Origin of the sequence: Bacillus sp. P14.5, from assembly GCF_003316765.1 — a bacterium.
Classification (GTDB): Bacteria; Bacillota; Bacilli; order Bacillales; family Bacillaceae_B; genus Rossellomorea.
In genome coordinates this window covers 57,672-102,392 of the sequence record NZ_NIJF01000104.1, presented here as the reverse complement: position 1 = coordinate 102,392, position 44,721 = coordinate 57,672, and the positions used below count along the sequence as shown (strand labels likewise).

The 44,721-nt window shown below is 44.1% G+C and carries 45 protein-coding genes and 2 pseudogenes (1 of these 47 cut by a window edge); 12 read left to right on the top strand and 35 right to left on the bottom strand.

The genetic code is table 11. The features are described 5' to 3' along the window. Positions 1-456 precede the first annotated feature (456 nt). The 14 genes from B9Z54_RS21100 to B9Z54_RS21030 form a co-directional block, all read right to left on the bottom strand. Positions 457-1,407 (bottom strand): NAD(P)H-dependent flavin oxidoreductase, encoded by a 951-nt coding sequence (locus B9Z54_RS21100; protein WP_113930340.1) that lies wholly within the window; start codon positions 1,405-1,407, stop codon positions 457-459. 16 nt (positions 1,408-1,423) lie between these two features. Further along, positions 1,424-2,299, bottom strand: coding sequence for a phenylacetic acid degradation operon negative regulatory protein PaaX (gene paaX / locus B9Z54_RS21095; protein WP_113930339.1), 876 nt, complete (start codon positions 2,297-2,299; stop codon positions 1,424-1,426). A gap of 259 nt (positions 2,300-2,558) precedes the next feature. Further along, positions 2,559-3,761, bottom strand: coding sequence for an acetyl-CoA C-acyltransferase (locus tag B9Z54_RS21085; RefSeq protein WP_113930337.1), 1,203 nt, complete (start codon positions 3,759-3,761; stop codon positions 2,559-2,561). A 13-nt stretch (positions 3,762-3,774) separates the two neighbouring features. Beyond that, positions 3,775-4,626 (bottom strand): 3-hydroxyacyl-CoA dehydrogenase, encoded by an 852-nt coding sequence (locus B9Z54_RS21080; RefSeq protein ID WP_113930336.1) that lies wholly within the window; start codon positions 4,624-4,626, stop codon positions 3,775-3,777. 108 nt (positions 4,627-4,734) lie between these two features. After that, a complete protein-coding gene (locus tag B9Z54_RS21075) occupies positions 4,735-6,249 on the bottom strand; it encodes an aldehyde dehydrogenase family protein (protein WP_113930335.1) in 1,515 nt (504 codons plus the stop codon). Positions 6,250-6,267: 18 nt separating this feature from the next. Further along, entirely contained in the window at positions 6,268-7,041 is a 774-nt protein-coding gene (locus B9Z54_RS21070) for an enoyl-CoA hydratase-related protein (protein WP_113930334.1), read from the bottom strand. 13 nt (positions 7,042-7,054) lie between these two features. Next, a complete protein-coding gene (locus B9Z54_RS21065; RefSeq protein ID WP_113930333.1) occupies positions 7,055-7,834 on the bottom strand; it encodes an enoyl-CoA hydratase/isomerase family protein in 780 nt (259 codons plus the stop codon). Next, positions 7,827-8,135 (bottom strand): EthD family reductase, encoded by a 309-nt coding sequence (locus B9Z54_RS21060; protein WP_113930332.1) that lies wholly within the window; start codon positions 8,133-8,135, stop codon positions 7,827-7,829. Before B9Z54_RS21060 ends, B9Z54_RS21065 begins: the two co-directional genes overlap by 8 nt. A gap of 18 nt (positions 8,136-8,153) precedes the next feature. Continuing rightward, entirely contained in the window at positions 8,154-8,651 is a 498-nt protein-coding gene (gene paaD / locus B9Z54_RS21055; RefSeq protein ID WP_113930331.1) for a 1,2-phenylacetyl-CoA epoxidase subunit PaaD, read from the bottom strand. Positions 8,652-8,657: 6 nt separating this feature from the next. Continuing rightward, the gene (paaC, locus tag B9Z54_RS21050) at positions 8,658-9,473 is read right to left on the bottom strand and encodes a 1,2-phenylacetyl-CoA epoxidase subunit PaaC (RefSeq protein ID WP_113930350.1); all 816 of its coding nucleotides are present in this window, start codon (positions 9,471-9,473) and stop codon (positions 8,658-8,660) included. Then, positions 9,470-9,826: a 1,2-phenylacetyl-CoA epoxidase subunit PaaB gene (gene paaB, locus B9Z54_RS21045; RefSeq protein ID WP_113930330.1), complete on the bottom strand. Its 357-nt coding sequence runs from the start codon at positions 9,824-9,826 to the stop codon at positions 9,470-9,472. The genes paaC and paaB overlap by 4 nt, the downstream gene beginning before the upstream one ends. Positions 9,827-9,839: 13 nt before the next feature. Continuing rightward, positions 9,840-10,808, bottom strand: a complete 969-nt coding sequence (paaA, locus tag B9Z54_RS21040; RefSeq protein WP_113930329.1) for a 1,2-phenylacetyl-CoA epoxidase subunit PaaA — start codon at positions 10,806-10,808, stop codon at positions 9,840-9,842. Between the two features lie 75 nt (positions 10,809-10,883). Then, a complete protein-coding gene (paaK, locus tag B9Z54_RS21035) occupies positions 10,884-12,209 on the bottom strand; it encodes a phenylacetate--CoA ligase PaaK (RefSeq protein ID WP_113930328.1) in 1,326 nt (441 codons plus the stop codon). 757 nt (positions 12,210-12,966) lie between these two features. Beyond that, on the bottom strand, positions 12,967-14,733 hold the full coding sequence (locus B9Z54_RS21030) for an SgrR family transcriptional regulator (protein WP_113930327.1): 1,767 nt from the start codon (positions 14,731-14,733) through the stop codon (positions 12,967-12,969). A 108-nt stretch (positions 14,734-14,841) separates the two neighbouring features. Here B9Z54_RS21030 and B9Z54_RS21025 point away from each other — a divergent pair, with 108 nt between their 5' ends. After that, positions 14,842-16,062: an MDR family MFS transporter gene (locus B9Z54_RS21025; RefSeq protein ID WP_113930349.1), complete on the top strand. Its 1,221-nt coding sequence runs from the start codon at positions 14,842-14,844 to the stop codon at positions 16,060-16,062. 58 nt (positions 16,063-16,120) lie between these two features. On the opposite strand, the gene B9Z54_RS21020 is transcribed toward B9Z54_RS21025, so the two are convergent. After that, positions 16,121-16,363: a hypothetical protein gene (locus tag B9Z54_RS21020; protein ID WP_113930326.1), complete on the bottom strand. Its 243-nt coding sequence runs from the start codon at positions 16,361-16,363 to the stop codon at positions 16,121-16,123. A 159-nt stretch (positions 16,364-16,522) separates the two neighbouring features. On the opposite strand from B9Z54_RS21020, the gene B9Z54_RS21015 reads away from it, so the two are divergent. After that, on the top strand, positions 16,523-17,566 hold the full coding sequence (locus tag B9Z54_RS21015; protein WP_113930325.1) for a hypothetical protein: 1,044 nt from the start codon (positions 16,523-16,525) through the stop codon (positions 17,564-17,566). A gap of 155 nt (positions 17,567-17,721) precedes the next feature. Here the strand turns inward: B9Z54_RS21015 and B9Z54_RS21010 are convergent, their stop codons facing one another. Next, positions 17,722-19,929 carry a DNA topoisomerase III gene (locus B9Z54_RS21010; protein WP_275887837.1) on the bottom strand — a complete coding sequence of 736 codons (2,208 nt, stop codon included), beginning with the start codon at positions 19,927-19,929 and terminating at the stop codon, positions 17,722-17,724. A gap of 354 nt (positions 19,930-20,283) precedes the next feature. Between B9Z54_RS21010 and B9Z54_RS21005 the strand changes: the two genes are divergently transcribed. Beyond that, the gene (locus B9Z54_RS21005) at positions 20,284-21,279 is read left to right on the top strand and encodes a YeiH family protein (RefSeq protein WP_113930348.1); all 996 of its coding nucleotides are present in this window, start codon (positions 20,284-20,286) and stop codon (positions 21,277-21,279) included. Between the two features lie 726 nt (positions 21,280-22,005). Here B9Z54_RS21005 and B9Z54_RS21000 read toward each other — a convergent pair. The 3 genes from B9Z54_RS21000 to B9Z54_RS20990 all read right to left on the bottom strand — a co-directional run bounded on the left by B9Z54_RS21000 (position 22,006) and on the right by B9Z54_RS20990 (position 23,198). Further along, positions 22,006-22,248, bottom strand: coding sequence for a hypothetical protein (locus tag B9Z54_RS21000; RefSeq protein ID WP_113930323.1), 243 nt, complete (start codon positions 22,246-22,248; stop codon positions 22,006-22,008). A 99-nt stretch (positions 22,249-22,347) separates the two neighbouring features. After that, complete coding sequence (locus B9Z54_RS20995) at positions 22,348-22,539, bottom strand: hypothetical protein (protein ID WP_113930322.1); 192 nt, start codon at positions 22,537-22,539, stop codon at positions 22,348-22,350. Between the two features lie 113 nt (positions 22,540-22,652). Then, a complete protein-coding gene (locus tag B9Z54_RS20990; protein WP_113930321.1) occupies positions 22,653-23,198 on the bottom strand; it encodes a superoxide dismutase family protein in 546 nt (181 codons plus the stop codon). Positions 23,199-23,310: 112 nt separating this feature from the next. Here B9Z54_RS20990 and B9Z54_RS25350 point away from each other — a divergent pair, with 112 nt between their 5' ends. The 3 genes from B9Z54_RS25350 (at position 23,311) to B9Z54_RS20980 (ending at position 24,231) form a co-directional block, all read left to right on the top strand. After that, on the top strand, positions 23,311-23,484 hold the full coding sequence (locus tag B9Z54_RS25350) for a hypothetical protein (RefSeq protein ID WP_205207746.1): 174 nt from the start codon (positions 23,311-23,313) through the stop codon (positions 23,482-23,484). 1 nt (position 23,485) lies between these two features. Further along, positions 23,486-23,680: a YwbE family protein gene (locus B9Z54_RS20985; protein WP_113930320.1), complete on the top strand. Its 195-nt coding sequence runs from the start codon at positions 23,486-23,488 to the stop codon at positions 23,678-23,680. Between the two features lie 128 nt (positions 23,681-23,808). After that, on the top strand, positions 23,809-24,231 hold the full coding sequence (locus B9Z54_RS20980; RefSeq protein ID WP_113930319.1) for a pyridoxamine 5'-phosphate oxidase family protein: 423 nt from the start codon (positions 23,809-23,811) through the stop codon (positions 24,229-24,231). A gap of 123 nt (positions 24,232-24,354) precedes the next feature. Here B9Z54_RS20980 and B9Z54_RS20975 read toward each other — a convergent pair whose 3' ends face one another. Then, the gene (locus tag B9Z54_RS20975; RefSeq protein WP_113930318.1) at positions 24,355-25,074 is read right to left on the bottom strand and encodes a YebC/PmpR family DNA-binding transcriptional regulator; all 720 of its coding nucleotides are present in this window, start codon (positions 25,072-25,074) and stop codon (positions 24,355-24,357) included. A 538-nt stretch (positions 25,075-25,612) separates the two neighbouring features. Here B9Z54_RS20975 and B9Z54_RS20970 point away from each other — a divergent pair. Next, complete coding sequence (locus tag B9Z54_RS20970) at positions 25,613-26,572, top strand: S8 family peptidase (protein WP_113930317.1); 960 nt, start codon at positions 25,613-25,615, stop codon at positions 26,570-26,572. Positions 26,573-26,671: 99 nt separating this feature from the next. Here the strand turns inward: B9Z54_RS20970 and B9Z54_RS20965 are convergent, their stop codons facing one another. Next, positions 26,672-26,917, bottom strand: coding sequence for a YkuS family protein (locus tag B9Z54_RS20965; RefSeq protein ID WP_113930316.1), 246 nt, complete (start codon positions 26,915-26,917; stop codon positions 26,672-26,674). Positions 26,918-26,971: 54 nt separating this feature from the next. Next, positions 26,972-27,133 (bottom strand): hypothetical protein, encoded by a 162-nt coding sequence (locus B9Z54_RS25345; RefSeq protein WP_205207745.1) that lies wholly within the window; start codon positions 27,131-27,133, stop codon positions 26,972-26,974. Positions 27,134-27,292: 159 nt separating this feature from the next. Here B9Z54_RS25345 and B9Z54_RS20960 point away from each other — a divergent pair, with 159 nt between their 5' ends. Continuing rightward, on the top strand, positions 27,293-27,727 hold the full coding sequence (locus tag B9Z54_RS20960) for a ferritin-like domain-containing protein (RefSeq protein ID WP_113930315.1): 435 nt from the start codon (positions 27,293-27,295) through the stop codon (positions 27,725-27,727). Between the two features lie 101 nt (positions 27,728-27,828). Here the strand turns inward: B9Z54_RS20960 and B9Z54_RS20955 are convergent, their stop codons facing one another. Further along, on the bottom strand, positions 27,829-30,105 hold the full coding sequence (locus B9Z54_RS20955) for an ATP-dependent DNA helicase (RefSeq protein ID WP_240190041.1): 2,277 nt from the start codon (positions 30,103-30,105) through the stop codon (positions 27,829-27,831). Positions 30,106-30,212: 107 nt separating this feature from the next. Then, the gene (locus B9Z54_RS20950; RefSeq protein WP_113930314.1) at positions 30,213-31,409 is read right to left on the bottom strand and encodes a class I SAM-dependent rRNA methyltransferase; all 1,197 of its coding nucleotides are present in this window, start codon (positions 31,407-31,409) and stop codon (positions 30,213-30,215) included. An 815-nt stretch (positions 31,410-32,224) separates the two neighbouring features. Here B9Z54_RS20950 and B9Z54_RS20945 point away from each other — a divergent pair. Beyond that, positions 32,225-32,878, top strand: coding sequence for a YczE/YyaS/YitT family protein (locus tag B9Z54_RS20945; protein WP_275887836.1), 654 nt, complete (start codon positions 32,225-32,227; stop codon positions 32,876-32,878). Positions 32,879-33,003: 125 nt separating this feature from the next. Then, positions 33,004-33,867: a DMT family transporter gene (locus B9Z54_RS20940; protein ID WP_187444342.1), complete on the top strand. Its 864-nt coding sequence runs from the start codon at positions 33,004-33,006 to the stop codon at positions 33,865-33,867. A gap of 99 nt (positions 33,868-33,966) precedes the next feature. On the opposite strand, the gene B9Z54_RS20935 is transcribed toward B9Z54_RS20940, so the two are convergent. The 8 genes and pseudogenes from B9Z54_RS20935 to B9Z54_RS20910 all read right to left on the bottom strand — a co-directional run bounded on the left by B9Z54_RS20935 (position 33,967) and on the right by B9Z54_RS20910 (position 41,418). Then, positions 33,967-34,902: a phosphotransferase enzyme family protein gene (locus tag B9Z54_RS20935; protein WP_205207744.1), complete on the bottom strand. Its 936-nt coding sequence runs from the start codon at positions 34,900-34,902 to the stop codon at positions 33,967-33,969. Between the two features lie 26 nt (positions 34,903-34,928). Then, complete coding sequence (locus B9Z54_RS25925; protein WP_240190040.1) at positions 34,929-35,498, bottom strand: sensor histidine kinase; 570 nt, start codon at positions 35,496-35,498, stop codon at positions 34,929-34,931. Positions 35,499-35,503: 5 nt separating this feature from the next. Continuing rightward, complete coding sequence (locus tag B9Z54_RS25920) at positions 35,504-36,247, bottom strand: histidine kinase dimerization/phospho-acceptor domain-containing protein (RefSeq protein WP_240190039.1); 744 nt, start codon at positions 36,245-36,247, stop codon at positions 35,504-35,506. Between the two features lie 462 nt (positions 36,248-36,709). Then, a pseudogene (locus B9Z54_RS20925) lies at positions 36,710-38,163 on the bottom strand (alanine/glycine:cation symporter family protein). Positions 38,164-38,388: 225 nt separating this feature from the next. Beyond that, positions 38,389-38,931: a methyl-accepting chemotaxis protein gene (locus B9Z54_RS26760; RefSeq protein WP_481747813.1), complete on the bottom strand. Its 543-nt coding sequence runs from the start codon at positions 38,929-38,931 to the stop codon at positions 38,389-38,391. 225 nt (positions 38,932-39,156) lie between these two features. Beyond that, a pseudogene (locus tag B9Z54_RS26755) lies at positions 39,157-39,645 on the bottom strand (protoglobin domain-containing protein); the annotation flags it as partial. 395 nt (positions 39,646-40,040) lie between these two features. Continuing rightward, on the bottom strand, positions 40,041-40,586 hold the full coding sequence (locus B9Z54_RS20915; protein ID WP_240190038.1) for a YsnF/AvaK domain-containing protein: 546 nt from the start codon (positions 40,584-40,586) through the stop codon (positions 40,041-40,043). Between the two features lie 61 nt (positions 40,587-40,647). Continuing rightward, a complete protein-coding gene (locus B9Z54_RS20910; RefSeq protein ID WP_113930309.1) occupies positions 40,648-41,418 on the bottom strand; it encodes a YflT domain-containing protein in 771 nt (256 codons plus the stop codon). Between the two features lie 185 nt (positions 41,419-41,603). Between B9Z54_RS20910 and B9Z54_RS20905 the strand changes: the two genes are divergently transcribed. After that, complete coding sequence (locus B9Z54_RS20905; RefSeq protein WP_113930308.1) at positions 41,604-42,332, top strand: YqcI/YcgG family protein; 729 nt, start codon at positions 41,604-41,606, stop codon at positions 42,330-42,332. A 314-nt stretch (positions 42,333-42,646) separates the two neighbouring features. Beyond that, positions 42,647-43,111, top strand: coding sequence for a hypothetical protein (locus tag B9Z54_RS20900; RefSeq protein ID WP_113930307.1), 465 nt, complete (start codon positions 42,647-42,649; stop codon positions 43,109-43,111). 129 nt (positions 43,112-43,240) lie between these two features. On the opposite strand, the gene B9Z54_RS20895 is transcribed toward B9Z54_RS20900, so the two are convergent. The 3 genes in view from B9Z54_RS20895 to B9Z54_RS20885 are tightly spaced (at most 39 nt apart) and all read right to left on the bottom strand, a layout consistent with a single transcriptional unit that may run on beyond the window. Next, entirely contained in the window at positions 43,241-43,798 is a 558-nt protein-coding gene (locus tag B9Z54_RS20895) for a TetR/AcrR family transcriptional regulator (RefSeq protein WP_205207743.1), read from the bottom strand. Positions 43,799-43,827: 29 nt separating this feature from the next. Further along, positions 43,828-44,529, bottom strand: coding sequence for an MBL fold metallo-hydrolase (locus tag B9Z54_RS20890; protein ID WP_113930306.1), 702 nt, complete (start codon positions 44,527-44,529; stop codon positions 43,828-43,830). A 39-nt stretch (positions 44,530-44,568) separates the two neighbouring features. Further along, positions 44,569-44,721, bottom strand: partial view of a GNAT family N-acetyltransferase gene (locus B9Z54_RS20885; RefSeq protein WP_162785313.1) — the final stretch only. Its footprint extends 438 nt past the window's final position; 153 of the gene's 591 nt are visible here — the last part of the coding sequence; the start codon falls outside the window, past its right edge — the gene reads right to left on this strand; the stop codon is at positions 44,569-44,571.

The following is a 44,721-nucleotide window of genomic DNA, read 5'->3' as shown; positions in this document are numbered from 1 at the left end:
CTTCTTGGGGACATCATCTCCTGATGGCCGACGCTTTCATGTACCCGAGCTAGCTTCTTGGGAACATCATCTCTTAGTGGTCGACGCTTTCATGTACCCGAGCTAGCTTCTTGGGGACATCATCTCCTGTTGGCAGGCATAATCATGTACCCAAACCAGTCTCTTGGGGACATCATCTCCTGATGGCCAACGCTTTCATGTACCCGAGCTAGCTTCTTGGGGACATCATCTCCTGGTGGCCGACGCTTTCATGTACCCGAGCTAGCTTCTTGGGGACATCATCTCCTGTTGGCAGGCACTTTTATGTACCCCAACCAGCTTCTTGAGGACATCATCTCTTGATGGCAGGAACTTTCATGTACCCAATCACGCACCTGCAAGGACCTCCCGTGCAATGTTCTCTTTCAGCACAGCTTCTCACCAAGCACAAAAAAAGACGAACATAGATGTCCGTCTTCAAACCAGTCTTTTCGCACCTGCGGTTAAACATTCTCTCGCTTCTTTTATCATTCTTTCAAATAATTCTGCCACGGTAGGGATATCGGCAATCAAGCTGCTGACCTGCCCGCCATTGATAAAGCCTTCATCTAATTTGCCTTCCAATGCACCTTTTTTGTGATAGTCTTCGGAAGTGATCCGCGCAAAATCAGCGGGAGCCATCCCTTCTTTTTCGTGCGCCAAAAGTTTCTCGGCATAAGGTGTTTTCATGATCCGGCGGACCCGGCCCACGGTCCTGCCGACAATCACGGTTCCCTTATCATCTGCTTGCAGCAAGGTATTTTTATAGTTTTCATGGAAAGGCGCCTCCGCCGTAGCAATCAACCGTGTACCCATTTGGACTCCGGATGCACCAAGAGCAAGCATAGCAGCCAGCCCTTTTCCGCTTCCAATCCCTCCTGCTGCGATCACTGGGAGGTTCACTGCTTCCAGGATCTGTGGAATCAATGTGAGGGTCGTCGTTTCGAGGCTCGAGTTGATTCCTGCCGCTTCATACCCTTCCGCCACGATGATATCCGCCCCTTCCTGCTGGGCTTTCACCGCTTGTTTTGCCGAGGCCACAACACATATCACCTTTATCCCTCTCTCTTTGAAAACCGGAATTAGAGGTGCCGGGTTTCCTGCAGACAGAGAGACTGCTGCCAGCTTATGCTTTAAAACAAGCTCTGCCATTTCTTTTAAATGTTCCGTGACAGAGATTGGAATGTTAAGAGCAAACGGTTTCTCTGTCAGCTCTTTTGTTTTAAGAATGATTTCTTCCACTTCTTCTGGCGGCATCGTTCCAGCCCCGACGGTTCCCAGCCCTCCTGCTTCCGAGACAGCCGAAGTCAGCCGGGCATTGCTGATGTTGCCCATCCCCCCCTGCAGAATAGGATAGGATATTCCAAGGATTTTCGTCACTTTATCCACTGCTCTTTCCCCCTTTTCACTCCAGGATCAATGGGTGATCAAACATGTTGTAGGACTGATCTTTATTCGTCATTTCATTGCCTTCCTGATAAACCTCTTCAAAAAATTGAGACGCCGGTTTCGCAAGCACTTTGTAATAATCACTGAAAAGGGATGCTGCATGGGCACCAAGCCATTTTTCAGGCAGGAGTTCTTCTGGAAGACCAGGATCCACGAAAAGGAACTTCCTGTATTCATGGATGAGTTTTGTCCTTTCCACAAAGCATTGTGCTTCTGTCATTTCGCCTTTTTCAATTTTGTTTTTGTCTATGATAAATTTCTGGCTGTATTCGGAAATGAATTCAGCATATCGGTCATTGATTTCCTGCAGGTCCCAGCTCTTGCCGATGATATGCTGATCTTCATTAGGGCCGTCATACTTGGCAATGAAGAAATCCACGTATTGCTTAATATCATACTTTTCAATTAGATCATAAACCTGCTTGTCCAGGTTGTTCGGTGATATCCAGCAGCTGTTGGAAAGGGTGCCGAAGCCGCTCCAAACGAGTTCTTTTCGAAGCTCGTCCCTTACATTGCGGATCTCTTCGGGAATGGTATACATAAGAATGCGCCATTGTCCGTCCCATTTTTCCGTCTGCAGTTTAAAAATACGCTGTGCAGCCTCTTCCATACGTTTCAGTCCGCGCTCTGTCAAAGAATAGTAACTCTTGTTGCCCTGCTTTTCAGATTGGACCCAGCCCTGTTTGTTCATCCGTGAAATCGCTGCCCTGACAGCCTGGTCATTATGCCCGAACTCCCTCAACAGTTTAATCAGGCTCCCAATCCAGATTTTATTTCCATAGTGCCGTATGTAATCTCCGTATAAAGTGAAAATCATCGATCTAGTATTCAACCTGTTCGCCTCTTTCTAACTTTCACACAAGATATTTTATCAGCATAATATATCTGTGACGTCCAATTTACGTTAAAGATTATTCTATCATAGAAAATGATTCTTTTTAAACAAAAAGTATGATTTTTAGCACTTTTATGAAAATAACAACCTGCAAAAACACCCATATATATTATATTAAAAAACACCATGAAGACATACGTCTCCATGGAATGTTCTTACTCTATAGGCAGCCGGGGCAGCCAGACTTAAAAACCTGCTACTCCACCCTCTCGACAATCGTGGCAATTCCCTGGCCGACACCAATACACATAGTAGCCAGACCATGTCTGACATCCCTCCGCTTCATTTCATACAAAAGGGTTGTCAGTATCCTTGCTCCGCTTGCGCCAAGTGGATGCCCAAAGGCAATCGCTCCGCCATGGACATTAACCCGCGCTGAATCAAGCCCCAGCTCTCTGATACAAGCCAGAGACTGTGAGGCGAATGCTTCGTTCAATTCGATTAAGCCCAGATCTTCATTATGAAGGTGAGCACGCTTTAATGCCTTACGTGTTGCATGAATCGGCCCCAAGCCCATGACAGAAGGCTCTAATCCTGCTGTCGCTGAAACCACATACCTGGCCAGGGGCTTTAACCCAAGCTCCTTCGCTTTTTTGGCAGTCATCAACAGCAGCGCAGAAGCACCGTCATTCACCCCGGAAGCGTTCCCTGCTGTTACTGTTCCATTCTCAAAAAGAGGCTTCAGCTTGGAGAGCTTTTCCATACTGGAGTCCGGACGGGGATGCTCATCCCTGTCAACCACAATCTCATTGCCTTTACGGTCCTTGTAGACTACAGGGATAATTTCATCACGAAAGACTCCTGATTCCATTGCTTCTTTAGCCTTCAATTGGCTGTTAAGGGCAAACTCATCCTGTTCTTCTCTTGAGATAGAGAATTGCTTTGCAACATTTTCCGCTGTTTCCGGCATGCTGTCCGTTCCATATCGCTGGGCGAGACTGCTGTTCACAAACCTCCAGCCAATCGTTGTGTCAAACATCTCCATATTTCCCCGCGGAAATTCCTTTTCAGGTTTAGCCATGACAAATGGAGCCCTCGTCATGCTCTCTGTTCCGCCGGCTATAAATACATCGCCCTCTCCGGCTAAAATGGCCCTGGCTGCATAATTAACCGCATCGAGACCAGAACCGCATAACCGGTTGATTGTCGTTCCCCCTGTTTCAACCGGCATGCCAGCCAATAGGGCGGACATCCTGGCTACATTGCGGTTGTCCTCACCTGCGCCATTGGCGTTACCCAGGACGACTTCTTCCACCAGTTCCGGAGGCATCTCCGGATTTCTTTCCATCAGTGCTTTGATGACGATAGCTCCCAGGTCATCGGGACGTATGTTTTTCAAAGCGCCTTTGTATTTTCCGATAGGTGTACGGACAGCATCGACAATGACGACTTCCCTCATTGAAGTCCCTCCTTTAATTGTTAGTGTAGTCGTATACCCCGCGTCCTGACTTCCTTCCCAATCTTCCTGCTTTCACATACTTCTCCAGCAGCGGAGCCGGACGGTACTTTTCACCAAGCTTTTCATGCAGATACTTCAGGTTATTAAGCCTTGCGTCAAGACCGACCAAATCGCCAAGTTCAAAAGGACCCATTGGATAATTCAGGCCCAGTTTGATGGCTTTATCGATTTCTTCAGGGGTCCCGAGACCTTCCTGAAGCATATAGAAAGCTTCGTTGCCGACAAGGGCAGATATGCGGCTCGTGACAAAGCCAGGAAACTCATTGATGATAACGGTTTCTTTACCCATTTTTTTGGCGGCAGCTTGGACAAATTGTGCCGTCTCATCGCTTGTTTCCAATCCGCGGACAATTTCCACAAGCGGCATTTTATGTACAGGATTAAAAAAGTGCATGGCAATCACTTTTTCAGGCCGTTTGGTAAATGAAGCTATTTCAGTAGGACTCATTGTTGATGTGTTTGTCGCAAAATAACAAGACGGTTTGGCATGCTCATCAATACTTTCAAATACAGATCTTTTGATTTCTGTCTTTTCAGGCACTGCCTCTATAACAAGATCTGCATCTTTGACGGCTCCAGCCATATCCGTTGAAAATGTTAATCTTTCTTGTGAAGCGGTACGTTCTTCCTGGGAAAGCTTTCCGCGGTCGACTCCTTTTTGAAAAATAGAAGAGAGTTCTCCCTGTGCATTGTCCAGCTGTCTTTGTTCAATATCTACGAGTGTCGTCTGGAATCCGCCGACTGCACTTACATAGGCAATTCCCCTGCCCATTACGCCGGATCCAATCACTATCAGTTTATTCATCCTCAGGCCTCCTCATAAGACGAGTTTCTTCATTAATATAAGCATCAAGGGACTGATGCCTATCCAGATGAACTGGATGAGCCGCAGTCCCGAGCATGCTGATTCATTTTACAAGCCGAATGGATTTAATGGACGGCTGCCAAAGTAAGAAATGATACTTTTCGTTTCTGTATACAGATCCAGAGTTTCGATACAAAGTTCCCTTCCGAAACCGGATTGCTTATAGCCCCCGAACGGAGTACCAGGGAATGCTGAGAATGGACAGTTGATCATGACAATTCCAGCCTGGATTGCTTTCGAGACTCTTGTCGCTTTTGCATAATCCGTTGTCCAAAGAGCAGAACCAAGTCCATAGAGAGTATCATTGGCAAGCTTGATTGCTTCTTTTTCGTCACTGAATTTCATGACCACCACAACCGGTCCAAAAATTTCTTCTCTTACTGCTTTCATTTCATGGTTTACGTCTGTAATGATGGTCGGCTCATACCAGTGACCGTTTTCAAACCCTTCTACAGTTCCAGGTTTACCGCCTGCAAGAATCGTCGCTCCTTCTTCTTTGGCGGATTGCACATAACCATCAATCGTTTTCACTTGATTGTCATCAATGATGGCACCGATATGTGTTCCTTTATCAAACGGATCACCAAGGGAAAGCTGTTTTGTTTTAGCAACAAACTTTTCCATGAACTCATCATATATATCTTCATGAACATATAATCTTGAACGCGCCTCACAGGACTGCCCAGTATTATAGAAGATTCCGAACAGGGAACCGTCAACAGCTGCGTCCACATCTGCATCTTCGAATACGATGTTCGGGGATTTACCGCCAAGTTCCAATGTTACACGCTTCAGTGTCTGGGAAGCTCTTTCCATAATATTTTTACCGATTGGCGTCGACCCTGTGAATGCTACTTTATCCACTTGATCATGCTCTACAAGGTAATTTCCAATCGTGGAACCAGATCCAGGAATAACGTTGACTACTCCCTGCGGCACTCCCGCTTCGATACAGATTTCACCCAGTACAATGGCTGTAAGCGGAGTAAGAGATGCAGGTTTAACGACTACAGAACATCCAACTGCAATAGCCGGTGCAACTTTCCATGCTGCCATCATGAGAGGATAATTCCAAGGAATGATTTGAGCGCAGACCCCTACAGGCTCTTTTTCAGCTACGTTCTGGAACTGCCCAGGCACATTGTTGACAGTTCCGCGGTGACCTACAATGGCACCTGCGTAAAATTCAAAATCTTCAATGGCCTGCATGACCTGACCTTGTGCAGCAGACAAGGATTTTCCGCTGTCCATAATTTCCAGAGCCACCAGCTCATTGAAACGTGATCTCATGATACCGGCAATTTTCATCATGATTCTTTGACGCTTATTAACCGGGAACTTCTTCCACTTTCCTTTATCGAAGGCATCTCTTGCCGCCTGGACCGCACGTTCTGCATCTTCCGTTGTTGCTTTTGCTACAGTGGCAATGGCTTCTCCTGTTGCCGGGTTGTATGTAGTGAATGTTTCTCCAGAGCCGTCCGTTCTTTCTCCATTGATAATCATTCCATAATGTTCACGCTTTGTTTCAAGGACTTCGAAATTTTGCTCTTTTACAGTTGCCATTTTCTCATCTCCTCAATATTATTTGCCTTGGAATACAGGCTTTCTCTTTTCCAGAAATGCACCGACACCTTCGCGGTGGTCTTCACTTTGGCCGGCAATCCTCTGCCCGTAAGCTTCTTTTTCCAAATACTCTTCCAAACTGCAATGATAGCTTTCATTCAGGTATCGTTTGATCAAACCGATTGCTTTTGTCGGCATATTGGCAAGCCTTTCTGCATACGCCGTCACTTCGGTTTCCCATTCATCGAGGCCTATCACTTTATTGGCAAGACCGAGCTCTTCTGCCTTGACTGCAGAGATTTTTTCACCAAACACGGCCAGTTCCAAAGCTTTGGCATGGCCAACAAGCCTGGTCAGATAGTAGAGGTTGCCTGAATCCGGTACAAGGCCGACGTGAATGAAGGCTTCTACAAAACTTGCTTTCTCCGAGAGCAATCGGAAATCACAGGCCAAAGCCAAGCTCATTCCTGCTCCAGCCGCAACTCCATTTACCCCGGCGATGACCGGCTTTTCACAAGCGGCCAGCTCTTTGACCATCGGACCATAATGATTTCTCAGCACTTCACCGTGATCCATGTCTTCGCTTACTTCACTTAAATCCTGCCCTGAACAAAATGCCCTGCCCTCTCCAGTAATCACAATGGCTCGGACAGCTTCATCCCTCGAAGACTGCTTCAGTGCTTTGGCAATCTCCCTATTCATTTTAGCGATGAAAGCATTCAGCTTATCCGGACGGTTCATGGAGATCCAGGCCACTCCATTCCTGACTTCATAGAGGATCGTTTCGAACATGGTGATACCTCCTTTACTTTCCTTTATACTGCGGTTTTCTTTTTTCAATGAATGCCTTCATTCCTTCTTTTTGATCTTCGGAAGCGAAAAGCAAACTAAAGTTTTTACGTTCATACTGCATACCTTCATAGAGAGAATAATCGACTGCTTTCAGGACAGACTCTTTTATCAAGCGGATCGATAACGGAGGCTGTTTGGCAAGCCTGCCTGCAAACTTCTTCGTTTCTTCAAATAAAAGTTCCCTGGCCACTACTCTGTTTATGATCCCCAGCCTCAGGGCTTCCGCAGCAGACATTCTGTCCCCGGTCATCAGCCATTCCATTGCACGGGTTTTGCCGATCAGCTTCGTCAATCTTTGGGTTCCGCCTGCACCAGGCATTACCGCAAGACTTACTTCAGGAAACCCGAACTCCGCAGCATCTGCAGCAAACAGCATGTCGCAGCATAAAGCCAGCTCGAAACCTCCCCCAAGTGCAAACCCTTGTACCGCTCCGATAATCGGCTTCTTCACTGCCGCGGTCCGGTCCCAGTCGGCAAACTGGTTCATCAGTTCGAAATCGATGGCATTGTCATTGGCCATTTCAGCGATATCGGCACCTGCAGCAAATGCCCTGCCTTTTCCGGAAAGTAGGATGACCTTTACTTCCTCATTTCTGTCAAAGCTTTCAAAAGCGGATAGTATTTCAGACACCATTCCTCTGTTTATCGCATTGAGAACTTTCGGGCGGTTAAGCTCGACAAGGCCGATGCCGTCTTCCACGCACACATTGATATATTCATAGTGCTTACTCATTCACTTCTTCACCGATCATCAATGTGACAAGGTCACCGGCAAAAGACATTAAATCCTTTCCGGAAGCTTTACCTTCGTCAGATTTCATGGCTGCTTTCAATGATTCATGGCTGTCATAGAACATTTCACACATCAGGTAGTACTTGCCTTCTCCACCCATTGGGGAGCCGACGACCTTAGTAACCTTCATTTCTTTCAAACCAGGAATCTTTGCTGTGATAGGTGCGTGTGTATTAAAGTAATGCTCGTCGAATTGTTCCTTATTTTCAGGATGCTTGTAAAGTGCGATCAATTTTACCATTGTAATCTCTCCCTTTTTTCACATAATAGTAGATATTGGTTTCATTGCTTCAAACGGGTTTTTGCATTGCTTGCAGTAAAGAATGCTGCGGCAGGCTGTAGGTCCGAAAATGTTTTCCATAGTGGTATACGGCGAATCACAGTATGGGCAATCGACCTTCCATCCACCATCGTCTTCCAGTCTTTCCGGAGGCGGCGCTATCCCGAATTCCTTGAGTTTTTCCCGCCCTGCCTCGGACACCCGGTCGGACGTCCATGGAGGGCTGAAAAGGAAATCCACATCCGTCAATGTAATTTCAGCGTCTGCCAAGAGAGCTTTTTCCACGTTGGCTTTGATGATTTCCAAGGCAGGGCATCCCATAAAGGTCGGCAGCAGCTTTATCACCGCTTTCCCTTCTTTCAATTCAGCCTGCTCAACCATTCCCAGTTCAACAATGCTGACCGAATCGATTTCAGGGTCCTTTACCTGCTGAAGTATATTCAATATGCGCTCATCTTTTTCTGTCAACTGTATCATTCCCTTTTACCAGGCTGCTGCCGGATCTGAGTTGTAGACCTCGCTCAGGACGTCAATGGCCTGCTGAAGGTCTGTAGTATGCACTTTATTCCGGCCGTTTCCTCTCTTCATATCTAATTCCGGAAGTGAAAGGCTGCAAGCTTCAAAGATTGGTTTGACAGCATTCTTCCAGCGCATGACCAGCATTTCTTCGCCCTCGATCAATCCTGCTTTCGCCATCTCTTCACCCTGTTCTCCCAAGGAAAGAACTCCCGCGAAGTCGGCCGCTGTTTTTTCCACCGCATTCATCATGCGTTTTCTCGCTTCGCTGTTTGAGTTCATCAACTGAGAGAACCATGTCTTCCAATGCAAGAGGTGATAGTAGAGCTCCATGTTCACCTTGACAGCCGCATCCGCCAATGGCTGATAGGAAGAATTCTTTAGTGATTCGATTTTGATTTTTTTTGACTGAGCATAGAAATAGTTCCTGACGACAGCGAATGCCCAATCGTAGTCAGGTTCGACGAGATAGGTTCCGGGCCCGTTTACTTCTTCTAAGATGATGGCATTGCGCCGCTCTTCGGCTCCTCTCGCATGGGCAAGACTGTTCATCTCTCCCTCACCAAGATCTTCAAGGAGCCTGTAAAACATCGCGGCATGCCCCATCGTATCCTGGTTAATCGAAGAGAATGCGACATCTTCTTCGATATGGGGAGCAAGGCCAAGCCATTCGGAACCCCGGTAGGCGATGATGAAATCGTCATCTGCCAGCCCGTACAAAAGTTCAACCAATGCTGTTTTGTAGTTCTTATCCTTTACTTCAGCTGCACTGCTTACAGTCATGACTTTTTCGCCTTCCCTTCCCAAGACAGAATCTCTTTCTCGTCCAGCATCTCCTGTTCATAGTGGCGCCATTTTTTCTTAAGGTAACCGTAGCCTTTGGCGTTCCGGTAATCCTTATTATCGAGGCGTTGAAGAGATTCTTTTTCCTCTTGATTCATCTTTCTGATGTCATTTCTTTTGACGACCCAAATATCAGCCGCAGGTTCTCTTCTCATAAAATTCTCCTGAGCCATCACCAGCGCAATTTCCTGATTCGGTGCCAGCAGGCTGAACTGATGCTGCATCGGGGCATTATCTGTTCTTCTGCTGAATACTTCATATTCCTGATAAAAATTCCTGCTCTTATCCGACATGTCATCCGCCCCCTTATCCTGCTGCTGTATCCCCGCTCAGTGCTTCGCGGACCCAGGCATTATTTTCATATGAGATTCTTCTGAGGTTCAATCTTTCCTGCGATTTCGGACCATTGTTCTTAACTATTTCCTTAAACTTGCTCCAATCAGGCTGCTGATAAATCCATTCTTCCTTCTCTTGATCGAAGTACATTGTTTCATCCGGCAGCTTCAGTCCCAACGAAAGAACTCTTGGAACATACTTTGAGAAAAAATCCTGTCGCAGCTGCTCATTGGTCTTGGTGCGGATACCATACTTAATCGTGATATCCTGTTTGGATGAACCCGTTGTAGAGGCACTTCCCGGACCAAAGAACATAAGAAGAGATTCCCACCAGCGATCAACAGCATCTTGTACAAGCGCCTTCTGTTCTGAAGTGCCTTCCGCCAATGCCATGATGATCGCTTCTCCATGCTGGGCATGGAACACTTCCTCAGCGCAGATCCTCTTCAATGCCCTTGCATAGGGACCATAGGATGCTCCGAGCATGTTAGTCTGTGTGATGATGGCGGCACCATCAACCAGCCAGCCGATCAGTCCGGCATCTCCCCATGTTGGGGCTTCCATATGGAAAACGTTATGAAACTTTAAGTCTCCTGAAAATAGATCCTGCATGATTTCTTCACGAGTCTTGCCGTAGGGCTTCATGAGATCTTCAGCCACTCGCAGGAGGAGCTGCCCATGTCCCATTTCATCCTGCACTTTCGCCATGATGCCAAGTTTCCTGCCCAGAGTCGGAGCTTTCGGCACCCACTCTTTCTCTGGAAGCGCTCCCATTATTTCGCTGATTCCATGCATGGATATTAATTTAATCAATACCTTTCTGTACTCATCCGGCATCCAGTCATCGGCTTCGATTTTCTCCCCTGCTTCAATACGCTTCATGAAGTGCTCCATCTTTTCCTCTTCTGTCAACGCCGCAAATGATGCAGTATCACTCATAGTAAAGACCTCCTAAGATAACGTATTTATTACGCCACCCTTTTATGTTGTTATACTATTAAATTCCAAAAATTTTTAAACTCCCAGACCGCTTTCCCTCATATCCAGCACCCTCACAGCTTTTCCTTCAGACCGCGGAAGTGACTTTGGACTTTTCACCTTAACCTCCATGGACACCAGACAGCTGCTTTTCATGATATGCTGAATCTTCTTTGCCAGAAGAAAAATGCTTTCATGTTCAAGGTTTTGTTCCAGTCCTGAAAATACCTCTTCCTTGATTTCCACATGAAGTTCCACTGAATCCAATGTTCCCTGCCTGGTTAGATGAATCTGGTAGTGAGGAGATAACTCCTCTATAGTGAGCAGATAGTGCTCCACCTCTGAAGGGAATACATTGACTCCCCGGATGATCATCATGTCATCCACCCGCCCCTTGACCCGCGACATCTTCACTGTCGTACGGCCGCAAGAGCATTTTCCATATGACAATGATGCGATATCTCCAGTCCTGTACCGGATAATTGGAAACGCTTCCTTCGTCAATGAAGTGAAAACCAGTTCCCCTTCTTCCCCTGGGGGCAGTGATTCCAATGTGACTGGATCGATAATCTCAGGCAGGAAATGATCTTCCGCAATGTGCAATCCCGATTGTGCCTCATGGCATTCCATCGCCACTCCCGGTCCGATCACTTCACTCAATCCATAAATATCACAGGCTTTCAGATTCCATTTTTCTTCAATTTTCTGCCTCATTTTTTCCGACCATGGCTCAGCGCCAAAGATTCCATATTTCACAGAGGTTTTGGCAGGATCTTTACCCTGTTCTTCCATCTTCTCGGCTATATTCAAAATATAGGACGGCGTGCCGCAAATGACAGTTGGTTTAAAATCCTCAATCAGTGTAATCTGCCTTTCCGCATTTCCTCCTGACACCGGAACTGTCACTAATCCAAGTCTTTCGCTTCCATAATGGAGGCCAAGTCCGCCAGTGAATAATCCGTAGCCATAGGCATTGTGCAGGAAGTCCCCAGGCTTTCCGCCGCCAGCCGCTATTGCCCGTGCGACAATTTCACTCCACATGTCAATATCCTTTTGCGTATAGCCAACTACAGTCGGTTTGCCGCTCGTCCCTGATGAAGCATGTACCCTCACCAGTTCACCCTGTGGAACCGCAAACATTCCAAATGGATAATGGTTACGCAAATCAGCCTTCGTCGTGAACGGAAGGAGTTGAATGTCCTGCAATGATTGAATGTCTTCTGGTTTGATGCCCCTATTATCTAACTGCTCTCTGTAAAATGAGACATTAGCGTAAACACTGGCTATCGTCTTCTGAAGGCGTCCAAGCTGAATTAATTCGGTATCGCTTCTGTACCACGTTTCAATTTCATGTAAAATCACTCAGTATTTCCCCCTTTACTCGACATGGCCCTCTCGACTTGGAAGATTCTCTATTTTTATATAACGCTTTTTATTCGTGATATATTTATTTTGTTATACATCTACACTCAAAAGATAACGTTAAATTCCTGAAAAGTCAATATATTTTCTGAAAATTTATATTTTTATAGAAACTCTTATTTGATTAGGTTAGCAGATCTGTTTTGATTAACATTTAGTAGACTGGGAGGGGAATTGGTCTGCCAAGCGGCTTTGTAATAATCCCTTGTAATGGGGCGGGCATGATGAACCATCATGGATGTGGGGCTGGTTGGGATACAGGAGTTGTTTTATTTGATCGGTTCTTATCGAGGTGGGGTTACGTTTGATCCAGGTTCCTGCTTCGGAAGTAGTATTTAAACAGCTAAAGGTATCGTTAAATTATGGTAGACCTGTTTTAATGGTATATTTTTCGTTAATCGCACCATTTTCTCGCTGGGTTCCTCTTTTAATGGTACGTTTTTCCGTTAATCGCACCATTTTCTCGCCGAATTCCTCTTTTATTGGTACGTTTTTCTATTAATCGTACCGTTTTCTCGCTGGGTTCCTCTTTTAATGGTAGGTTTTTCCGTTAATCGCACCATTTCTCGGCGAATTCCTCTTTTATTGGTACGTTTTTCTATTAATCGTACCGTTATCTCTAAAGAGACTTAGCTTAATGGTACGATCCTCCTCCCATACTTAAAAAACCGGACGACAGCCCTCGCCCGGCCAAACATTATTTCCTTTTAAACCAGATTCGGTAAAAGTCAATCCAGCCCTGTGAGTTAATCAGTGCCTGCTGAATTGATTCATCACTTTCAAGCTCTGACAGATTTTTATAAAGCGGCAGCACCTGGCATGACCTCAATAATTTCTCTTCTATTATAAGAAGCCTCTTCAGGCGTTTCTCCCTGCTTGAAAGACTTTTTAACTGATCTATTCCCGCAAGCAGCTCCTCCCTGAATTCATCAGAAAAATGGTGCCAGATTGGACTGGTCTCAGCTAAGACCAACTGAAGAAAACTTAATTCTTCCTGATCGGTGATTGTTGCACTGTCGTGGATGATATCTGCTTCCGACATCGTATCGCTTCTCAGCAGTTCTTCTGCTGGGAGAAAAACGTTTTTTATAGAGATGCCGTATTTCTTGCATCTTTCCTTAAGCCACGCGGCATCCTCCACATGATCCCTGTCCTGGAAGGTATATAATAGAAGCTCTTCTCCATTGTAGGTGCTCTTTAGAAGGTGATCTGTTATTTCAACCTCACGCTGATTCTCTTTATATTCCAAAAAAGAAGCTGCACTTTCTTTCCTGAATTCACCCAGCTCAGCAACAAGGGCAGACGGGTCTGCGATTGCTTTCAATGCACTTCGAAGCAGAGGATCTTTTAAGGGACCATTTTTCCTTCCATTCAATGAAAGAAACTGTACATTCTTTTCAATGCGGGCTACTCTTTTGCGGGTGCCTACTTCCTTTTCATTACCCCTGTAGTATCCAAAATCCATCTCTGTTTTGGCTGGAGCCCGGTCTTCACGCTCCTCGGGCACGTTCCAAAACTCTACGCTGTCAAGAAATGGCCGTTCCCTGAAATAATGCTCGTTAGCTTCCAGGATCAATTTCGTACCGTCATTTCTCACAAGCCTGAATGGGCCAGTCCCTATAAGAGTATCCAAATAAACTTCTTTCTGTTCATTCTTCCTCACAACGGATAAATGCTCATCACTTAAAAGGTGAAGAAGCAAATGGTTAGGTTTATTCAGTTGGAGTTTGATTGCATGCTCTCCCAAGATAACCGTCTCATTCAGGTCCTGAAGCATCCAACGATATGGATTTTCCTCGGTTTGCAGAAAGCGCTCAAAGGTATGCTGAATATCCCGGGTGGTCAAGCGGCTTCCGTCGTGAAACTTTACACCTTTTCTTATATAAAAAATCCATTGGTCACCTGACTCATTATGTTCCCAGTGAAAGGCAAGGCGGGGCTCAAATTGATTTTTTTCTTCATTATAAGAAACCAGTCGATCACACACATGCTTTAGAATGTGACATTCCGAGCGAAGACTCGCAAGCGTTGGGTCCAGTGGTGAAAAAGGCTGCTTTCCATACTTCAGCCTCAGTACATCACGGCTTTCTGATTCTGCATGATATCCAAACAAGGTTTCAAGCCAGTCAGCAAAATCCTCCTCCAAACCCGGAAATTCCCTGCCGTATACCCCGATCAAATCCTGAGCCGCTTCTAGTTTTCCTTTTTTCACAAGCCTTCTGCCCTCACCCATCAAGAGATGTACTGGATCTTCCAAAAAGGTCAATGTTGATTTATTTCCCCTTCCTCTGCCGGGCGACCATTTAGCCCACCCTTCCCTTTCCCACTTGTGGATGGTCAGCTTGCTGTTGCGTGTTGTGCAAAACAGCACCTCTGAAATAGATGAAAGGGATATTTCAAGTTTCCTATGAATCTGTTTGCCCTGCGCTAAATATAAGCGCACATAGTGTTCTAATGAAATCATATAAAAATCCTTTCTTAAAAGGCGAAGTATTTACATATCTAATTCTACCCTTTTTCACCTTTTTCCTTCTATATAAAATAGATCTATTAGAAAGGAAGGATGACCTTGATTAAAAATCTATTAAACCGTTACCCGGGGCTTGTCTGGATTCGTGTCTTCGGCGAATTGCTGACGAGTGTCACTGGATCCATGCTTGCTCCCTTCTTGATCATCTATCTTTATGATAAGCTCGATGGCGCTGTCCTGCTTCCCATGATCATAGTGGGTCTGCAGCCACTGACAGAAATCATCATCACTCTCTTAGGAGGGAATCTCACTGACCGCCTGGGAAGAAAAAAGATCATTGTTGCGGGCCTTGTGCTGCAGGCAGGAGCAATGGCAGGATTTATCTTTGCCGAATCTGTCTGGATGTTTGCCCTTCTTTATGTCATTAATGGGGCCGGCCGCTCCGTTTATATTCCTGCCCAGCGCGCCCAGATTGCCGACTCCATTGATGACGGTTTGCGTTCCGAGGTTTTCGCTCTGCTTAACACAGTGGGAGCTGCCGGATTAGCGCTCGGACCGGTCATCGGTTATTTTGTCTATACACAAGATCCTGCCCTTATGTTCGGAATGCAGGCAGCTGCGTTAACTATCTATTTAATTGTGGTATATTTCAAGCTTCCTGAAACACTCCCTGATGAAAGCGATGAAATCCTGCAGGCTGCAAGCGGCTTCCATCTTAAGTCATTTATTTCCAAGAACTCCTATGTATTTGGCCTGATGGCATTCAGCCTGCCGATAAGTTTTTTCTATGCACAAACGGAAACGAACTACCGGATTTATCTCGAAGATCTTTTTCCGGATTTTCTTGTTGTCCTGACTACGCTTGCTTCCATAAAAGCTGTCATGTGCATATTTCTCGAAATCCCCCTTGTAAAATGGAGCAATAAATACTCATTCAAAAGAATCATTATTATTTCCTACAGCCTTTACTTTGTCGCTGCCATATCTTATGGGTTTTCAACCTCCATGCTTCTGCTGATTTTTACTCAATTGATTGTGACTGTGGCTGAAAGCCTTGGCTTGAACCGGCTGCTGAACCATGTGTCCGAGATAGCACCGTCCAATAAGCGCGGTCTGTACTTTTCGATATATGGAACTCATTGGGATATTTCCAGGATGGCCGGCCCTTTTCTTGGAGGCATGATTCTGATTGAATGGGGAGGCGCCGTCTTGTTTGTTCTCTCTGCTCTCTTGTTGCTGCTCGGCGGGTTTGCTCAATTTTTATTGACAACGGATAAGTTCTCTCTCCATTCATCAATAAAACTATCGATGGATTCAAAATAATTGGTACAGGGCATTAAGGTATCCCCATAGCTGACTCAAAACAGGATTCGCTTGTCTATCAGCTTATTAACACTAAAAAAGCTTGAGATGTTTTGATCTCAAGCTTTTTTCTATGCAGACTGGCTGCTATGCTCTTTTTTCTTTTAAAAACAGCTATACCTTTCTGCCATAAATGTGATAGTTTCTTAATCTTAGACTCTCTTTCCAAGCCAAGCTGCTTATTCAGCACATAGTAAATCACTTCTTCTAGTACTGCCAGCAGCACCAGGACACCAATGGCAATCCAAATCCACATCAACATTATCAAGAGTCCCCTTTCCAGTTTCGCACTCTTTTCATCTCTATTCTTCTAAGTACCACAAAATGACAATTGGCTAAACTACATATTTCTATTTTCTTTTTTGTGAAAAAGTGGTATTTCTTAGTTAGGGACTTATTTTACTAGAATGGAGTGACCTGCTTGACGAATGAGGAGTTTTGGGAGAGCTACGAAACATTAGCCAATACAGAGCATAGCTATGAAAAATATAATTCATTAATAGATTTATTATCATGGACGGGTGAAAATGAACTGCCTTATGAAGAATTTGCTGCCAGGTTTGAATTGCTGAATTGCGCAAACTTCTTAGGCGAATTTGAAATCCTTTTTGAACATTTCTTCTGGTGCCTGGACTTTTTTCAAAACAACTTGGAACACCTTCAAGAGTGGGCATCCTCTATCCTTTGGGCATTTAAATGGACGTTGGAACGAATAGTGTTGTTCCCTCATGTTGACCAAGAAACCATTGAGGAACTATTTTCTGATTTCCAAGAGCTCCTTACAAAATATAGTTTCAGCTTACGGCCTTTCTATCAATTTCGGCACAAAGCCGCTCTGTTGAAAGGTGATTTTCAAGGTGCAGAAGAATATTACGGATTGTGGCTGAACGCGCCAAGAGATGATCTGGCAGATTGTGCCGCGTGCGAGCTTCAAGCTGAAATGGAGTATCTGTTTCAGATCAACCAAACGGATGAGGCACTTGGGATAGCGGAAAGATTATTGAACAGGGAAGTGACCTGTGGGGAAATCCCTCATCTCACCTACTCCAAATTACTGCTGCCCTACTTACGGCTCGAAAAAATAGCAGAAGCGCAGTACTTTCAAAGTGAAGGCTATTTCATGATCTATCAAAAACCGAATTTACTCGTGGAAGCCTCTGAACATCTGCTCTTTTTCGCTTTGACCAATCCAAAGGGTGGAAAGAAGATATTTGAAAGACATATTGATTCAGCCGATGCTGATAAAAACCCATACGGCATGTTCTCCTTCTACCTCGCTTCGCTTGTATGGGGAAAAGCCCTGAAGAAAAGCGGACTGCGGGTGCCTTTCTCTTTGCAGGAGATGGAATCGGTTGTCCTGGCCATTGCCGATGACTTTGACGAACGGAATGGCAATTTATATTTTCATAAAAAAATGAGAGAAACGCTGGGTCTGCTGGAGACGGGTGCTGGCGCTAACAAGTGAGAGGAAATTGAATGCGAGATGCGGATTTGCAGGCTTTACTGATTATTGGAGAAGTTAGCAGGTCTATCAGCGGAACCCACTAGTTGATCGGCGAAACGGTTCTACTTTTCATAACAATTAAAAACCCCAGGCAAAAACCTGGGGCAGACAAACTATTACTTATCCAATTTCAGCTTCGCGAGCGCGTCTGCCAATGCCGTGTTGACCGGTGCGTCGTCCTGCTTCTTCATATACTTGTTAACATCGCTCTTGGAGACTTTGCTGTTCTTCGCTTTTTTCCTTCTTTCATTGAAGGTCGAAAGTTTTTCACGGTGGCCGCAGACACATGTGAACATCTGGCCTTCGCCTTCACCGCGCAAATCCAAACGCTTATGGCAGTTAGGGCAGCGTGCATTTGTTTTCTTGCTGACATTTTTGCGGTAACCGCACTCGCGGTCCTTACAAACAAGTTTTTTGCCGTGTTTGTTTTTGACTTCCAGCATGAGGTTTCCACAATCGGGACACTTTGTTCCGGTTATGTTGTCATGTGCAAATTTCTTGGTGCTGTTTTTAATTTCATGTACAGACTGTTTGGCATAATCTTTGATTTCACTGATAAAGGTATTTTTATTCAGCTTGCCTTTGGAAATCGCCTCCAGCTTTTGTTCCCACTCAGCTGTAAGAGCAGGTGATTTCAATTCGTCGGGAGCAAGGTCAAGCAGCTGCTTCCCTTTTGATGTAATCATGATGGACTTTCCTTTATTTTCGATTACCCCAGAGTTAAAGAGCTTCTCAATAATATCCGCACGAGTGGCGACGGTTCCCAGGCCTCCTGCAGTACCAATTGTCTTGATCAGCTCCTGATTTTCGCCTGCCATGTATTTCTTTGGATTTTCCATTGCTGAAAGAAGCGTGCCTTCATTGAATCGGGCAGGCGGTTGTGTGACATCGGATGTCTGTTCAATCGAAGAAACAGATAAAACGTCACCTTTCTCGATTTTCGGCAGTGTTTGATCGGTTAAACCATCTCCGCTTTCCTCCGAAGAACTCTGCCTGTCAAAAATCTCTTTCCAGCCCTGCTCAATAATCCGCTTTCCTTTGGCTACGAACGTCTCGCCCGCAATCTCCGCTTCAATGGTTGTCTGCTCATATTGAAAAGGAGGAAGGAACATGGCCAGGAAACGTTTTACAACGAGGTCATAAATCTTTCGTTCCTTATCGCTTAAGGAATTAAGAAAAGCCGTCTGCTCTGTCGGGATAATGGCGTGATGATCAGACACTTTGCTGTCATCCACAAATGCCTTCCCCAGCTTTGCTGAACTTTTCATCGCTTTTGCCGCAAGTTGATTATACGGCTTGATGGATACCGCCTGGATTCTGTCTTTCAGTGTGTCCACAATATCACTGGAAAGGTGGCGGGAATCGGTACGCGGATACGTTAAAAGCTTATGCTGCTCATAAAGCTTCTGCATGATGGACAGGGTTTCTTTTGCCGAATATCCGAAAATTTTGTGAGCGTCACGCTGAAGTTCTGTTAAATCGTAGAGTCCCGGTGAAAAGCTCTTCTTCAACTTTTTGTCCACAGAAGTCACTGATGCTTTCTTTTCACTTTTCAGTTTCCCGGACACCTTTTCAATAAAGTCTTTTGAGAAGGTACGATATTCCTTGGTTTTGCTATCCTGCCAAGTCAGGGTAAACTCACGGCTCTTTGCTTTCAGGCCGTAGAACGGCTTCGGCTTGAAGTTCTTGATCTCTTCTTCTCTTTGCGCAATGATACCGAGAGTCGGCGTCTGGACTCTGCCGCAGGACAACTGTGCATTGTGCTTCACAGTCAGCGCGCGGGTCGCATTCATTCCTACATACCAATCGGCTTCCGAGCGGGCTTGGGCGGCGGCATAGAGATTTTCATATTCTTTGCCGTTCTTCAGCTTTCTGAATCCTTCTTTGATAGCCTTGTCTGTTACAGATGAAATCCATAAGCGTTTAATCGGCTTGTTTACTCTTGCTTTTTCAATGATCCAGCGGGCGACCAGTTCGCCTTCCCGTCCAGCATCTGTTGCTATGACGATTTCTTTCACATCATTACGTACCATCTGGCTTTTGACTGCGTTGAACTGCCTGCCTGTCTTCTTGATGACCACCAGCTTCAGTTCATTCGGAAGCATTGGCAGGTCTTCTATCCTCCAAGTCTGGTATTTGCTGTCATAGGCATCCGGCTCGGCCAGCGTTACAAGATGGCCGAGCGCCCAAGTGACAATATAGTGGTCTCCTTCTATAAATCCGTTTCCTTTTTTATGGCAATTCAGTACAGCAGCGATGTCCCTGCCGACTGATGGTTTTTCAGCAAGTACTAATGTTTTGCTCAATCGAAACAATCCTTTCATTTGCGAACGTACGCATAGTTCCTTCCATTATACAGGATTCACCGATTTAAATTAAGAAGAGTGTTTGTATTATAAAAAGACTTTTCAATGATGACTAGCAGGGCCCTTTTAACTCTTCACTAAAGTGGAAATGTGAGATCAATTGGGTCACTGAACATCTCTTACTAAAACAGTGAAAATGGGTGAAACAATACGAAGACGTCAGTGATCCTCCATTCGAGGAAATGTTAGACGACATCAAGAAATTGAACTAATTTCACTCCACTTTTGATAAGATATTAATAAAGGAACCAGTATTGAAAAACAAGAATTACTTAGCAGCATAGAGGAGCAGTGAATTAATTGCAGGACGTTATGAACAAAAGGATTGCTGCCCGCCTTCCACAATGGAGCAGTGGCATCCTTTTATTATTGATCATATCCGGGACCGCCAAGTATCTTGGCACCCTTTTCCCTCTTTTGGGAAGTATCTTATTCGCCATCATCCTTGGAATTCTCATTAATAATACCGTTGGGGTACATGCCGCATTTCAGCCTGGGCTTTCACTCACCTTGAAAAAGTTATTAAAAGCTGCCGTGGTCATGCTTGGGGTCAGCCTCAGCTTTGCCGACATCCTCTTGATCGGAAGACAATCGCTGTGGATCATTTTGGTCTCCGTCATACTGGGAATCGTAATGACCATATGGGTTGGAAGCCTGCTGAAGATGGACCGAAAGCTCTCTTTGCTGATAGGAGTCGGAACAAGCATCTGCGGGGCAACGGCCATTTCCGCCGTCAAAGGGGTTATAGACTCTGATGATAATGAAACGGCGTATGCCATTTCCATCATTGTCTTTTTTAATCTTATCGCCTTTTTCTTATACCCGTTGATCGGGCACCTTCTCGAGATGGGTTCCATGTCGTTTGGGATATGGGCAGGAACAGCCGTCCACGATACTTCTTCAGCCATTGCTGTCGGGTATGTGTACGGAAATGAAGCCGGACAGGTTGCCACCACTGTAAAACTGGCAAGAACCCTGTTTTTGCTTCCTCTGATTCTGGTGCTTCCGCTGCTTTTGAAAACAGATAAGCCCAGTGGCTCAAACACTGTAAGAAAAGCATTTCCTTGGTTTGTCCTGATGTTCCTGGCTGTAAGTATCGTAAACTCGTTCGGCATCATTCCAGGCTCTGTGGAAGAATTTGTGACAGACACCGCGAAGTTCATCATCATTATGGTGATGGCCGCTGTCGGCTTACAAGTGAACCCCAAGCAGTTTGCCAAGCTTGGATTTAAACCCCTGATTGCCGGTCTTGCGGCATCCTTGACTGTTTCAGTGGTCAGCCTGCTGATGATATTGTTTTTATTGTAAAAATGATTGGATCAGATCTTAAATAGCAAGATATTATTAAACTAAGGGAGGGCAAAGCCGCGTGCGGTCTTGTCCTCTTTTTTATGATGAGGTTGTCAATGATCAGGGAAATGCACAGAGGATTATAGCTGTTAAACTGCATCAACTCTCCCTAAACTAAAGTTTCATGCTGTATAAAGGGGTCTTTTACAACATCAGCTATCCAGAAAAAGAATTTCATGCTGTATAAAGCGCTCTTAAACAGCATCAACTCTACCGAAAAAGAATTTCATGCTGTATAAAGTGCTTTTATACTGCATCATATCAAACAAAAAAGGTTTCCAATGCTGTAAATCAATCTCTTTATAAGATTTGAAGCATCCCTGTGTGTTGTTCCTTTGTGAAATGACCCTTCACTTTGCCAAATTCTCCGGGGCGGTGGTGCTGAGTCGGTTAATAAAAAAGGCTGTTTTCTGAAAGATTGTTGTTTTTTAATAATTCCCCCCTCCTCACCTTTTAACGGAGGCGGATTGAAGTGGAAGGCGTACGATCTCCTGCGGGAATAGCGGGCAGGTGAGACCCCGCAGGCAAAGCCGAGGCTCACCGCACGCCCCGCGGAGTCGTGCGCCTGGAGCGGAAATCCCTTACTAGTAAAGCAGCCCCAATCTTTGCGAAAGGAGCGTAATAAAAACACACCGTCTCTCTAACGATGTGTTTTTATTATTAACTCTACAAATCAACAAGACTTCAGTACTTTTTTTGAATGATTTTAGAAACAAATGCTGCGAGCAAAGCTGCAGTTAGTAGAAAAACAAGACTTAAGTACGTAAATCCTCCTCCAAAAGAAACCTCACTTGATAAAGAAGTGCTTGTTTCCCAAGCCCCTTCAATATCCGGTACATAAAGCGCTGTAAGGACTAGGCCGGATCCGATTTGCAGTACAGTATACAATACAAGAAAACTGATCAAAAAGACCATGATTTTTTTCAAAACAGCAACCTCCCACATTCAGTTAAAAACCTCTGTACCAGTTTATACGAATACCGTCGACAAAGGTTTCAATATATGGGCAATTCAACATCAACCATCTTATACATTTTTCATTCTTGTCTTATTCCTTGAGACCATAAGACCGGTAAACCCCGCTAAAAAGGACGGCGGCAGGCTCCACAATAGATAGCCCCACTGGCCTGTAATAAAGGAAATACAAAGAAAAAAGACAGGCAGACAAATAAGGACTGCTAAAGATACAATCATGGGTAATCCAGCTTTCTTGATCATATTGCTCCCCCTATACACTTATTATATTCCAATTATTTCAAATTCCACTTCAATATTCAATCTTTTATCTTCAGGAAATAAAAAAAGAATACAGAAAGATCTGTACTCCATAATCATTGATATTTCACAATCAACCCGCAAGCCAATCGCTTCCCTGCGTCTCCTGCGGGCTGTGACCGGTAATCATCCGGACTTTGATGAATAATTACTGCTTTTCCCACGACATCCTGAGGTTTAAATCTGTTGGTAAAGAAAGTCATTCTTGCATAGCCGTTATTGGAAAAAAGAACCGGAAAATCGCCAGCATGATTTCCATGAGGTTCACCGTCAGGGTTCCAGTGGCCGCCTGCCGCTTTAAAGAGCTCTTCTTTGTCACCAATTTCACAACTGCCATTTTCATGCAGATGAAATCCATGCGGTCCGACCGGATTCTCCTTCCCTTTTGCAGGTTGAAATTCTGGCAGTCCATTCACTTCTACATGAACCTCCGTCCCGTTTGGCACTTCCCTGAAAAAGACATATCCTTTTAAGTTCGGAGCCAGGGGGCCCCCTTCTATCTGGGCATAGGAAATCGAAGGAACGTTTCTATAAGGTAGATAACCATTATAATATCCCGGTTGAAGACCATAATAGTACGACACTTCTCCACCACTCCTCATGCTGGGCTTTTGCCAACTATCTTATGTAAATACGCCCAAATACGTGAATGCCTTACTTTCAGCCTCAGTTTGATCTATAATAGATGAAAACAGATGAAGGAGAGACACCCAGATGTCATCAACCGAGAAAAAGAAAATCAGTCTTGCCCAAGCAATGAAAGAAAAGCTCGTACAAAAGAAACAGCAATCCGGCAGTAATCCCAGTAGGCTTGTGAAATCGACCCAGCCGCTCAAAAGCCAGCTCACCAAAAAGCCGAATAATCAAAAGAAAAGAACGGGGGTTTAAAATGAACGGTCAGCAGCGCGCCAATATCACCCCGGGCATCGAAGTCGATATAGTACTGAAAAAAGATCAGAGAAGCGGAAAAACCACAAGGGGAACGGTAAAAGACATCCTCACCAACTCGTCCACACACCCTCACGGCATTAAAGTCCGCCTTGCAGATGGACAGGTTGGCAGGGTGAAAAATATCATCGATTAAGCACCATCCTCTGGGTGCCTGGAAACTATGGTTTCCAGGCACCTTTTTACTTGGGCACATCCGAATGTTTATTTATCCTCCTATTAAGGAATAAATACAAGTGAATTAAAACAAAAGGAGATGAGATTTTGTCACAAACCGATTTGAAGCAAGAAGTTCTGAATGTCCTTGAAAACAGCATGGTTGGAACGCTGGCTACTGTTGTTGGGAACAAACCTCATTCTCGATACATGACTTTTTTCAACGATGACCTGACTCTTTTAACCCCTACGAGCAGCGAAACACATAAAGCGGATGAAATTGAGCAGAACCCTAATGTCCATATACTGCTTGGATATGAAGGCGATGGCTACGGTGACGCTTATGTAGAGGTCGAAGGAAAAGTCCAGATTAGTAAAGATGAGAGTCTGAAAGAAAAGCTTTGGAATGATGAAATGAAGAAATGGTTTAAAGGACCGGATGACCCGAGTTTAATCATTCTGGAGGTTCATCCAACACAATACCGTTTGATGAATAAGAATGGTGAAGATCCGAAAGTACTTGATTTGTAAGCTAATAAAGGTAAGCACGCTGGATTGCGTGCTTACCTTTATTTGAATGAATATAAAAATATATGCAAACTTCCAACAGCATAAAAACCGCCCTCCCCATTACGGGAAGGGCATTCAAGAAAATCAATCTCCCAAATCTACATTATGATAGACTTGCTGAACATCTTCCAAATCCTCGATTGCATCGATCAATTTTTCAAACTCAGCTTGAGTTTCCTCTGGAAGACTGATGTCATTCTGCGCAAGCATCGTTAGTTCTGCCACAGTAAAATCTGATACCCCGGCATCTCTGAAAGCTTGTTGAACTGCATGGAATTGGTCAGGCTCTGCATAAATGATGACCGCTTCATCTTCTTCAATGATATCTCTGGCATCGACATCGGCATCCATCAGGATTTCCAGTGCTTCTTCCGCACTTTTCCCTTCCATCCCGACAACAGCCGTAGAATCGAACATATAGGCAACAGACCCGCTCACACCCATATTTCCGCCATTTTTCCCGAAAGCTGCGCGGACTTCAGAAGCTGTTCTGTTCACATTGTTGGTTAAAGCATCGACAATGATCATCGAACCGTTAGGACCAAAGCCTTCATAGCGGAGCTGGTCAAAGCTTTCTTCAGTGCCGCCTTTTGCTTTCTCCAATGCGCGGTCAATGATATTTCTTGGTACATTATATGTTTTGGCACGCTCAAGAACGAACTTCAAAGGCTGATTGGCTTCCGGATCCGGCTCTCCCTGCTTGGCGACAACATAGATTTCCTTCGCAAATTTAGAATAAACACGACTTGTATTTGCATCTTTTGAAGCTTTCTTTTCTTTGATATTATTCCACTTACGACCCATAGTTTTCACTCTCTTTCAAATTGTAACTAGACTTCCATTCTATTATAACGTAATTGCAAGTGATGTTTCGAGATTAATTCCTTAGATTAAACTAAAGCTCAGGCCGGGATAGCACATTCATCCTTTAGTACAGTTTACTAAATTGATTTCTGCTCCAGGTGCGCCGACTCCGCGGGGCGGGCGGTGAGCCTCCTCGGCTTTCGCCTGCGGGGTCTCCCCTGTCCCGCTATTCCCGCAGGAGATGGCACACCTTCCGCTCCAATCACAGTAAACACTTTAAGCAATTTAAATTAGAGGTTAGTAGTTAACCATTCTTCTCTTTAAGACACTTACCATTATACTCGTACTATTTAGTAGTAATTTGTTATGACTAAACTGCCTGTTTTTTTTGATTAAGCTACATAGAAGAAAGAAATAACAAGAACTAATTATGCTCACTCTACTATAGAACCATTACTTTTAACTCTTCCAAATCGACCCTGTTTATGATATATTTTCTGAAAGTTCAGTTTTTATTTTGATTTCAGGAGGAATGCTTATGAAGGGTTCAGTAAGATTAATTCCTTATGTCAAAGAAGAAATTATGGAAACTGTATCAGAAATGCCTGCAGGGGTCGACCTCGTTCAGGCCCCGAGGCTGTGGAAATCAGTCAAAGGGAAAGGCATTACCGTCGCTGTCCTGGATACGGGCTGTGACCTTGACCATGACGACCTGCAGGGACGGATTATAGGCACACGCAACTTCACGAACGATGATGATGGCCATGAAGAGAATGTTACTGATTATAACGGACACGGCACACACGTTGCCGGAACAATAGCTGCGAACGAAAATGGATCAGGAGTGGTCGGGGTTGCTCCGGAAGCCAGCCTGCTGATTATTAAAGTATTAGCAGGAGAACAAGGAAGCGGAAGATATGATTGGATTGTGGATGGAATTCAATACGCCATTGATCAAGGTGTAGACATCATTTCAATGTCTCTTGGAGGACCAACCGACTACGAGCCTCTTCATGATGTAATCAAGCAGGCGGTCGCGTCTGACATCTCTGTTGTCTGCGCAGCAGGTAACGAAGGAGATGAGGATGCATCAACCGATGAACTTTCCTTTCCAGCTTGTTACAATGAAGTCATTTCAGTAGGGGCCATCGACTTTGAACGAAATTCATCCTACTTCACCAATTCCAATAATGAAGTCGATCTCGTGGCACCTGGTGAAAAGATACTATCTACGATCCCCGGCGGGAAATTTGCCAAATTCAGCGGCACCTCCATGTCAGCGCCACATGTTTCAGGAGCATTGGCCTTGGTTAAACTTCTCGAAGAATCGGGTTTTGACAGGAAGCTATCTGAATGTGAGATTTACGCCCAGCTGGTTAAACGGACAATTCCGCTTGGTTATCCGAAAGCACTGGAAGGTAACGGTCTCCTGTACCTTACCGCACCAGACTTACTGGAGGAATATTTGCAGCAGAATCAGTTGTCTTTATCGGTTTGACTCCAAGAATTAGCAATTTCCTGCTAAGCAATAAAAAAGCGAAATTAAAGGTTATGTAATGTCCCCCTTTGATTTCGCTTTTTAATTTCAATTTCATTATTAACGCAATTTGCTCTCTACCTGCTGACACACCTCATCAGCGCTTAAGCCGTTAGCTTCGATAACAGACCCTTGAGTGACCACGTTTGCGATCCCCATAACATTGGAATCCAGTCCAGTCAGGACACAACAGTCACAGCCTTGTGCATCAGTCTCCTGTTTCAATTCCACGACATCGTGCCCTTTTTCACGAAGTGCTTGTACAACATTTTGAAGAGATTCTTCCACTCCAATTCTTCTTGACATGTTTCCACACCTCCTTAATATACTCATAGGATTTTCCATCAAACACAATGGTATTCATTTTATTTTTGTTTTTTGTCTGCCGCTCTTTTTCTGGCTCTGGCTTTGGCTGTTTCCCGCCTGGAAATCATCTGTGCTGAACTCGACATCATTTTTCCCTTGCTGTTTAGCCAGTTGTTCTGAAGTTTGTTCAAGGTTCGTTCTGCCCTGTTTACTCATAAAGTTCCCTCCACTTTTTCATTTCTGATATTCGACCATAGTCTTTGCAAAACTGCCAGTATTTATTAGCAAGCAGCACTTCTGTGAAGGGGTAGTTTAATCTGCAGGCAAAAGGGTATTAATAAACTATAAGCAATTAAATGGAGGATGATTTTTAAGATGGATCAAAATTTACAAGAATTACTTGATGGATTGAATGAAGATTTAGCAAATGAGTATACTGCACAGATTATGTACACAAACTACGCGGCTGTCGTTTCAGGTCTGCACCGCGCAGTGCTGAAGCCTTTCTTTGAAAGTGAAGTAGGTGACGAACAAGGGCACGCTTTATACTTAGCTGAAAAAATCAAAACATTAGGCGGCACGCCGACAACCACTCCGGCTCCTGTAAAGCAGACCGATGATGTCAAGGAAATGCTTCAGGCAGCACGCCAAGCCGAAAAAGAAACGATCGACCGCTATAAAGTACGTAAAGAACAGGCAGAAGCTTTAGGCTTAACTGAGCTGGTCGTGAAACTGGATGACCTTATCTCCGATGAAACGCATCATATGGAAGAACTTGACCGTATGCTAATGGATCCTGCGTTCCAATAATAAATGTATTTAAAAAGCTTTCTCCACATCGGAGAAAGCTTTTTTTGCTGATCAGGCTGTTCAGTTTTTCTGGCTTCAGTCTCCACCTTTCACTAATCTGCTCATACTACTGTAAAATCGAGCCACTCTTCCGGAAGCAGCTGCCGGTATTTAGGGGTCAGGTATCTGTCATCCACCAGCACGATCACACCAGTGTCTTCCTCGGTACGAATCAGTCTCCCTCCAGCCTGCAGAACTTTGTTCATGCCAGGAAGAATGTAAGAATAGTCATATCCGTTTTTTCCCTGGCTATTGAAGTGATCTTTAATGATCTCCCGTTCCGCTCCCAGTTGCGGCAGTCCTACTCCGACTATAATCACTCCTTTCAGCCTGTCTCCCTTCAAATCGATACCTTCTGAAAAAATGCCTCCGAGAACAGCAAAACCAATAAGAGAAGATCCTCTTTGAGGTTGAAAAGCTTCCAAGAACTCTTCCCGCTCATTCTCCGACATACCGGTTGACTGCAACAGTACCTCAACATCAGGACAACTTTCCATGAAAGCTTCATACACCTCATTCATATAGCGGTAAGAAGGAAAGAAATACAAGTAGTTCCCGGGACGCTGCTTTATTAGTTCGTGAGGCAGGGAGATAAGATGCGCGATGCTCCTTTCCCTGTCCTTATATCTTGTCGACAACGGTTTGATGAAAACACGGGAATTCTCCTTGGGAAAAGGGGAAGGAATTTCGAAACGATAGTCATCGTTTTCACCGCCAAGCAGTTCGAAATAGTAATGAAATGGAGACAAGGTGGCTGAAAAGAACACGGCAGATGAGAAGCTTTTGCTTGTCCGGCTGAGAAGCTCGGATGGATTCAGACAGAAAAGCTTGATTGTCATTTCTCTTTTACCAATATCGATATACGTAACATAATCTTCATTGTACAGCGCGGAAATCTTAATGAAATTGTGAGCCGCAAAATAAGTTTCAAGCAAGTTACTTTCCCCGCTCTGTCCTGCCAGCTCTGCTTCCGCCGCTTCTATAAATCTCTCAAGAAGTTCCAGCAGTTCCGTAAAGGGTTCTTTATATACCATCGTTCCTGTTTCCTCGCACTGCTTCCGCAAACCAATAAGGAAGCGATTGATTTCATTGCTGGAAGTATGCAGATTCTTATTCTTCCCCTTAAAACTCCGTTTGAGCTCTAAAAAAGCTGATTTCTCCAGCCCGGCTGAAAACATCGCCCTTCCTCTGTCAACCAGATTATGAGCTTCATCTGTAAGGAGGACGGTCCTTTTTTTCTGCGAATCGGATAATCGCTTTAAGGAAACCCGGGGGTCGAAGATATAGTTATAATCGCATATGACGGCATCCGCGATATAGGAGAGATCAATGGAGAATTCAAAGGGACAGACTTTGTGTTTTCTGGCGTATTGCTCTATCACTCCCCTGGTCATCCTTGTTTCATTCCTGATTATATCCAAGACTGCTTCATTGATTTTGTCGTAATAGCCGTCTGCAAACGGGCAGGAGTCGCCTTGGCAAATGCCCTCGTCCTTCAAACATGCCTTGTCTTTGGCTGTGATGGTAAGCGTTTTGGCAGTCAATCCATTTTGCTCCAGCATTATAAAGGCTTCTTCCGCGGTGGTTCTCGTAATCGTTTTCGCTGTTAAATAATAGATTTTATCTATCGATTCTTCCGCAAATGCCTTAACGCTTGGAAAAATGGTGGAGATTGTCTTCCCTGTACCAGTCGGCGCATTAACAAAAAGTGTTTTCTTTTCCTTTATGGTTTTATACACAGCACCTGCAAGATGGCGCTGTCCTTTTCTATACTCTGGGAACGGAAATTGAAGTTCTGCGGCTGATTCATTTCTTTTCTCCTTATGAGTGGTTAACAGTTTTGCGAATGGATAGTAGGTTTGAATGGTTTCCACAGCAAAATCTTCCAGCTGTTTGAGAGTGTACCGTTGCAGGTAATGGATGGTTTCTTCTGTTTCCACTTGGATATAGGTCAACCTGACTCCGATTTCTTGAAGATCATGGTCTTTGCTGTAAATATAAGCATAAAACTTTGCTTGCGCCCAGTGAACCGGGTATGAATTTTCAGATAGGTCATCCAAACTGGAACGAGTCGATTTTATCTCATCAATGATCACGTCTTCTTCCTCAAAAATCAGGCCGTCGCATCTGCCTTCAACTGTAAAGGTCAAATCATCATACGGGAGTACCGTGCTCAAAAACTCCTCAGCGCGGTCTCCCTCTTTATAGGTTTTTTGAATTTTTTTATGAAGGCGGGTCCCTTCAGTCATCGAAGAGGAGGTTTGGAATCTTTGATCGATACTGCCGCTTTTGTAAACATATTCAACAAGATTCCTAACAGAAACTTTTACTTCCTTCAAGCTCCGCCCCTCCTTTCTCTACAAAGCTTCTATATCACCCTTTTAAAAGAATCGTTGTCCCCTTAGTAATTAGAATCCGATTTTCAGTTAAGGAAACTGCGCTTCTTCTAATGAATCTTTTTAATAAAGACCACTTTCAGATAATCTCCCTGTTTGAACTGGCTGATTGTCCGGAAATCAGCAGGAAGGGAGAATTCCTCCATCAATTTATAGTCACTTCCCGATTCCTTGAACGCTTTATCGATAAAACTTTTGAATCTTTTCATATCAAAATTGCTGGCGTTTGTGGAAGCAACGATGACTCCATTTTTCTCAGTTATCGCTATGGTCTGCTTCAGCAGATCGGTATAATCCTTAGCCGCGGAGAAAGTATGCTTTTTAGAACGTGCAAAGCTTGGGGGATCCAGGATGACCATATCGAATTTGAGCTGTTTTTTCACCGCATACTTGAAGTAGTTAAAGACATCCATGACCTTGATGTCCTGCTCCTCGTAGTTAATCCCATTTATGCTGAACTGCTCGATGGTTTTGGCCTCGCTCCTGTTTGCCAGGTCTACGCTGGTTGTCTTGACCGCTCCGCCGAGGGCAGCAAAGACGGAAAAAGCTCCTGTATAGGAAAATGTATTGAGCACCGTTTTCCCTTCGGCATACTTGTCCCTGATCAGCTTCCTTACATCCCGCTGATCAAGGAAAACCCCGACCATGGCGCCATCGTTTAAATAAACGGCAAAATTGGCACCATTCTCTTTCACTATAAGAGGAAATTCGGCGCGCTCTCCAGTGACAAAGTCATCTTCATCAATATACTTCCCGCTTTGGGCAAACCTCTTCTTCTGATAAATGCCTTTACTATCGACAAGCTGTTTCAGAGAAAGAATGATATCATTTTTGAATTGATAGATGCCTTCACTGTACCAGTTGATCAGATAATATCCGTTAAAGTAGTCGATGGTCAGTCCGCCAATGCCATCACCTTCTCCGTTGAAAACACGAAAGGCGGTTGTCTCTTCGCTTTGATAAAACTCAAGTCTCTGGCTGATAGCGTTATTCAATTTTCTTTCAAAAAAACCCTGGTCGATCCGTTCCTGTTCTTTCAAGCTCAATACCCAGCCCAATCCTTTATTCTGTTTACCATAGTAGCCTCTGGCGATGAATTGCTTGCGTCTGTCCACCAGCTTGATGATGCTTCCTTCCTCTTCTAGTCCTGCTTGGGAAGCAAGCGCATCGCCGCTGATGAGCGGAAAGCCTTTTTTGAATTTATCTTTGAATTTGGGATTCACGGTCAATATGATTTCTTTCATGATTTCATCCTATCCTTTGTATAATTTAGGCGTTACTACATATATTTCACAGAGAAGGACAAGTGTACTCTTCCCAGGCGCTTTATCCCTCTAAAGCGCTGAAAGGGACTCTCCCTTTTAATGCTTTAAAGTAGTAAATCAGCTTAATCTCTTTTCACATTGCTTTTCTAATGGCTCTTTTCGTAATCTTTGTGGCTATTTTATATGAATTTCGTAAGATAATGCTATTATTCATCGGAAATGTTCTGGTAAGTATGAAGAAAAGAGCCGCGCTTCTGTATATATACTATTTTACTTTCATCCCCCTTTACGTAGGAGGATCTTCGCTGCAGGCGTACGACCTCCGGCGGGACTAGCGGGACAGGTGAGACCCCCAATCTAGTTCCAGCGGCCAGCGACTAGCAGATTTCGGTCTCTCTCCTTGCTAATCTAGCTGCTTGGCCCCAGCGGCTAGCGGACTTTCCTGCCTCCTCCTTGCGATAAGTCAACATCAACTCACTGTGTTCGTTGTGTTTCCTTTATCTCATGCGGAATCAGTCCAGTCCGTACGCCGCTGAGCGGGGCATTTCCGCTTTATATAGATAAGTCATCATCGAATGGCTGTCGCTCTTCATGATTCCTTTATCTCATGCGAGAGCCCTAAAATCTGTACGTCGCTGAACGGCCGCTTTCGCTTTTTATGAAGCCGAGGAGGCCGGGCGCCCGCCCCGCGGAGTCGTCCGCCTGGAGTGGAAATCCATTGCTTTTCAATAGCCACAATCTTTCACATTGCTTTTCTAAAAAAGGGTATGTAATATATTCATTATCGCATTTTTTATGTGTTCGTAAAAATATTTAATAAAAGGAAGTTTTATATGAGAGAACGAACAGTCTTTTTCTTTGTTGGATTAATGATACTCACATTAGGGGTTGCCCTTATCATCAAAGCCAATTTGGGAGCCGCTTCATGGGATGCACTGGCCGTCGGGGAATCCACTACTTTCGGGATTACGGTTGGAACTTGCGTCTTCATCAATGGTATTATCCTTATCTTTATAAACGCGTTTCTTCTAAAGCGGAAACCGGAGATCCTCGCAGCCCTTTCCATCTTCATTATTGGATTGATGATCGATTTCTGGCTGTTGATTGGTTTAAAAAACTTCGCCCCTGACCACCTCGGTGTTCAATCGGCAACGCTCTTAATCGGAATTCTCGCGCTGGGTGTCGGGATTGCTGTGTACTTACAGGCAAAGTTTCCGTCCAGCCCAATGGATACGATCATGGTCGCCATCTCTGAAAGGTTTGGGTTGAGCTTGCGCAGTTCAAGACTGATCAGCGAAGGATTGGCCCTTGCTCTTGCTGTGGCTTTTGGAGGCGCAGTGGGAATCGGCACCGTCATCGTTACGCTTTCCCTTGGATTCATCGTACAGTTTTTCTTTCCAAAGTTTGAAAACCTGCTTCAAGGCTGGAGCGAGAAGCTTTCTTTTAAGTAGCTCATTTGTTATAGTGGTTTTTGGAAAATAACACCGTGTTGAAACTGCCTTTCATTTTGGCAGTTTATTTTTTACCGTCGCTCTTGAAGCGCTGCATAGAAATGAATCTACGTCGGGAGGACAACATGACAAATAGAAATAAGGGAATCCTGCTCCTGCTTGTCTCATCGTTCGGCTTTGCCATGATGGCAGCTTTTGTGAAGCTTTCAGGAGACTTGCCCACCCTTCAGAAAACGCTGTTCAGAAATTTAATTTCAGCCATCATCTCTTTCGGATTTGTTATTTACTATAAGGAAAGGCTTTTTGGCAAAAGGGAGAATCAGAAATTCCTTCTCCTTCGTTCTGCCCTCGGCACCCTTGGAATCGTGTTTTTCTTTTACGCGATTGATGAACTCGTTTTATCAGATGCGGATATGCTCAATAAATTGAGTCCCTTCCTGACAATAATCTTTTCAGCCATCTTCCTGAAAGAAACAGCACGCAAATTTCAAATCATCGCCATTATCATCGCATTTCTTGGAACACTGCTGATTATCAAGCCTGAATTTTCAGTGGATACGATTCCATACTTGGCAGGTATTCTGTCTGCAGTCTTTGCCGCCGGGGCTTATACGGTCCTCAGGGTATTAGGGCAAAAGGAAAAGTTCTATACTGTAGTTTTCTATTTTTCCTTCTTTTCCACAGTCGTTCTGCTTCCATTCGTCATCATGTGGTATGAACCAATGGAAACCAGGCAATTGATCTATTTAATACTTGCCGGTATCTTTGCGACATTAGGTCAGTTTGGGATTACGATTGCCTATAAGTATGCCCCCGCGAAGGAAATTTCGATTTTCTTCTATTCAACCGTCGTATATTCAGCGCTTATCAGCATTGTTTTGTTCGGCCAGATTCCTGACATCCTGAGCATAGCAGGATACATTATCATTTTCAGTGCCTCCTTCTACATGTTCATGAAGAACAAAGAAGGCGATAAACAAGCAGCCTGAAGATGGAGCTTCACCACTTTAACGCACTGAAAGGGACAGTCCCTTTCACTAGCGTTAAAGCACTAAAAAGGAGCGCGAATCCATGAATTCGCGCTCCTTTTAGGTTATTTGAAAGGGTACTCTTCTATTTCTTATATTGTTCTCCAATTTTTGAAGGGTATGCGACTGCCATACTTCGAGATTCTCAGTGTCCCACTTCTTCAAAAACAAGTTATATAGAAAGAACTCTCTTTTCCTAAGAAACAAGGGGATGGCATCTGACAATCCACCAGGCAGGACATTCTCACTTTTATATTCTTCGGTAAAAGCTTTAAAAAATTCCTCAACCAGACCTTCCCAATCTGGATGTATGGACCTTCCATGCCAGTGCACATGATACAAAGACGCCGCAATATCTTCAGCAAACCAGGAATACTTGAAATCATCGGCATCAATCAGATGAAGCTCACCTTTTGAGTATAAAAGGTTTCCATGGTGCAAGTCACCGTGAATCAGTCCGTAAGAGTCATTCTTTCTAGGCAGGCCGGCGATTTCCTCCAGCAGCTCTCCATATTTTTCTCCGATCTTCCTATCCCGTTCCCTTAATTCTCCGTTTAACTTATCTTCCTGGGCTTTTCCTTTGCTAATAATTGCCTTATGACCGAACCAGCTCTGATCAAGGGTTTTACTGACACTATGCAGCTTCCCTGTCACCCTTCCCCATTCTCTAAACATTTCTGAATTCCAATGAGACTTTATTTCAGGATTCACTGCTACTCCGTTCACCTTCTCAAACTGAGTTACAAGAAAACGCAGCCCATCCAACTTGATCTCTCTTATTCTTTCACCATCAGGGAAAGCTTTTGGCTTATTGATCCTTACACCTGCCTCCGACAAATGCTCGAGCCACTTCTGCTCAGCCAGCAGTTCATCCGTTGACCTCCTGTTCCACGAAGAAACTCTCAGTACCGAATGATTTCCTCTGTAATCAAACATGATGTTTTGATGGCCTCCTGACAGCTCCAGAAGATCCTGGATATTCAACCCCAATCTCAAGGCAACCTCTCCAGCTTTACAGACCTTCACAGCTGGGCATTCTGACCTTCACTTGAATTTTTAGAGATGCGCACATCTCTTCTGCCCTGGAATAGCCTGATCATTGGCAAGACGACCCTGACCTCAGTTCCTTTTCCAATTTCGCTTTTGTAGGTTATCTTACCTTCCATTGCCTCTACAATCCTCAGCGACACCATTGTCCCCAGTCCCGTTCCTTTATCTTTGGTAGTATAAAATAAAGTGCCGATCCTGCTTAACTGTTCTTTTGTCATGCCTTTCCCGTTATCTTTAACGATAATCTTCACATCTTGTAAATCAGATGACAGGATCACGTTGATCTTTCCGCCATGAGCGGTGGCTTCTATGGCATTTTTTATTATGTTGACAAGCGCCTGCTTGAATTGATTCCTGTCCGTATGAAGATATACTTCTCTTTTAAGACGGCTGTCCAATTCAACTCCTTGTTTTATCGCCAAAGGCTGAAGAAGGGCAATGACATCAGACATTGTTGAGGAGAGTTCCAGCTTTTCAATTTTTTCAAACTGCGGCTTAGCGAAGTTCAGGTAATCATTAATGATCGCCTCGGCACGTGCCAATTCACTTAAGACAAGACTGAGGTACTGATAGTTATCATTCTTTTTTCCTGGCTTTTCATTAACTGAAGAAACCCCTTTACTACTGTCAGGGGGTTGCGCACCTCATGTGCAATAGAAGCAGCCAGTTCTCCGAGAGTATTCAATTTTTCCGCTCTCTGCATTTCCTTTTTCATCAGACGCCTTTCTATTACGGCTTCATGAAGCATGGAAGCAAAGCCAATGGCAATGATTTGTATCAAACCAAAGAGAAGTACATAGAGTATTAATTCCTGTATATCGTTGATGGGATTCTTTGAAAAGATAAGCCAGGCTACCAAGATAGAAAGCATAATAAAAGACGGCCAAATTCCAAGCCAGATAGCTGTGAAAATCCTTTTTCTGACCTGCTGCCTCCAAAATCTTTTAACATAAAAAAATGGAACCGAAGCAGCCAACGTGATACTGATATATCCAAACAGAAGTGCATCCCCGTTCATAAACGTTCTGCCGGCAAGAATAGCAAGAAATGTAATCCCTCCTGCCACAGGGCCGCCATATAAAAAAGACAAAACCAGCGGTACGTAGCGAAGGTCCCAATAAAGACCGTAACTGTAGTAAGAGACCGTAAGACATAATATAGCCGAAACAGCATACAGCATTCCTATAAAATATTGGGACCGTCCAATACGGCGGTTCTCAAAGAAGGAGGTGTACACCAAAATAGGAGCCAATATAATAAAAACGTGCAGCAGCAACTTTTCAGCAAGCATCAAATTTTCCTCATCTCTTGTAGTATATTGTAAGAATACGACAAGTTTTGGAAATAACCTGCATAAGCTATAATATTTTGCTGGATTTTATCACAACCTTATTTATCTTAATTCCACACTGCTGGAGCTTTTTTGTGTCAAAAAAATTAATGTCCGCCTCTATGGAAGCGGAGTACCTCAGATGCTCTTTCTCAAAGGGATAGGCCAATGAGATGACCTGGCTAAAAGGATAACGGACCGCTAACCAAACTTACGGGCCAACGTGATGACCTGGCTAAAAGGATAACGGACCGCTAACCGAACTTACGGGCCAACGTGATGATCTGGCTTAAAGGATAACGGACCGCAAATTAAACTACCCACCGGCCAGCAGGACAAAAATCCATTGAAATACCCGCACACCCCTGAACTGCAGCGCAAGACACAAAAAAACCTCCGAAAAGACGGAGGTTTTCCCTTTTATCAAGATACTTTTTCTTGATCAGGCTTTGCTTCTTTTTCCCAGAAATCCGCATTTTTGATCCCTAATTTAACAGGATCAAATACCGGATCAATTCCTTGCTTTTTCTGCTCTTCATAGTCTTTCAATGCCTTCAGAGCAGGCTTGTAAAGCAGGACAATCGCCACCATGTTAAGCCATACCATGATGCCGAGCCCCACATCACCCATCGCCCATGCAAGTTTCGCTGTTTTCACCGCTCCATACATGGTTGCACCGAGGAGGACAACTTTTAACGCAGCGATAGCCCATTTATTATTTTTCCTCTAAAAATATACGCTACGTTTGTTTCAGCAATATAATAGTATGCCATGATTGTTGTGAAAGCGAAGAAGAATAGTGCGACGGCAACAAATCCAGCACCGAATCCCGGAAGCACACTTTCAATGGCGGCCTGAGTATAAGCAGGACCTGCTTCCACACCATTAAGATTGTTGACGAGCATTGTGCCATCCTCTTTTTCAACATTGTACATTCCTGTAAAAAGAATCATGAATGCTGTTGCGGAACAAACAAGCAGAGTATCAATGTAAACGGAAGCAGACTGTACCAGTCCCTGCTTGGCAGGATGAGATACTTCTGCAGCAGCTGCTGCATGCGGTCCGGTTCCCTGGCCGGCTTCATTGGAATATATCCCCCGCTTAACTCCCCACGCTATCGCCATACCGACAATACCGCCAAATGCAGAATCCAAAGCGAATGCACTTTTAAAAATAAGAGCGAATACAGCAGGCAGTTCAGCAATATTCATGACCACGATAATCAAAGATAAGAAAATATATCCCAACGCCATGAAAGGTACCGCATATTGGGCAACCTTTGCTATACGTTTAACTCCTCCAAAAATGATGACACCAAGAAGGATGACAAGGCCTATAGCCGTGATCCATTTATTCAGTCCGAAGGCGTTTTCCAGACCCAAAGCGATTGAGTTGGACTGAATCCCAGGCATCAGCAGTGCCATTGCTAAGATAGATGCACCGGCGAAAATGACTCCATACCATCTCCAGCCCATTCCTTTCTCGATATAATAGGCTGGTCCACCGCGGTATTGGCCGTCCTGCTTTACTTTATAGATTTGAGCAAGCGTGGATTCAATAAACGCCGAACTTGCACCGATAAACGCAATTGTCCACATCCAGAAAACGGCTCCCGGCCCGCCAAATGCTATGGCTGTTGCCGTCCCGGCGATATTCCCTGTTCCTACACGGCCTGATAATGACAGCGCCAAAGCTTGGAAAGATGAGACCCCTGCATCTGAACTCTTGCCTTGAAACATAAGTTTAAACATATCCTTGATATGCCTGACCTGAAGAAAACGAGTCATAATTGAAAATACAAGTCCTATTGCCAGAATCAGATAAATAACAGGCGAACTCCACAACACCCCATTAAGCCAACCTACAACTGCCTCCAAGAATACTCCCCCTTTAAATTTCAGAATTTTGTTTCTATTCGAATTATATTTCATGATTGGACATTTAGACAATCTTTTTTTGATTAATTTTCATTTTGGCTTCTACTTGCAGGCTTATATGGGTATGGAAGACACTTTTCTTCTGTCTGTTTGTTACTGCCGAAATAATGATTAAAAGGCACAAAAAAAGCAGGACACATTCCCCCTGCTTTCTCTTTTGCTAATCTATCGCCCAGCCTCGGCTTTTTCCAGCAGAGTATTGGAAAGAAGCGCAAGTGCTTCGGTCGTGAGGTTTACTTCTTTGATTGATTGCACAATGCTGTCGAGATCTGCCTTATTCCGCTTGAACATTTGGATATATTGTTCCATTTCCATCTTGACGGTGATAAGCCCGCCTTTTACGTGCTGTACTTTCGTTTGCGACTCCTGGGCAGACTGACTCATGGAACTCATCCGGCTGTCCAGGTCGTTCACCTGTTTGTTGCTTTGGCTGATAAGTGCATTAATGCGGCTGCTCATTTCCTTGGAGTTTTCGGCAAGCTTTCTCACTTCCGTCGCTACAACGGCAAAACCTTTTCCGCCTTCCCCTGCTCTTGCGGCTTCAATTGAAGCATTCAGGGCAAGAAGATTTGTTTGATCAGCAATGGCTTCAATTCCTTTTGTCATTTCGGTAATTGAATTTGAAATCTCCTTCAATAAGGAAATTCCCTCAAGAGAATGTTTGACATTATTGGCGACCTTCTCAAAGGCTGCAATCAGTTCCGTCATTTGAGCTTCATTTAAATCAGTTAAGCTTACCAAGTTCTTGCTGCTTTTTTCAGTTTGCTCCGTCTCTTTTAAGATCTGCTCAGCTTTACCAGTGGTTTCAGACATGGAAGCTTCTGTCTGCTGCACGGAGGCTGCGACTTCCTGGCTGATGCCGGTTAGCTCTGTTTGGAGCATGCGGTTGTATTCATTCAGTTCATTAAGCTCTGTTATTCTGGAGTTTATGTAATTCTCGACGACAAGCTGGGAATCAAGGTTGGTCACGTGGGTTACAGCCAGCAATGCTTCTGAGAGCTTCTCCGGACTTGTTTGAAGATGCGATACCAGCTGAGGAATCAACAAGGTATTGATTGCGGAATAAGTACTGATGAACCATTCAACCGGAAGTCCTGCGCCATTATGCGTTCTTCCGATTCTTTTTCTCATTTCAAAAAATTCTTCATCAAGCCTTCCGCTCAGCAAACTTTCAAAGTAGCGGATGAAAACCGCGCGCAGCCTGTCTCTATTGGATGATGCTTTCACAATTCCTGCAAGCGCCGGCACCTCGAACAATTGATCCAGCACTTTATTAAGAAGATCCTCCAGCAGCGGTGTAATGGTCGGACTCAACTCTTGTAAAATAGTTAGATGATTATTGGAAAACCCCATGTATTCGAGGCGTTCTGACAAGTGGGGATAAGGAGTGGAAACTTTATCTGATGAATCAGGAAACTTCATTTCCGGCTGAAATTGGACAACTTTTGCTTTGCGCTTAACAAACAACATTGTTGTTTCACCTCTGTATTTTATTTGTATAACTTTTGTACTACTATTATATACCTATTATGTACAACAATCGATTGAAATGCAATAGATTACTACAGTAGTATAAAAAGTATTTTACTATTGAGATAGGCAGATTATGTAAAGATTGTGTGTGAAAGCAGCAGTTCTCACTTACAAGTGCCCATTCCAGCGGATGGGCTGAGCATCTCCACCTCTTATTTGCTTTGCTTTTTTTGTCCATTCTAAAAAAATATGCGCTCACCTGTTTGTGAAAGGTACGCGCATGCTGCTTGGCTTTTACGGCACTACTGCCAAGATTACCACTGACGGCAAAGTGTTAGTTAGGATTACATATGGCCGCGGTAGTCATTTCCTTTGAACTTATTATCGTTCAGATTTGAAGTATTCTTGTGGTCTCTTCTCTCTTTTTCGGAACGGATGCCAGCCGTGTCTGTTATACCTTCCTGACCAGTCACGAAGGTATCCTCGCTCGACGTTCCGGCAGGTGACCCGCTGCTGCTTGTTTCGTTCAGTCTCTCTTCTCCCTGAATTCGGGAGGAACCTTCTTTATCTAAGTGTACTTCTTCTTTTTTCACAGTATCATGAATATGCTCGGTTTCTTCCGTTGCGTGTTTTCCAATGACTACCTCATCTGTAACAACCGGCTTTTTCTTGACCTCTACTTTTTCTTCCACTACTGGTATTCTTATTTCCTCTTCATCTCCAAAGTCCGCAGTGGCATTCCTTGTTTCACCATCCGCCACATGTCTTTTCTCCACATAAACTTCCTCATGCCTTACTGGGACATCCACACTTCTTTCTTCTTCCACTACATCTTTTCCGACGGAGATCTCACCAGTTTTAAAGTATTTAGAGGGAGTTCCTCTTCGCACATTAAAGCAACAAAGAATTTAGAACAAAAAAAACCCGCTGCAGCCAGCGGGTTTAAAGTCTTTAAAAGTCGCCTCTATAATCATTCGCTTTAAAGCGCTCTTTTTGATCTATATTTTCAGTGTTCTTTTCATCACGATGTTCTTTTTCAGTCTGATCGGCTGGACTATCATCCAATCCTTCCTGACCCGTGGAGTTCCTTTCGGATGTTCCAAGCTTCCCTCCAAGGGTGTTGCCGACATTTCCTCCAATGGTATCTTCTGTAGTATCGACATTACCTGAACGAAGGTCTTCAGGTTCTGCACCATGGTTGCCAACACTCTTTCCAGTTGTAGACGAAGTTCGGTAGTTTTCTGTAGAAGTTTGATTCCTCGTTTGGTTAACACTTCTCATTTCATCATCTTCTAAAACTTCCGCTTCAGGAGAGGCAGGTTTGATATTGGCTCCGGAATCGACAATCTCTCCACCATGGCTCAAAGCATATTTGTCTTTTGCCGTGACGGCAACGAGAATTTTTCCATCCTCAAGTTTGCTTTGATAAGTCCCTACTTGATTGAGCGGAATGTTATACTGCGAAAGATCCCGATTCTCATTATCATGTTGCTCACTTACTCTGAAGGAATCTTTTATTTTCTCCCACATGCTGCGCGACTCTTCATGATCTCCGCTCGGATGCTCAACGTGCAGGCCGGATGTATTATCCAATGAACTAATGTCTTCCCTGTTTGAAATAACGAGGATGTCATCCTCTGTATATCCGTCTTTTGTTAGATTATTTATTACATCCATTACTTCAGCTGTTGAATCATAGGCACCTACTATACTTTTTTCCATGTATTTTTCCTCCTAGAAAGCTGTCTCAGCTTGGATTTCGTTCTACAAGGAATTTACCCATTTTTAAAAAAGGCTAAACCATTCCGGCTGTCAGGTCCCAGTTCATCAAGGGCGGTTGTAACGTTTCAATTTTACAGTGCACGGGTAGAAGGAGGATACACATTCTATGAAAAAGAGGAGATACTATGACGACTGCGATTGAACACCGTTTACTGACCAAGGAAGATATGACTGATCCTGAAAAAGTGCCACAGTGGCTTATTGAAGAATATAAAACCTTCCGGGACACTGTCACAGACAAAACATTTCCATGCTATTTCGGGATGGCGGGAGAGAAAAAAGGGGAACTGCGGTATTCTTACATAACTCACGAGGACTGGTCCACGCTTCCCCATACACTGGAACAGTTCAATGCTTTATTCAATAGCCCAAAACTGATTCGCCACGGGCTGTTTCTATTTGTGGAACCTGAAAAAGAAGAAAAAGACATCCCTTATTACCGTGAATATTTCTGGAAGATCCTTCAGTATCTTCATGATCATGATGAAAAGCCATGGCCGAAGGATTATCCACAAGATCCCGATCACCATCTATGGGCTTTCTCTTTTGCAGAAGAACCTTACTTTGTTTTTGGAAATACTCCTGCCTATAAACAAAGAAAGACACGGGATCTCGGCAACTCTCTGGTCCTGGGCTTTCAGCCAAGAAGAATATTCGAAGGATTGGAAGGCACATCAAAGGGCGGATTCATGTCACGAGAAAAAGTCAGGGAGAGGGTTGAAAAATGGGATAACCTTCCAAAACACCCGAACATCAGCCATTATGGCGACCCTGAGCATCGTGAATGGAAACAATATTTTATTGGGGATGATGTGAAACCTATTGAAGGAAAATGCCCGTTTCATCATAAATGATCATTAAGTTCTGTGCAGCCTGGTGATACTCATTGTATTCACCGGGCTTTTCTATTCTCCTGGCTATAATTCTCTATGTCCTGCTGCCTTTGACTGTTCATTCAAGTACCTCAAAACGGTAACCATGGAACCAGAGGAAGCGGTAACTGAACCCGGTTTGGAATATTAGTGTAAATTAGTTCTTTTTCTCAATGGAACCAGCCTTTGCGCTGGTTTTTTATATGGAAATGGAATATCTGCCGCCAGAATCTGAAACTCTCCGTCATGTATATTCCTTCCCAAATAAGCCAAATTAAGTGTAAGGAGGAGGAATGATGAAGCTTTCACGAATTTTAATACTACTTTTATTGGCATTCTCCTGGTTAATGCTTCCACTTGCTGGATGGCGCTCCATCAAAAGATTTTTTCCGGCATCCATGTTTATGTGTGTCTTTCTTGTAATTGAAGATCTTATAGCAGAAAAGCTGAATTGGTGGGTGATATATCCCTCCCTTTCAAGAAAGATCAGAGGAATGGTTCCCTTTGCGATTGGTCCGTTTTTCACCGGAAGTATCTTCATTCTTAAGTTTACCTACGGACGATTTTTCTTATTTTTCCTTCTTAACCTTGCTGTGGATACCTTTTTTGTTTATCCATTTTACAGCTGGTTTAAGAAACTCGGTGTTTGGCGGCTCATCAAAATGACTCAACCTCAGCTGTTAATGCTATTTCTTACAAAATCAGTTTTGATGTATGGATTTCATCACTACTTTATCAGCAGAAGAAAAACGGCTAAATAAAAAGAACGTTAAGAAAGTTCCCTTGGAATCTCACTTAACGTTCTTTTTGTCAGGTTTTTATAAGCAGGGGGCCATGACTAGGCTAAAAAAACCCCAAACCACGGAGTGATACCTCTTACTGAATTTCCTCTATCTTATTCCTCTCAGGAATGTTTCAATCATCCGCTGAAAGCTTTCATCGACACTCAGGTCCATTCCAAACCCGCCCTTTCGCTCTAAAGAAGCAAAGCCGTGAAATACACTTCTCAACCCCCTGACGGCATGCAGGGCCTCTTTTGGTGAAAGGTTCAGGTAAGAGAGTGTCTCAAGAGCCAGTTCAACGATTTGATTTCCTGCTGTTTGAACATCGGAATTTTCAGGGTCGGGAGCAAGCAGTCCTGCTTCGTACAGCCCCGGGTGATTACGGGAGAAAGCCAGATAAGACGCTCCCAGAGCATGAACTGCTTCATCACCTTCCTTCCCCTTCAAAGCCTCTTTCATTTCGAAATGAAGCTTGTTTAACCCTTGTACAGCCATAACTGTCCTCAGCTCATTCAAACCTCTAATGTGATTATATAAAGAAGGCGGCTGGATTTTCAGCTTTTTCGCGAGGTTGGCGATTGTCACAGATTCTATCCCTTCAACATCTGCCATCTCTGCTGCTGTCTTCATTATTTTATCTTTTGTCAATCCCATTCTCGGTGACATGAAGTTTCATCCTTCCTCACGTGTTTACCTTAATTTTTTCTTGCAGACATAATTGCCTTTTGAATTTCCTTCGCTGGGTTTTCAAGCATTTTACCATGTCCTGCAGCCAGCAGGGAAGGATTACGGCTTTTGATTTTTTCAGCGCTGATCAACGCCGTTTCTTTGCACCAGGTAGCCATGGCGGGGAATGGGAAAGAGAGCACCAGCTGTCCTGAAACTACTGTCCGCCCCCTGGTTTGAAAGGCATCCCCCGTAATGAGGGACTGGTCCCTTGTATCCAAATAAGACATTGAACCCGGAGTATGCCCCGGTGTTTCAATGGCAATAAGAGAACCGATTCGATCACCTTCTTTTATCAAAGCGTCTGCTTTTAAATTCATATTCTTTGGCAGGCCCCCTTTAATGGGCTTTTGTGATTCACCCGGTTCCAGGCTCCTGTCTCCCTTCATAATCCGCTCTTCCCTCTTTGGAACCCATAATTCTATTGCCGGATCGGACGATTTTATCTTACTGAGCGCACCTATATGGTCATTGTGCATATGGGTCAGCAGGATTCGCTTAATCGGTTTCCCTATCTTGCCGGCAGCCTCCAATATAGAATTGGCACTATAAGGCAAAGCTGCATCTATCAACGTCAAGCTGTCTTCTTCTTCGACCAGGTAACAGTTCACTGGAAAAAAATCAGGCATAAATCCCAACTGATAAAGGCTGTTCCGTTTCGTTATCTTCATGCATCAGCTCTCCCTCGCATAAAACTAATAGTATTAGTTTTAATGATAACTAATACCATTAGTTATAGCAACTCTTTTCTTGAGGTCCTGCCAGTCTTTTTTCAGGACCCCATACTGAAGATGGCTTTCCCATGCACCCTTGATCATAATATTGTCCCTCTTGAAGCCCTCCTTCTGGAATCCTGCTTTCTC

Bases quoted from the DNA above. Each gene is read 5' to 3' on its own strand.
- B9Z54_RS21030 (WP_113930327.1), bottom strand. From the start codon at position 14,733: ATGATTTCATTAGAACACTATGTGCGCTTATATTTAGCGCAGGGCAAA.
- B9Z54_RS25345 (WP_205207745.1), bottom strand. From the start codon at position 27,133: ATGAGTAAACAGGGCAGAACGAACCTTGAACAAACTTCAGAACAACTG.
- B9Z54_RS20970 (WP_113930317.1), top strand. From the start codon at position 25,613: ATGAAGGGTTCAGTAAGATTAATTCCTTATGTCAAAGAAGAAATTATG.
- B9Z54_RS20940 (WP_187444342.1), top strand. From the start codon at position 33,004: ATGACAAATAGAAATAAGGGAATCCTGCTCCTGCTTGTCTCATCGTTC.
- paaA (WP_113930329.1), bottom strand. From the start codon at position 10,808: ATGAGTGATACTGCATCATTTGCGGCGTTGACAGAAGAGGAAAAGATG.
- B9Z54_RS20965 (WP_113930316.1), bottom strand. From the start codon at position 26,917: ATGTCAAGAAGAATTGGAGTGGAAGAATCTCTTCAAAATGTTGTACAA.
- B9Z54_RS21060 (WP_113930332.1), bottom strand. From the start codon at position 8,135: ATGGTAAAATTGATCGCACTTTACAAGCATCCTGAAAATAAGGAACAA.
- B9Z54_RS21065 (WP_113930333.1), bottom strand. From the start codon at position 7,834: ATGAGTAAGCACTATGAATATATCAATGTGTGCGTGGAAGACGGCATC.
- B9Z54_RS20910 (WP_113930309.1), bottom strand. From the start codon at position 41,418: ATGGAAAAAAGTATAGTAGGTGCCTATGATTCAACAGCTGAAGTAATG.
- B9Z54_RS20900 (WP_113930307.1), top strand. From the start codon at position 42,647: ATGAAGCTTTCACGAATTTTAATACTACTTTTATTGGCATTCTCCTGG.
- B9Z54_RS20960 (WP_113930315.1), top strand. From the start codon at position 27,293: ATGGATCAAAATTTACAAGAATTACTTGATGGATTGAATGAAGATTTA.
- B9Z54_RS26760 (WP_481747813.1), bottom strand. From the start codon at position 38,931: ATGACGGAACTGATTGCAGCCTTTGAGAAGGTCGCCAATAATGTCAAA.
- B9Z54_RS21020 (WP_113930326.1), bottom strand. From the start codon at position 16,363: ATGTTGATGTGGATTTGGATTGCCATTGGTGTCCTGGTGCTGCTGGCA.
- B9Z54_RS20895 (WP_205207743.1), bottom strand. From the start codon at position 43,798: ATGTCACCGAGAATGGGATTGACAAAAGATAAAATAATGAAGACAGCA.
- B9Z54_RS21010 (WP_275887837.1), bottom strand. From the start codon at position 19,929: ATGAAAGGATTGTTTCGATTGAGCAAAACATTAGTACTTGCTGAAAAA.
- B9Z54_RS21070 (WP_113930334.1), bottom strand. From the start codon at position 7,041: ATGTTCGAAACGATCCTCTATGAAGTCAGGAATGGAGTGGCCTGGATC.
- paaC (WP_113930350.1), bottom strand. From the start codon at position 9,473: ATGACTGTAAGCAGTGCAGCTGAAGTAAAGGATAAGAACTACAAAACA.
- B9Z54_RS21075 (WP_113930335.1), bottom strand. From the start codon at position 6,249: ATGGCAACTGTAAAAGAGCAAAATTTCGAAGTCCTTGAAACAAAGCGT.
- B9Z54_RS21085 (WP_113930337.1), bottom strand. From the start codon at position 3,761: ATGAGGGAAGTCGTCATTGTCGATGCTGTCCGTACACCTATCGGAAAA.
- B9Z54_RS20890 (WP_113930306.1), bottom strand. From the start codon at position 44,529: ATGAAGATAACGAAACGGAACAGCCTTTATCAGTTGGGATTTATGCCT.
- B9Z54_RS20990 (WP_113930321.1), bottom strand. From the start codon at position 23,198: ATGAGGAGTGGTGGAGAAGTGTCGTACTATTATGGTCTTCAACCGGGA.
- paaD (WP_113930331.1), bottom strand. From the start codon at position 8,651: ATGATACAGTTGACAGAAAAAGATGAGCGCATATTGAATATACTTCAG.
- B9Z54_RS20905 (WP_113930308.1), top strand. From the start codon at position 41,604: ATGACGACTGCGATTGAACACCGTTTACTGACCAAGGAAGATATGACT.
- B9Z54_RS25920 (WP_240190039.1), bottom strand. From the start codon at position 36,247: ATGCTTGCTGAAAAGTTGCTGCTGCACGTTTTTATTATATTGGCTCCT.
- B9Z54_RS20975 (WP_113930318.1), bottom strand. From the start codon at position 25,074: ATGGGTCGTAAGTGGAATAATATCAAAGAAAAGAAAGCTTCAAAAGAT.
- B9Z54_RS20995 (WP_113930322.1), bottom strand. From the start codon at position 22,539: ATGATCAAGAAAGCTGGATTACCCATGATTGTATCTTTAGCAGTCCTT.
- B9Z54_RS20985 (WP_113930320.1), top strand. From the start codon at position 23,486: ATGAACGGTCAGCAGCGCGCCAATATCACCCCGGGCATCGAAGTCGAT.
- B9Z54_RS21080 (WP_113930336.1), bottom strand. From the start codon at position 4,626: ATGAATAAACTGATAGTGATTGGATCCGGCGTAATGGGCAGGGGAATT.
- B9Z54_RS25350 (WP_205207746.1), top strand. From the start codon at position 23,311: ATGTCATCAACCGAGAAAAAGAAAATCAGTCTTGCCCAAGCAATGAAA.
- paaB (WP_113930330.1), bottom strand. From the start codon at position 9,826: ATGTCGGATAAGAGCAGGAATTTTTATCAGGAATATGAAGTATTCAGC.
- B9Z54_RS21005 (WP_113930348.1), top strand. From the start codon at position 20,284: ATGAACAAAAGGATTGCTGCCCGCCTTCCACAATGGAGCAGTGGCATC.